This is a genomic window from Nesterenkonia lutea, from assembly GCF_014873955.1.
GTDB classification, from domain to species: domain Bacteria; phylum Actinomycetota; class Actinomycetes; order Actinomycetales; family Micrococcaceae; genus Nesterenkonia; species Nesterenkonia lutea.
Window position 1 is genome coordinate 2522501 of sequence record NZ_JADBED010000001.1, and the last position, 56313, is coordinate 2578813.

The window sequence follows — 56313 nt, forward strand, 5'->3', positions numbered from 1 at the left end:
CACCAATGCTGGGATCTTTGTAACGCTGCGGAAACATGCTTGTGGGCCGGCCGAGGGTGCGGGCTGAGACGATGGACTCCATCAGACGAGGGCTGGGTGCCTCCGCTGATCGATCTCAACTTCGAAGGACTCTCATGGCCTCGCGTTCCACCATCATGGACAACAACAGCTTTCGCGCCGAGCACGCCGCAGACCTGGATCCCGAGACGCGCAGGCTCACGGAGCGCCGCGAGGAGCTCCTCGGGGGCTCCTACCGGCTCTTCTACCGCAGGCCCGTGCACCTGGTCCGTGGCGAGGGCCAGTACCTCTGGGACGCCGTTGGGGAGAAGTACCTCGACATGTACAACAATGTGGCCTCCATCGGCCACGCCCATCCTGCGGTCGCGGAGGCGGTGCATGCCCAAATGCAGCGGCTGAACACCCATACGCGCTACCTCCATGAACGCATCCTGGACTACACCGATGACCTCTTGAGCACGCTGCCGGCGGAACTGGAGGCCGGTGACTACAAGGCCATGTTCATGTGCACCGGGTCAGAGGCGAACGATCTCGCGCTGCGTGTGGCGAAGACCCACACCGGGGGCACCGGATTCATCGCGACCACCGAGGCGTATCACGGCAACTCCGAGCTCAGCTCCTCGGTCTCCCCGGCGCTGGGCACGGGTCAGCCGATCGGCGAGAACGTCTGGCTCCTCCCAGCACCGGACAGCTACCGCACCGGCATCGCGGAGATCGGCCCCTGGTTCGCCGAGAAGATCCGCGCAGCCGTGACTGATATGGAGTCCAGGGGCGTCCGCTTCGCCGGGTTCATCGCCGATTCGATCTTCTCCTCCGACGGCGTCCTTCCCGGCAGCTACCTCGGGGAGGCGGTGGACGCGGTCCATGCGGCCGGCGGGGTCTTCATCGCCGACGAGGTCCAGCCCGGCTTTGCCCGCACCGGTGCGCAGTTCTGGGGCTTCGGCGCCCACGGCGTCGTTCCGGACATGATCACCACCGGCAAGCCCATGGGCAACGGGATCCCAGTCGCCGGGCTGCTCGCCAGGTCCGAGGTGCTGTCCTCCTTCAGCGACACGATCCCGTACTTCAACACCTTCGGCGGCAACCCGGTCTCGATGGCGGCTGCCCAGGCGGTGCTGGACGTGATCCGCCGTGAAGGCCTCCAGCAGCACGCTCAGGAGATCGGCGCCGAGGCGCTGGCCCGATTCCAGGAACTCGGCACCGCGCACTCAGCGGTGGGCGATGTCCGTGGCGCGGGGCTGTTCATCGGCTTCGAGCTGGTCAAGGACCGGCAGACCAGGGAGCCGGACCGAGACCTGGCGCTGGACATGCTCGAGGAGCTGCGCATGCGCGGTGTGCTCACCTCGGTGGCCGGACCACATGGAAACGTGCTGAAGCTGCGGCCTCCTCTGCCCTTCGGCCGCCAGGACATCGACTGGGCCGTCGGCGCGCTCGATGAATCACTCAAAGCACTCAGGTGAACCGTGAACCTGCCGACAGAGGCCGATCCTCCCGCCCAGGACCTCTACCTCCGGCTGTTGAAGATCCTGCGCGACGGGCGCTTCCGCCCCGGCGAGCGCCTCGGCAGTGAGCGGGCCCTGGCGGAGCAGCTGGGAGTGCCGCGCAGCGCCGTACGGCGCGGTCTGGACCGGCTCGAGGCCGAACACCGCGTCCGACGCGCCATGGGCCAGAGCGGCGGGGTCTTCGCCGACGACGGCAAGATCCAGCGGCATCTCAACACGGTCCAGGGTGTTCCCGACATGGTTCGCCACCAGGGGCTGACTGTGCATACTCAGGTGCTGCGCGCAGAACTTTCCCAGCCCTTCCCGGAGGAGCAGCGAGCTCTGCAGCTCGCGGAGTCGATGCCGGTAGTCCGGCTCATCCGGGTCCGCCACGCCGGCAGCGCGACCTGGTCCTTGGACACCTCGGTCCTACCCGCGCGCCGCTTCCCCGGCCTGCTGGCCCAGGACCTCACGGGTTCGCTGTACGCGCTGCTGGTCCGGGATCATGGCCTGGTCATCGACCGCGCCGATGAGACCGTGCAGGCGACGACGGCGACAGCGGTCGAATCCGAGCCTCTGCAGATCTCCCCCGGGGCCGGACTGCTGGAGATCCACCGCACCACCTATGACGACCACGAGCTGCCCGTGGAATACGCGCACGACTTCTTCCGCGCCGACCGCACCCGGCTGCACCTGCAGAAGGTCGGCACTAGCTGGAAACGTTCCCGGCCCTGAGGTTGAGCAGCCCTCCCTCGTGTCACCGAAGCTTCAGCCGATGCGCTCCTTCAGGAATGTCACCGCACGGTCCCAGGCCAGCTGGGCCTTCTCCGGGTCATAGGTGCCCAGCGGGTTCTCGTCATTGTGGAAGGCGTGGCCGGCGTCGTAGTAGTGGTAGGTGACCTCGGCGCCGGACTCGGCGCGGATCTGCTCCTCCTGCTCGCGGGCCTTCTCCACCGGGTAGTTCTGATCGTGCTCGGCGTAGTGGCCCTGCACGGCTGCCGTGACGCCGTTGTAGCTCTCGGGGACGCCCTGCCCGACTCCGTAGAACGGCACCGCCGCGGAGACCTTGTCTCCCTGTTGTGCGGCCATGGCCAGGACGAAGCCGCCGCCCATGCAGAAGCCGATGGCACCCACGGACTTCGAGCTCACGGCCTCCAGGCTCAGCAGATGGTCGGTGGCGCCGGCCAGCAGCCGCGCGCCCTCCTCGGCGGGGAGCCTGGACATCATCTCTCCGGCCTCCTCGCCGTCATGGGTGATGCTGCCCCCGTAGAGGTCAGGGGCCAGGGCGACGAACCCTTCAGCGGCCAGGCGATCGGCCACGTCCTTGATGTGATCGGTCAGACCCCACCACTCCTGGATGACGATGACCCCGGGCCCGGTGCCGCTCTGCGGCAGGGCCAGGTAGCCGTGGGCAGTGCTCGGTCCCTGTGCCGCGGGGTCGATCGTGAAGGTGGTGTTCTGGTGCGGGGTCTTTTCACTCATGGTCCGACTCTAGCGAATCGACCCCGCACCACAACCACCTGGTACCAGCTGCTGCGTGTTACTCCAGCTCGGAGGCCAGATCTCGCTCGTAGAGCTCCTCGAGGGACTCCTGCACCGAGGTCATCTCCTCCTGGACATCCACATCGGAGGTGAGGATCTCCTGCAGGGTCTGCGAGAGCTCCAGGTCCCCGCCGGGCAGGAAGACGCGAGCGTTGTCCTGCGAGCGTGCGCGCTCCAGCTGTTCCACGGCGACCTGGAACTGCGGGGTCTCCTCATAGACGGCGGACATGTCGGCATCCTGCTGGACCGGCATATAGCCCGTGGCCTCGGAGAACGTCGCGGTGTTCTCGGAGTTGGTCAGGAAGCCGATGAACATGGCCGCGGCCAGCTGCTCCTCCGGCTCCGACTCCGCCGAGATCATCAGTCCTGCACCACCGGTCGGGGTCTCACCCTCGGCCTCGGGACCGCCCGGGAGGAAGGCCACGCCCACCTCGAACTCGGCGATGTCCAGGATGCCGCCCAGTGATCCGGTGGACTGCACGATCTGGCTCGTCGCTCCGGCCCCGAAATCATCTGCCGGGTCTCCGGAGGAGACGGAGGCCCAGTCATCGGTGGCGTCCTGTGCGAACTGGATGGCCTCCACGGTCTCCTCCGAGGCGACCGGGGCGAAGTCCCACTCCTCAGACCAGGATCCGCCATAGCCCCAGATCAGGTTCTGCATCCACCAGGCGGGGTACTCCTCCTGGGGCGGGAAGGAGAATGCGGAATCGGCAGTCTCCGCCTCCATCAGCTGCTGGGAGACTTCACCGACCTCTTCCCAGGTCTCCGGGGGCGCTTCGATCCCGGCTTCCTCGTAGTGATCGGCGTTGTAATAGAACAGCGGGGTGGAGCGCGCATACGGCACGCCGTAGTGAGCGTCCTCGTAGTTGTAGTCCTCATAGAGGGCCTCCACGTAGCCGGAGGTGTCCACCTCTGCCGCTTCGAGCACCTCGTCGACCGCCAGCAGCGAGTCGTTGAGGTAGTTCGGGAACCAGGTCGCGTCGGAGAGGACGACGACGTCGGGGGTCGCCCCCGTGCCCTGCGAGGTCTGGAAGCCCTGGGAGGTCTCCTCATAGGTGGCGCCCGAGTTCTCGAGGGTGACCTCGATGCCGGTCTCCTCGGTGAACGCCTCGATCATGGCCTCTTCCTGCTCCACCGACGCGCCGGGGTGGTTGGACCAGAAGACGATCTCCTCGGCCGGTTCGACCTCGGCCCAATCGATGCCTTCGCCCGCCGTCTCCTCCTCGCCGGAGGTGTCGGGGCCGCAGGCGCTCAGCGCCAGCGCGGCGATGCTCAGGGCCGCCACGCCCTTCGTCGTCCTGCTGTTCATCAGCTTCTTCATGAGTGCTCCTTGTGGTGCGGTGAGTGATTCGAATTATCGACAGGAGGTCTGGGTGGCGTGACGGGGGAACCTCACGGGGGCGATCATTTGACCGAGCCCTGGGTAAGTCCGGCCACGATGTACTTCTGCAGCGCGGCGAAGATCACCAGCATCGGCACGATCACGATGACCGCGCCGGCCATGAGGATGCCGTAGCTGCCGGCCTGGGTCTCCACCGACTGGAGCAGGTTCAGCCCCACCGGCAGGGTCATCTTCTCCGCGCTGCCGGTGATCACCAGCGGCCACAGGAAGCTGTTCCACTCGTTGACCACGGTCACCAGGCCCACTGTGGCGATGGCCGGGATGGAGACCGGGGCGGCGATCTGGAAGAGCTTGCGGAAGTGTCCGGCGCCATCAAGCTCTGCCGCCTCGAACATCTCCTTGGGCAGGGCCTTGAAGTGCTGGCGCAGCAGGAAGGTGCCGAAGGCGGTGCCCAGACCCGGCAGGATGATCCCCCACAGGGTGTCGCGTCCGCCGAGCGAGGTGATGGTCAGGTAGTTCGGCAGCATGGACACCTCGGGCGGCACCATCAGCGCCACCAGGATGCCCAGGAAGATGAAGTTCCTGCCCGGCACGCGGATGAACACCAGCGCGTAGGCGGTGGTCACGGCCAGGAACACCTTGATGCTGGAGCCCACGAGCGTCACGTAGACGCTGTTGCCGAACATGGTCAGCAGCGGAACCCGGTCGACGACGTCGCCGTAGTTGCCCGCCGTGGGGTCCTGCGGCAGCAGCGTGGGGCTGAGCGTGACGATCTCGCTCGGCGGTTTGAAGCTGGAGGAGACCATCCAGGCCAGCGGCAGCACGATCACCAGCAGGGCCACGAAGATCGGCAGGTAGCCGGTGAAGATCGTGTCTGCGAGGTTCTGCCTGCTGAAGGCGTCCAACCAGCTGCCGCGGCGCATCTGCTTGCGTTCGGCCTTGGTGAGGTTCTTCTTCTCCGGCGCGATGCCCTGGGGCTTCGCCTCGCGCTCCGGGCTGCGTGTTCGGGTCAGGCTCATGAGTAGTGCACCTTCCGCTCGACGAAGCGCAGCTGGACCGCAGTGATGAAGAACAGGGTGAAGAAGAGCACCACGGCGATGGCGGCGGAGTATCCGGCCCGCTGGTAGGCGCCGAAGGACTGCAGATAGATCTCGAAGATGATCGTGTTCGTGCCGTGACCGCTGGGGGTCATGGTGCGCAGGATGTCAAAGGCGTTGGTCATCGAGAACAGGATGTTGGTGACCAGCAGGAAGAACACCGTGGGGGTCAGCAGCGGCAGGGTCACCGAGACGAAACGGCGGATCGGGCCGGCGCGGTCGATGGTCGCCGCCTCGATCAGGTCCTTGGGAATGGACTGCAGGCCCGCCAGGAAGACGACGGCGCAGTAGCCCAGGTTCTTCCAGACGTAGACGACGATCACCATGAGCAGGGACCAGTCCTCGTTGAGGTACCACTCGGGAGAGTCGAAGCCGAAGAAGTCGAGGATGTGCGCGAGGCCGCCGCGGGTGGGGTCGAAGATGAAGTTCCAGACCATGGCCACCCCGACGCCGGAGAGCACGTAGGGAGAGAACACCGCCGTGCGGGCGGCCGTCTTGCCGGGGATCTTCTTGTTCAGCACCAGGGCGATCAGCAGACCCAGCACCATGGAGCCGAGCACCGCGCCGGCGGTGAAGATGCCGGTCACCCGCCACACCTCGATCCCTGAGGCGGAGGTGAAGAACGAGGCGTAGTTCTCCAGCCCCACCGGAGTCGCGCTGGAGGAGCCCAGCCTCCAGTCCAGGGTGGAGTAGTACATGTTCGAGAACAGCGGGTAATAGATGAACGCGAGGATCAGCAGGATGTTCGGGCCTGCGAAGAGCAGAAACAGGGTCCAGTTCTTCGACTGCTGACGCCGACGTGCGCGAACGCGCGTCCGTTCCAGCTCAGTCTGCACAGCAGCGCTCATCCAGGTTCCTTCCAGTGTCTACACATGTCATGTTAGCCACACCACTGGCCGGAAGACGGACGCAACGTGAACTAGGCATGAACCCGGCTCGATTGAGACCAACATCACATTTGTGCAGTCTATGCGCAGGGCACCCCGATCCAGCTCGCTAGGCTGGGGACAGCGAACCGCGCCAGTGACGGCGAAGCCCCCTTCGACCTGAGGAGGAGCAGTGATGACCGACGCGATGCTGATGGTGGTCTTTGCCGTGCTGCTGCTCAACTACATCGTGGTCCTGCTGGTCTTTGCACGCCGCAGGCTGACCGCCAACTGGCTGCTGGTGATCCTGCTGACCGGCACCACCGGCGCCGCGCTCGCCGCAGTCCTGGCGGCGTTGGACCCGGGCAGCGATCGCCACCTCGACGTGGCACTGGTCCTCACCGGCACAGCCGCGGTGGCCGCGGCTGTGCGGGCCGGGATCGGCAGCTCCGCGCCTGCTGCTGCCACTGCCGCTGCCTCCGCCAAGCAGTCGCAGGGGGACTCACCGCAGGCCGGGCCGGCGTGACGGCGGTGATCGAGGTCGCGGCGCTGATCCTGCTCCTGTTGGGCGCCTTCTTCTTCAGCGTGGGCACCCTCGGACTGATCCGATTCCCGGATATGCGCAGCCGCCTGCATGCGCTGACCAAGGCGGACAACCTGGGACTGGGCCTGATCCTCGCGGGCATCGCGCTGCTGCTCGGCAGCTGGGCCTCGGCTCTCGTGCTGGGGCTGACCTGGGTGCTGGCGCTGAGCGCTGCCTCCATCTCGGCCCAGGTGCTCGGAGGCATCGACGCGCAGGAACAGGGCGAGGCGTGACGGTGTTGGGTCCCGCACCGGCGGGGGTCCCGGTGTCGGACATGATCCTGGGGGCGGGACTGCTCGCCTCGGTGCTGTGCACCGTGATTCCGCGCTCACGATTCACCCAGTCCATGGGCCTGCTCGGCCTGGGCGTGCTGTGCACCCTGGCCTGGCTGCGTCTGGGCAGCGTGGATGTGGCGCTGGCGGAGGCGAGCATCGGCGGGGGAATCCTGGCCGCGCTCCTGGTCTGGCTCTCCTTCCACGCCCCCGCCCACTCCTCCCCCGATGCCGCCGCCGAGCCGCGGTGGAGCTGGCTGCGCCCGGCAGCAGGCACAGTGTGTGCCGCCGCACTCGTCCTGGTCTTCGCCGCGGTGTGGCTCCGCGCGGAGCAGGCGCTGCCCGCCTGGGACGCGGCGCTGCGCCAGGAGATGACCATTGACGGGGTGGAACACGAGATCACCGGGGTCCTGCTCGTCTTCCGGTTCTACGACACGCTGCTGGAGACCGCGGTGCTGATGCTCACCGCCGTCGCCGCTCTGGCGCTGGGTCGGGATGAGACATCTGCTGGCCTGCCCGCCGTCAGCCAGCCTCTCTCCTCCGCGGGGCAGCCGGTGATCCCCTCGACACTGCACTGGCTCGTCCGCGTGCTGGCCCCGGTGCTGCTGCTGCTGGGACTGTGGCTTCTCTTCGCCGGGAGCACCGACTCCGGAGGTGCCTTTCAATCCGGCGCGGTGCTCTGTGCGGTGCTGATCCTGCTGCGCAGCTCCCAGGTTCCGCTCGGCGGCCTCACCCGAGTGTGGCTGCGCCCCGCGCTGGTGGCCGGGGTCATCGTGTTCATCCTGGCCGCGCTGACCCATCTTGCGGCACCCTTCTCCTTCCCCGTGCTGCTGACCGTGGAGATCCTGCTCGCGCTGGGGATCGCTGCGGGGCTCTACGCCCTGTATCTGAGTCTGGAGAACCCCACGTGATGCTCGCCCTGGGACTCTTCACGCTGGGCGAGGCACCGCTGACCCAGGTCCAGTGGTACCTCATGCTCGGCTCTGCGATCACGGTCATCGGCGCGGTCCGCATGCTGCTGACCCGAGATCTGGTGGCTCGGCTGATCGGGATGAACGTGACGAGCATCGGTTCGCTGATGATCATCCTCGCCCTTGCGGCCCGGCCCCGGGAGGCGGCGAGCTTCGCCGGGGGTTCAAGCGCGAATGACCCCGTGCTCACAGCGCTGGTGATCACCGGGCTGGTCATCACAGTGGCCTTCACCGGTCTCGGCGCGGTGCTGATCCGCAGGATCGAGGGGATTCAGGAGCCCGCCCATCGAGACCCAGCGGCAGGGTCGGACACGGGATCAGGCGCAGAACCAGACGCGGGAGAAGAGCCGTGAACGCCCCGCTGACGCTGACTCAGCTCTGCCTCGCCGGCGTGGTGATGATCCCGCTGCTGACCAGTGCGGTCAGCGTGCTGCTCGGCTCACGCGCCCGGCGGGTTCTGGGCGTGGTGACCGCGGCGGCGGTGCTCGGGCTGGGCGTTCCGCTGGTGGCGCAGGTGACCGCGGGGCAGACCGTGGAGCTGGCGCTCGGCGGATTCACCGCTCCGCTGGGCATCACGCTGCGCGCCGACGGTCTCTCCGCGCTGTTCCTCGCGATGACCGCTGTGGTCGGTGCTGTGGTCACCTGCTATGCGGCGGCCAGGCCCGACTCCACCGGGCTGCGCCTTGTGGGGAAGGACACCTGGCGCGCAGGCCAGACCGGTTTCTGGCCGCTGTGGCTGGGCTGCTGGGCGGGGTTGAACGCGATCTTCGTCTCCGCGGACCTGTTCAACACCTATGTGGGACTGGAGCTGGTCGGTCTCAGCGCAGTGGCGCTGGTCGCCCTCGGAGGCCGGGAGTCCTGGTCCAGCGCGCTGCGCTATCTCTTCATCACCGTCCTGGGATCGCTGCTGTTCCTGGTCGGGGTGGCGCTGATCTATTCCGTGACCGGCACGCTGGACCTGTTCGACGCGGGCGCAGCCATCGCCGAACTCGCACGCGCCGCAGACGCAACAGGCAGAACAGGCGGCACGGGCGGAACAGCCGGTGCGGGCGGCATCGGCGGAGCAGACCCGAGCGCCGGCGATCCTGCCGGGACCGGGCCGGCTGACCTCTCCCCGGTGGTGCTCGCGATGATCCTGATGAGCCTCGGTCTGGCGCTGAAGATGGCCCTGGTTCCGCTGCACCGCTGGCTGATCCCCGCCCATTCGGGTGCCCCCAGCGCGGTCTCGCCGCTGCTCTCGGGACTGGTGATCAAGGCCTCGCTGTTCGTGCTCCTGCGCTGCTGGCTCTGGGTCGCCGGGCCGCTGCCCGAACTCACCGTGCTGGCCTGGCTGTTGGCCGGCATGGGCGCGGCCGCGATCCTGATCGGTTCGGTGCTCGCACTGCGGCAGACCCATCTGAAGCCACTGGTGGCCTATTCCACAGTGGCCCAGGTGGGGTACTGGTTCCTGCTGCTGCCGCTGATCCTGGACCCTTCCGCGAGCGCCATGGAGGCACGGCCCGGCACCACGCTGGAGGACGGTTCGGTCCTGGCCGGAGCACTGAGCGGAACAGTGACGCTGGCCCTGGGCCACGGTCTGGCCAAGGCGAGCCTGTTCCTCTCCGCGGGACATCTCAAGGACCTCTACGGCACCGATGAGATCGCGGTGCTGCGCGGGGCCGGCCGGGAGCACCCCATGCTCATCCTGAGCATGGGACTCAGCGCGGTGGGACTGATCGGATTGCCGCTGTCGCTGGGATTCTCCGGGAAATGGCTGCTGGCGACCTCGGCGGTCGCCTCCGGCCACTACTGGATGCTGCCGGTGCTCGTCATCGGCACCCTGCTCAGTGCCGCCTATCTGGTGAAGGCCGTCGCCCCGCTGCTGGTCATGAGTGAGGACGATGACTCTGCGGTGTCGCTGCCCGAGGCGCAGACCACCGCGGGCTCCCCCGCACTGACCGGTCGGGCGCAGCTGGCCCCCTTCGTGCTGGGAAGCCTGACCGTGCTGACCGGCTTCCTGGGCGTCTGGTTCACCGGCGTGCTGGAGGTGGGCGCGCCATGGTGACCCTGTTCGAGCGGCTGCCCGGCGAGTTCCTCCCGGTGATCCCGGTGCTGATGGTCCTGCTGTCCCTGACGGCCGCCGTCGTCATCTTCCCGCTGCCCGAGAACAGGGTGAGGCTGCGCGCCGGGATCAACCTCACCGCCGCCGTGCTCAAGGTGCTGCTGGTCATCGCGCTGGTCCCCTCCGTGGTGGCCGACGGCGCCCGGCCCGAGTTCTCCGCCCCCTTCCTGCCTGGGATCGAGCTGGTGCTGCGGGTGGACCCGCTGGCGCTGTTCTTCGCCGGGCTCTCCTCGCTGCTGTGGCTGCTGACCACCATCTACGCCCTGGGATACCTGCGCGGCACGCAGAACAAGAGCCGCTTCTTCGGGTTCTTCAGCCTCTGCGTGACCGCCACTGTGGGCATCTCCTTCTCCGGAAACCTGATCACCTTCCTGGTCTTCTATGAGCTGCTGACCGTGGTGACCTATCCGCTGGTGGCCCACTGGGGCACCCCCGAGTCCCTGCGCGCCGCACGGATCTACCTGCGCTATGCCCTCAGCGGGGGCCTCGCCGTGCTGATCGGGGTGGTCTGGCTGACCATCTACGTCGGGCCGGTGAGCTTCGAGGCCGGCGGGGCGGCGGGCGTGGCCGAGCTGGTCCGCGATCAGCCGATGCCCGCCCTGGCGATCTTCGTGCTGCTGGTGGGAGGCCTGGGGGTCAAGGCCGCACTGTTCCCGCTGCACGGCTGGCTGCCGCTGGCGATGGTCGCCCCAGCACCGGTCTCGGCGCTGCTGCATGCGGTCGCCGTGGTCAAGGCCGGCGTCTTCGGGATCCTGCGCGTGGTCCACGACGTCTTCGGCGTGGAGGCCGCCGCCGAGCTCGGGGTCCTCACGCCCCTGCTGGTCCTCGCCGCCTTCACGGTGCTCTACGGCTCATACCAGGCGCTGCGGCAGGAGGAGCTGAAGAAGCGACTGGCGTACTCCACGGTCTCCCAGGTCAGCTATGTGGTGCTGGGAGTGACCATGATCAACGAGCTGGCCACCTCTGGCGGGGTGGTGCACCTGGTCCATCAGGGCATCATGAAGATCACCCTGTTCTTCTGTGCGGGACTCTTCGCCGAGGTCCTGCGCGCACACACCGTGACTGCGCTGCGCGGGGCTGGGCGCCGGATGCCGCTGACCTCGGTGGCGTTCACCGCAGGTGCCCTGGGCATGATCGGACTGCCGCCCACGGCGGGATTCATCTCCAAATGGCAGCTCGGCAGCGGAGCCGTGAGCTCGGACCAGTCCTGGGTGCTGTGGGTGCTGGTGGCCTCCTCGCTGCTCAACGCGGCCTATTTCCTGCCCGTGGTCTACTCCCTGTGGTTCGACGAACCCCCTGAACCCCCTGAAGATCCCGAAGGCCCCCGGACGACGACGGCGCGCGGCCCGAGCGAGGCGGATCCGCTGCGCGTCAAGGAGCCCAGATCCCTGGTAATCCCTGCGCTGATCACGGCCGGATTGACGGTGCTGCTGGGCCTGGTCGCCTCCCTGGCGTTCGCCCCGCTGCAGATCGCGCGGTTCATCGCCGAGGGGGTGCTGGGCTGATGCTGATCGCACTGAGCCTGCTGCTCCCGCTGGTGACCGTGCTCGGCCTCACCCTGACGGGGCTGCTCAGACCCGCCCACGCCTTCCTCGTGCGGCGGCGGCTGAGTCTCCTCGCTCCGCTGACGGTGCTGCCGGCGGTGCTCCTGGCCCTGCTCGCCGGCTCCGGCGCGGAGACAGTCGGCTCAGCCGAGGAGACTGCCGGCTCCGCCGCGACCCTCGACGTGCCCTGGCTGCTCTTCGGCGCGCACTTCGCGGTGGACCTCTATGCCAGGCCCCTGCTGCTGGTCGCGGCGCTGCTCTACGGAGCGGCCCTGACGGCGGTGAGCTGGGTCCGGCGGCAGGACAGCGAGCGCGGCGCCGGGGGCCTCTCAGCGTTCCTGCTGCTCAGCTATGTCGGCAACATCGGCACCTATATCGCCGCGGACGCGGTGAGCTTCTATACCTCCTTCGCGCTGATGAGCTTCTCCGCCGCGGGACTGGTGATCCATCACCGGACTCCGACGGCCCAGCGCGCCACGCGGATCTACCTGGTCATGTCCGTGCTCTCCGAGACCGCCATCCTGGCGGCGCTGCTGCTCATCGTCGCGGCCGGTGGCTTCATGCTGGATGACGCCGCGGACGCGGCGGGAACCGCCCACACCGGACTGATCCAGGCCCTGCTGTTCCTGGGCCTCGGGGTCAAGGCGGGCACGGTGCCGCTGCATGTCTGGCTGCCGCTGGCCCACCCCGCGGCCCCGCCCGCCGCCTCGGCGGTGCTCTCCGGAGCGATGGTCAACGCGGGGCTGATCGGCTGGATCCGGTTCCTGCCCGAGGGCGCCCGAGCCGGCGAGGTGCTGCTGACCCTGGCGCTCATCGGCGCCTTCGCCGCTGTCGTCCTGGGCGTCCTCCAGCATGATCCCAAGGTCATCCTGGCCTATTCGACGGTCTCCCAGCTGGGATTCATGACCGCCCTGATCGCCGTGGGCCTGCTGGATCCGGCGCTGCAGGGGGCGACGTCGGCGGCCGTGGTGCTCTACGCGGCCCACCACGGCCTGGCCAAGGGTGCGCTGTTCCTCGGTGTGCCGGTGGTCAGACACTTCGGACACGGCAGAGCCCGGCTCCCGGTCCTGGTGGGGATGCTCGGCGCAGGCCTCGCCGTGGCCGGCGCTCCGTGGACCTCCGGAGCCTTCGGAAAATACGTGTCCAAGGAGGCGGTGGGCGAGATCGGGCTGCTGGGCGTGGGCCTGGGGCACCTGCTGCCGCTGGTCGCCACCGGTTCGACCCTGCTGCTGCTGCGCTTCGCCGTGGTGATGTTCTCTGCCGAACGCGCTCCTCGGTCACGCCCGGACGGTGAGCTGCTCTCCTGGCTGGCGGTGTGCGCGGCCGGGATCGCGGTCCCCTGGGTCATCGGTGTCCGATGGGTGGTCGATGTCGCTGAGGAGGAGAAGATCAAGGTGCCCACCTGGGATGCGTCGACGCTCTGGGGAGCTGTCTGGCCGATCCTGCTCGGGCTGGTGCTGAGCGGGCTCGCCTTCGCCGCCGCGCGGAGGCGGCGGAGTCCGGCGCGCCGGAGTGCAGGCCAGGCGACGCAGGTGCCGCTGGTGCCACTGGTCCCGCCCGGGGATCTGCTGGGCGCCGAGGAGCGGATCATCCGGGGCATCCGCAGCTCCGGCGGGACGGTGCTGACCCGCACCCATCGGTTCACCGCTGACGCTGCCGCGCGCTGGGTCAGCTTCTGGGCCGGGCTCACCGGCAGGCTGCGCCAGGGGATCTCGGCGGGGGAGAATCGACTTAGCGGGTGGGAGTCCACCGGTCTGGCCCTGGTGGCGCTGCTCACCGGAGTCGTCCTGATCTCGATCATCCTGCTGGGGAGGGTGCCATGAGCGTCTCGGGAAGACCTCCCGCCACGGCCTGGGTGCTGACATCTCTGCTGCGAGGGGTCCTGCTGGGACTCCTCTGGTGGGGAGTGTCCGGCGGCAGTGCTGACTATCTGGTGTACGGAGCGGTCTCGGTGGTCCTGGCCACCGCGATGAGCCTCGCGCTGCTGCCGCCCCAGGGGCCGCCACTACCGGGCCGGTGGCCGCGACAGGTGCTGGGCGGCGTCGTCCTGGTCGGCTGGTTCCTCGGGCAGTCCGCGCTGGGCGGACTCGACGTGGCCCGGCGGGCGCTGGCTCGTCCCGTGAACATTGATCCCTGCGTGGTCCAGGCGCCCTTCGCCCTGCCGGAGGGACCCGCTCGGCAGCTGGCGGTGGTGATGATGAACCTGATGCCCGGATCCATGGTCCAGCGCGTGGTCACGGACTCCGGAGAGCCTGCCGATTTCACGGCGCAGGGGCCCGGAGAAGCGCCGGCCGGGGTCCAGCTGCACACCCTGTCCCCGGATTTGAACCCCGTCGAGCAGTGGGCCCGGCTGCAGCACCGGGTGGGCGCCGCCTTCGCGGTGCGAGCTTCGTCCTGAGGTCTTCGTTCTGATCTGGTTCGACTAGGTTGAAGGGATGAGACGACACCGCAACGCCGTCAATCTCCTGCTGTTCTTCGCCCCCATCGGCGTGGTGCTCTCGGCCATCCCGCAGGCCCCTGACTTCGCCCCGGCACTCGGGTGGGGACTCACGGTGGCGATGCTGCTGGGGGCACTGCTGCTGACGCTGCATGGTCGGCGCACCGAGCAGAGGACGCCGACCGAGCCTGCGCGGGAGGATCTCAGCCGATGAGCCGGTTGACGTTCTCCACTGAGAGGCCATGACCGGTCACCAGGGCCGAGGCGCCGAGGATCCCCGCCTGACCGCGGGTCTGTGTGCCGAGGATTCGCAGGTGCTGGGTGGCCAGCGGCAGGGAGCGTGAGTACACCGCCTCGCGGATGCCGGCGAGGAAGTGCTCACCGGCGGTGGAGACCACACCACCGATCACGATGACCGAGGGGTTCAACAGGTTCACGCAGCTGGCCAGCACGGACCCGACCTGCCTGCCCGCCTGACGGACGGTGAGCAGCGCCTCCGGGTCTCCGGAGCGGACCAGCTCCAGCAGGGCGGTGTGGTGGGGGACGTCGAAGCCGCTCTCCCGCAGCTGAGCGGCGATCGCCGGCCCCGAGGCCACGGCCTCCAGGCAGCCGGTGTTTCCACAGGTGCAGGGAGTGGCGCTGCCATCAGGAACGGCGATGTGGCCGAGATCCCCGGCGGCCCCCTGGGCCCCGTGCTGCAACCGACCGTCGCTGATGATGCCGGCGCCGATGCCGGTCGCCACCTTCACGAACATCATGTTCGAGACGTCCGGGTACTTGACCGCGTGCTCCCCCAGAGCCATGGCGTTGACATCGTTGTCCACCAATATGGGCACCGAGAACCATCGGCGCAGGTGGCCGGGAATGTCGAAGTGGTCCCACCCCGGCATGATGGGCGGACTCGTCAGCCGCCCGGTGGCGAACTCCACGGGTCCCGGCACTCCCACGCCGACCCCGAGCAGGTCGGCAGGACTGCGTCCGACCTCCTCCAGCAGGGTCGTGGCGATCCTGCCCACAGCATCGAGGACCACCACCGGGCCCTGGCTGATGTCGAGCCTCTCCTCCCGCTCCGCGAGCACGCGGGTCGCGAGGTCGGTCACGGCGATCCGGGCATGCGTCCCGCCGAGGTCCACCGCGAGCACAGTCCGCGCCTCGGGGTTGAAGGCAAAGGTGCTCGGCGGTCTGCCACCGGTGGAGGAGTTCTCCCCCGCGGGGCTGATCAGCGCTGAGGCCAGAAGCTCCTCGACCCGTGCAGAGATCGTCGAGCGGGCGAAACCGGTCATCTCCGCGAGGTCCGCCCGAGTGCGCGGAACCCCGTCTCGAAGGAGCTGGAACAGCGCCCCCGCACTGTTCGGCAGCGTGTTGCCCGCCGGCGCGGCTGCCGCGCCATTCTGCTCATCGATCACGGAGACAAAGACCATGTGCCAAGTAAACCACCCCCACTTCTGCATTAACCAGATCAAAAGTTTCCTAGTTTTTCCTTCACTTTTGATTGACTCACGACATAAGCCCCCCTAGATTGTGAGAATGGTCACACACAGTGATGGAGCCGAGCTCCTGAACATGCGCAGCATCACCAAGCACTTCCCTGGCGCCAAGGCGCTCGACGGCGTCGACCTGGACATCCGTGCCGGCGAGGTGCACTGCCTCCTCGGCCAGAACGGAGCTGGGAAGTCGACCCTGATCAAGGTCCTTTCCGGTGCACATCAGCCCACTGCGGGTGAGATCTTCTGGAAGGGCGAACGGGTGACCATCCCCACCACGATGGCCGCCCTGCGCCTGGGCATCGCCACGATGTACCAGGAGCTCGACGTGGTCGAGGGGCTCACCGTCGCCGAGAACATCTTCCTCGGCCATGAGCTCAGCTCGGGCGGCGTGCTGCAGCGCGCGACGGCCGTGGAGCGGACCCGCGAGCTGCTGCAGCGGCTGGGGCACCCCGAGATCCCGGCCCAGCGAGAGGTGGGGCGCCTCTCCGCGGCGGGCAAGCAGATCGTCTCCATGGCCCGAGCCCTCTCTCACGAGGCGCAGCTGATCACCATGGACGAGCCGTCGGCGGTGCTGGATCCCGAGGAGGTGGAGAACCTCTTCCGAGTGGTGCACTCGCTGCGGGACCAGGGCGTGGCCGTGGTCTACATCTCCCACCGCCTCGAGGAGATCCGCAGGATCGGTGACCGCATCACCGTGCTCAAGGACGGACGCACAGCGGCGACCAGCCTCGACGCCGCCGACACTCCCACCACGGAGCTCATCTCGCTGATGACCGGACATGAGGTGAGCAGCGACTTCGGCGGAGTCGCCAGCGGGCCCCTCGGTGATGAACCGCTGCTGGAGGTGGACGGGCTGAGCCTTGAGGGGGTCTTCGAGACCGTCTCGTTCGATATCCGCCCAGGCGAGGTGGTGGGACTGGCGGGTCTGGTGGGTGCGGGCAGATCAGAGATCCTGGAGACCATCTACGGTGCTCGCCGCGCCAGCACCGGGCAGGTCCGCGTCAAGGGACGAAAGCTGCGCCGCGGCTCCATCGACGACGCCGTGAACCACGGTATGGGGCTGGCCCCGGAGGAGCGCAAGAGTCAGGGACTCCTCCTGGACGAGCCGATCTACCGCAACATCACACTCTCCACCTTCGCACGCTTCGGCAGATCAGGTCTGCTGAACGAACGCGCGGAGAAGGCCGCATCCCAGGAACAGGCCGAGGCCCTGCACCTGTCACCCCCGGAAGTGCAGCGCAGCATCCGCACGCTCTCCGGCGGCAACCAGCAGAAGGTCATGCTTGCACGCTGGCTCGTGCATGGATGCGAGGTGCTGCTGCTGGATGAGCCCACGCGCGGCGTCGACGTGGGCGCCCGGGCCGAGATCTACGCCCTGGTGCGGAAGCTCAGCCGACAGGGAGCCGCCGTGCTGATGGTCTCGAGTGAGATCGAGGAGGTGCTCGGACTCGCCGATCGAGTCCTCGTCATCGCCGAAGGCTGGGTGGTCCACACCGGCCCCACCAAGGACATCGATGAACACCAGGTCCTCGACCTCATCATGGAAGGAGCTCACGCATGAGCGAAACAACAGCAGCAGGCTCCGCCCCCGGCACGGACACCTCCGCCGTCTCGGCCCAGGAGCCCGGCAGCCGCAGAGACCGAGGCAACGGCAACGGGAAGAAGACAGCCACGGGCACGAAGCTGAGCCTCGGACACAGCCTCGGTCTGGTGCTCGCGCTGGCGGCTCTGGTCGTCCTGGGCATCATCACCGGCGGGACACGCTTTCTGAGCGTGGACAACCTCATGGTCATCCTCCAGCAGGCCGCCGTGGTCGGGGTGATCAGCATCGGAGCGACCTTCGTGATCACCTCCGGAGGCATCGATCTCTCCGTGGGCTCGGTGATGGGGCTGGCCACGATCTGGGCCACCACCCTGGGCACGCAGGCCATCGCCATGGACTTCCACTGGCTGATCATGGTCTTCACGGCTCTTGCGGTGGGCGTCGCCGCAGGCCTGCTCAACGGCATCATCATCGCCTACGGGAAGGTCGTGCCGTTCATCGCGACCCTGGCCATGCTCGTCGCCGCGCGAGGCTTCGCCGAGCTCATCTCGGGACGGCAGACCCAGATCGTCAGCGTGCCGGGATTCACGAACGCGTTCCGCAGGGACATCCTCGGCATCCCCGTCATCGTCTGGATGTTCGTTCTCGTCGCTGTGGCCGGATGGTTCCTGTTCAATCGCACGACCTTCGGGCGCCGAACGATCGCCGTGGGCGGAAATCGCGAAGCGGCCCGGCTGGCCGGCATCAAGGTCAATCGCCACCTCGTGATGGTCTACGCACTTTCCGGTCTCTGCGTCGGGATCAGCGCCGTGATGATGCTCAGCCGCACCACCGCCGGGTCCTCCACCAACGGCTACCTCTATGAGCTTGACGTGATCGCCATCGTGGTCGTCGGCGGCACGCTGCTGGCAGGCGGGCGCGGCACCATCTTCGGCACCGTGCTCGGCGTGCTCATCTTTGCCGTGCTCACCAACGTCTTCGTCCAGAACAACCTCGACTCTTCAGTCCAGTCGGTGGTCAAAGGCGCGATCATCGTCGGCGCCGTCCTGCTGCAGCAACGGTTCTCCTCTCACAGTCGAACCTGACCCACCACACTTCTCCCGCACCACGACACTCGCACAGCTGAATCAACTCTCATCAGGAGGAATCATGTCTCGCATCACCCCCCGCTACCTCTCGGTCGCCGCGCTCATCTCAGCCACACTGCTGGTCAGCGGCTGCCTCTCCAACGATCCCGAGGAGGTGGAGGCCGAGGACGACGCCGGAGCCGCCGCCGCCGAACCCGCGGGCGACAACGCCGAGGCAGGTGAGGACGTCGTCATTGGGTTCTCCGGACCCGCCGCCGGTCACGGCTGGATCGGCGCCATCACCGAAGGCGCCCAGAACCAGGGCGACGAGTTCGATGACGTGGAACTGCGCGTCTCAGAGGGCACCGATGACGTCAATGAACAGATCAGCCACATCGAACAGTTCATCAACGATGAGGTCGACGCGATCGTCGTTCTCCCCTTCGACGGGGCGGCCCTGACGGAGATCGCCACCGAGGCGATGGAGGCCGGGATCCCCGTGGTCAACGTGGACCGTGAATTCTCCAGCCCCTTCGCCGCCAGGACCACCATCCTGGGGGACAACTATGGGATGGGCGTCTCCGCGGGCGAGTACATCTGTGAGCAGCTCGGCGATCAGGAGGACGCGGTGGTGGCCGAGATCGCCGGCATCGATTCCCTGCCGCTGACCCAGGACCGCAGCGAAGGATTTGAGGAAGCCCTCAGTGACTGCGGACTGGAAGTCGACAACCGGGTCGCAGCTGACTTCACGGTCCAGGGCGGGGAGAGCGCCGCCGCCAACCTGCTGCAGGCGGCACCGGAGATCGACGCCATCTGGAACCACGATGACGACCAGGGCGTCGGCGTCCTCGCAGCCATCGAGAACGCCGGCCGCGACGAGTTCTTCATGGTGGGCGGAGCCGGTTCCGCGAACATGATGCGCGAGATCGAATCCGGCGAGTCCGTGGTCGAGGCCACTGTCGTCTACCCCGCCACCCAGGCCGCCGACGGCGTGCGTCTGGCGCGGCTGCTCGCCCAGGATCGCGCCATGGGAGACCTCGTCCAGATCGAGGTGCCCCGTGAGATCCAGCTCTACGCACCCGTGGTCACGGCAGACAACGTGGACCAGTACCTGCCCAACGCCTTCGAGTCCTGAGCGGCAGCGATGGCAGAGCGAGCGAAGCCGCGCCTCGGCGTGGCCATGATCGGGCATTCCTTCATGGGACGGACCCACTCCCACGCCTGGCGATCAGCCTCACGGTTCTTCAACCTGCCGCTGGAGCCAGAGATGAAGGTGCTCGTCGGCCGTGACCAGCCCAGGGCCGAGGCCGCCGCCTCGACCCTGGGCTGGGCGGAGGTCTCCACGGACTGGCGCCAGGTGCTTGAGCGCAAGGATGTGCATCTGATCGACATCTGCACCCCGGGCGACACCCACGCGGAGATCGCCGAGGCCGCCCTCGATGCAGGGAAGCACGTCCTGGTGGAGAAGCCGATGGCCAACTCCGTGGCCGAGGCCCAGCGGATGGTCGACGCCGCCCAGCGGGCACGGTCACAGGGGATCCACGCCATGGTGGGGTTCACCTACCGGCGAGTGCCAGCGCTCCAGCTGGCCCGCGAGCTGATCAGCGAGGGGCGCATCGGTGAGATCCGGCAGGTGCGTGCCCAGTACCTGCAGGACTGGCTCGCCGATCCGGAGGTCCCGCTGTCCTGGCGGCTGGATCGGGAGAAGGCCGGTTCAGGTGCCCTGGGAGACATCGGGGCCCACATCGTGGACCTCACGTACTTCCTCACCGGCGAGCGCTTCGCAGGCGTCTCGGGACTTCTCGACACCCTGGTGCCGGAACGGCCCATCGCCGCACCGGCCGGAGGGGACGGTGCCGACGGCGCCGCCGGGAGCGCCGGGGCAGGAGGCGGTCTCGGTGGCGGCGTGGGAGGCGACGCGCGCGGTCCGGTCACGGTGGATGACACCGCGCTCGTCACCGGTCGGCTCAGCTCGGGGGCGCCGGTGATCCTTGAGGCCACCCGCTTCGCCTGGGGACGCAAGAACGCGATGCGCATCGAGGTCTCCGGCTCCCGCGGGGCGATCTGCTTCGACTTCGAGGAGATGAACGTCCTGCACCACTACGACGCCTCAGCTCCAGCCCGGACCGCGGGGTTCACCCGCATCCTGGCCACCGAACCGGAACACCCCTTCGTCGAGGCGTGGTGGCCCCCCGGCCATGGACTGGGCTACGAACATGGATTCACCCATCAGGTCGTCGACCTGGTGCGTGGGATCGCCGCGGATCAGGCCCCGCGGCCTTCCTTCGAGGACGGCCTCCACGTCCAGCACGTGCTGGACGCCATCGAGCGCTCGAGCGGCGCAGCCAATCAGTGGACTGCGGTCCACCAGTCTGAGCGGAGTTGAGAACATGACACGACCAGTCACGCTGTTCACCGGGCAATGGGCGGATCTGCCTTTCGAGGAAGTCGCCCGCCTCGCCGGGGAATGGGGCTACGACGGTCTGGAGATCGCCTGTTGGGGCGACCACCTCGATCCGGCGCGCGCCGCCGAGGATGACGCCTATGTCCAGAATCGCCTGGACATCTTGGAGAAGAACGGCCTGCAGGTCTTCACCATCGCGAACCACCTCAAGGGGCAGGCCGTCTGCGATGATCCCATCGACGCCAGGCACCGTGACATCCTGCCGGATCACCTCTGGGGCGACGGTGACCCGGAGGGGGTGCGTCAGCGGGCAGCTGAGGAGATGAAGCAGACCGCACACGCCGCTGCTCGGCTGGGAGTGAAGACGGTGACCGGGTTCACCGGCTCTGCGATCTGGAAGTATGTCGCGATGTTCCCGCCCGTCTCCGAGGAGCTGGTCGAGGCGGGCTACCAGGACTTCGCTGACCGATGGAACCCGATCCTGGACGTCTTCGATGAGGTGGGGGTGCGCTTCGCCCACGAGGTGCATCCCTCTGAGATCGCCTATGACTATTGGACCACCCAGCGCACCCTGGAGGCGATCGGGCACCGTGAAGCCTTCGGGCTGAACTGGGACCCCTCCCACATGGTGTGGCAGGACCTGGACCCGGTCGGCTTCCTCTGGGATTACCAGGACCGGATCTATCACGTGCATTGCAAGGACACGAAGAAGCGACTGAACAACGGGCGCAACGGTCGGCTGTCCTCGCACCTGGCCTGGGCCGATCCGCGGCGCGGCTGGGACTTCATCTCCACCGGTCGTGGGGATGTCCCCTGGGAGGACGCCTTCCGCATGCTCAATGCCATCGACTACACCGGCCCGCTCTCCGTGGAATGGGAGGACGCCGGGATGGACCGGCTCACCGGTGCCCCCCAGGCCCTGAAGTTCGTGCGGGACAATGCCTTCGACCCCTCGGCAGCTGCCTTCGACGCGGCCTTCTCCTCCTCCTGATCGGGCCGGCCACGGCAGTCTGCGCGTGCCGTTCCACAGCAAGGGACCCCCTGGAGAAGGTTCTCCAGGGGGTCCCTTGCTGTGTCCGGGGTCGGTCTTAGTCCGAGGACCCCGTCCGGTGGCGCTTGGTGATCAGCAAGGCGCTGCCAGCGATGATCAGCAGAGCACTCATCGCGATCAGAGCAGTGAGCAGCGCCCCGGGGCCCGTGGACGGAAGGTCGCCGGAGTCTGACGCTGCCCTGGCATCATCTGCGGAGGCTGCGGCGTCGGATTCGCTGGAGTCCTCTCGGGGGGCGTCTGACTGCTCAGGTCCGTCCGAATCGTCCGGCGTGCCCGAGTCGATCGGTGAGTCTGAGTCACCCGTGGATGCCGATGGCGTCCCGGAAGGAGCGTCTGACGACGTCGGCGATGCGGATTCGTTGGGCTCCTCCGAGCCATCTGACCCGTCCGGGGCGTCCGAACCGTCCGACTCGTCGAGAGCGTCCGTATCCGCGGGGGTGTCGGTCGCGCTGCCCGTCGGAGCGTCAGTGGGCTCGTCTGTCTGCTCGCCCGTGGGGGTGCCGGTCGGAGTATCCGTCGCGTCCGCAGTGGGCTCACCCGTAGGGGTGTCAGTCGGGTCCACAGTGGGCTCGTCGGTCGGAGTCTCCGTCGGAGTGTCGGTTGGATCGACGGTCGGCTCCCCCGTGGGCTCGTCGGTGGGTTCTTCCGTCGGCTCCACAGGCGGGGTGGTCGTCGGCAGCGGAGCTGACCCCGTCGCGCAGCTCGCGTCGGTGAAGACGTTGTTGTCCAGAGTCACCGAACCGTTCCGCGCGAGCGCCCGTCCCTGAACCTGAGTGCCCGAGGTGACACTGATGGAGGTCAGAGCGAGGATCGAGCCGACGAATGATGTGCCGGTTCCCAACGTCGCCGAGCTGCCGACCTGCCAGTAGACATTGCAGGCCTGGGCGCCGTTGACGAGAGAAACGCTGCTCGCCGAGCCTGTGGTCAAGCTGGAGCCCGCCTGGAACACGAACACCGAGTCTGGGTCTCCCTGACCGTCGAGTGTCAGGGTGCCGCTCAGCGACATCGAGCTCGAGGAGGAGTAGACGCCCCCCACCAGGGTCCGGCCCACGAGGTCTCCAGTGAAGTCCTCATCCGTGGTTGGGGCGAGGCCGACGAGATTGTCGTACGCGGTGGTCACGTCCGACTGCGCCTGAGCAGCCACCGCATTTCCCGCGTTCAGGCTTCCCCCGTAGGTGCCAGGAGGAAAGCCGGTGATGGCTGTGCCGGGGCTGACACCCAGGTCCCCGCTCAAGCTGGTCGGTCCGGTGTTGCTCACGGATTGGCCGCCAAGCACCGAGAAGGACTGGGCAGTTCCCAGTCCTGCTGGGGTGGTGACCGCCGAAGCGGCGGAGGAGAACGACAGAGCCACTGCCATGGCCATGACCGCGACGAGCAGGGCACTCAGCCCAAGCCGCAATCGCGCACTGAAATCTGCCCGCTGGACCGCTGACGCAGGTCGAGCCGGGCCGGTTGTAATGTTCATTTTCCCCAGAAAGGAATCCGATTGGTGCCGATCGAACGTTGTCGTCCGCATGTGTCCCAACAGATTCCGCACCTATTGAAAACCGGTGCTCTGGGTGACTTATTCGAGATATTACGGTGCTGAGAATCGATCCACGAGTCCATTCACGGCTTCTGACCAGGTATATATCACCAGGTACGTACTGAGGCGCGGTGATGCCGAAAAACCCGTTCTGAAAAGGTTTCTCAAGCTTCGACACATTTCGGGGCATCGAACACCCGGCAAGAACTGCCGGGTGCTGCGCGTGGGCTCGGTGGAGGATTTCTGAGCATCGACTCACCGTTGCGTCGCTGCGCTTAAACCAAGCCTGCCGCACGGTCGATGGAAACCTAGGGCAGTGGAAACGTGGACATCATGACAGCACCGCCACGGCGCAGATGGCGCCGAGGACCATCGACGGGCCGAAGGGAATGTCAGTGTCCCGGCTGCCCCGCCTGCTGAGGAGCACCAGCAGCGCGATCACGCCGTTGAGGAGAAAGCCGAACACCGTCCCAGCGGCCACGTGGGACCAGCCGAACCAGCCGAGGAACGCCCCGATCACTGCGGCAAACTTCACATCTCCCAGTCCCAGTCCTGAAGGCGAGATCATCGCCAGCAAGAGATACCCGAACAACAGGACGGCGGCGCCCAGCAGGCTCCGCCCCAGGGCGTCCCACTCCTCTCCCATGGCAGCCGCGAGACCGAGGGGCACCAGCAGTGCGGCTACAGTTGCCAGTACGAAGACATCGGGCAGGCGCCTGACGCTGAGGTCGATGACCGTCAGCAGGGAACCCCCGACTCCCGCCGCCGCGAAGGCCACGAGCTCCGCTGGGTTCTCGGCGAGCGCGGCGGCGCCTGCTCCTGCGATCGCCGCCAGGGGCACGTGGATGCGCGAACGCGACCAGACGGTGCGTTCCTCAAGGAACGGCTTCATCGTCGGAGTCAGCAGGAGCGCGACCAGGCCCGCCAGGCCCGTGACGACGGCAAGAACCCAGGGATCGTCAACCATCACAGCCCGCTGAAGGTCTCAACGATATTGATCGCTGCGGGACCCATGACCACGATGAAGATCACCGGGAGGATGAACAGCATCAGTGGAGCGAGCACCTTGACCGGGATCTTCTGCGCCTTCTCCTCGGCGCGCTGGCGACGTTTGAGCCGCATCTCGTCGGCCTGGGTGCGCAGAACACCCGCGATGGACACTCCATAGGCGTCCGCCTGGATGACCGCTCGAACAAATCTCCGCAGATCAACAACTGTGGTGCGTGTCGTCAGCCCCTCAAAAGCCTGCCGGCGCGAATTGCCCATCTGGATGTCTTGCAGGGTCCGGACCAGTTCCTCCGCCAGAGGTCCCTTGCCGTTCTGCGCCGCTCGCGCCATGGCGGAATCAAAGCCAAGACCTGCTTCCACTGCGATCGTCATCTGATCCAGGGTGTCGGCAAGCTCAAGCTCGATCTTTTCGCTGCGTTTGGTCCCCTCGCTGTTCAGCAATAGCTCCGGTACGAAATATCCGACCAGCGACACCGCCAGAGTCAGCAGCACCATCAGCGGCGGTGGGCTGGCCAGTACGGTCAGCACCGTGACGATGGATGCTCCCACAGCCCAGAGCACTTTGAGGGTGAGGAGCTTGTCCACAGTCCACGCGGAAGGACGTCCAGCCAGCGTGTGCTGGCGATCCAACACCCTCACGATGAGGTCGGGGGTCAACCGTCGGGCCACGGTGGCCAGGGGAATGCCCTGCTCCGCTTTTGCCGGACCATTCGTGGAAGCCACCAGAGTCACACCGCCACGGCGAAGGTTGGCCCGCGCCACCCGCCTCACGGGGTCCACTCCGGTCCATATCAGCCAGACGCCCAGGCCCACGGCAAGAGCCGCAGTGGTGGCCGAGAGAAGTACGATCTCGTTCATGGCCATCAGAACTTGATCTCGACAGTTTTTCGGAGCCAGAGCCCTCCGATGGTGAGCATGACCACGCCGAGGATCATCAGCCCGTAGCCCAGGAGGCTCTCAGTGAAGGGAGCCAGATAGGCGGGGTTTGTGACCAGAAGGAAGATCGCCAGCCCGAAGGGAAGGGCCATCAGGATCAGGGCGGAGAGTTTGCCCTCAGCGCTGAGGGTGGCCACCTGACGCTTGATGTCGTTGCGCTGGCGGATCGTGTTGGACACGCCGTCAAGAACCTCCGCCAGGTTTCCACCGACTTCGCGGTTGATCGCGATCGCCTGGGCGATCCAGGAGAAGTCATCGCTGGCCATCCGTGCTGCCGTGATGTCAAGTGCCACGCCGAGATCGCGGCCCACCCGGGTCTCGTTGACGATGCGGACGAACTCTTCAGAGCTCGGGCTCTCCGCTTCGCTCGCCACCGAGGAGAGCGCCTGCGGCAGGCTGTGCCCGGCGCGCAGATTCGAGGCCATGAGCTGCAGCGAGTCGTCGAGCTGATCGGCGAACTGCCTCTGACGCTTGGAGATCCTCAGCCCCAGCATGATGCGCGCCCCGACGGGGACCACGACCGTCAACAGGACGGCCAGCAGCACCCCGCCCAGCAACAGTCCCAGCGCGGCACCGACCAGCGACCCCACGATGACCAGGAAGACGAAGTCCTGGGCGCGCAGCTTCACGGCGGCGAGCTCCAGAGTGGAGGCGCCCACCGGAGCTCCGCGCCGCCTGATCACCTGTTCAACGAGGGACGTCGCCGATCCTGCACCGCGCTGCAGCGCACTGGCCGCCGGAACGTGACCCGGCCTCCTGCGTTCCATGGGAATTCGAACCGGTCCAGGGGAGAGCCACAGGTACCCGAGCAGCCCCACCGCCAGCGCACCGGCAAGCACAGCACTGGCGAGCAGACCGTAGTCAGCAAGGAGAGCGATCATCTCCCGCGTCCTGTCTCCGGTTGGGCGAAGACCCGGGGTGACACGGTGATGCCCAGGTCGTCGAAACGTTCGGTGAACCGTGGGCGGATCCCGGTGGAGATGGGTGTTCCGAGGAACTTGCCGTCAGCGTCCACGCCTGCCGAGTAGTCGAAGAGGAAGACGTCCTGCAGGGTCACGGTCTCGCCCTCCATGCCGTGCACCTCGGTGACTGCGGTGACGCGCCGAGTGCCGTCGCGCAGACGAGTGAGCTGGACGATGAGGTCCACCGCAGAGGCGAGCTGCTCCCGGATGGCACGCAGCGGCAGCTCCATCCCAGCCATGAGCACCAGAGTCTCCAACCGTGCGACGGCATCACGCGGAGAGTTCGCATGCACCGTGGACAGGGAGCCGTCGTGGCCGGTGTTCATCGCCTGGAGCATGTCCAGACTCTCTCCACCGCGCACCTCACCCACCACGATGCGGTCGGGACGCATGCGCAGCGAATTACGCACCAGGTCACGGATGCTGACCTCACCCTTGCCCTCCACGTTCGGAGGACGTGACTCGAGGCGAACGACATGGTCCTGCTGGAGCTGCAGCTCGACCGCATCCTCAATGGTGACGATCCGCTCACCGTCGGGAATGAAGGAGGAGAGCACGTTCAGCAGGGTCGTCTTGCCTGAGCCTGTGCCTCCGGAGACGATGATGTTCAGTTTGGCCGCCACACAGGCGTTCAGCAGTTCTGCCATCTCGGGGCTGAGCGTGCCGAACCGGACCAGGTCATCCACCTTGAAGGGGTCCTTGCTGAACTTTCTGATGGTCAGCGAGGAGCCGTTGAAGGCCAGGGGTGGGATCACGGCGTTGACGCGTGAGCCGTCGAGCAGACGCGCATCGACCATGGGGGCTGACTCGTCGATCCGCCGTCCGATCCGGGAGACTATCCGTTCGATCACCAGTCGCAGATGCTGCTCAGAGGCGAAGCGACTCGCGGTCCGCTGAAGCTGTCCGGACTTCTCGATGTAGATCATGTCTGGTCCGTTGACCATCACCTCGGTGACTGTCTCATCATCGAGCAGCCGCTGAAGCGGGCCGTAGCCGAGCACGTCATCCTGGACCTCGGCGGTCAGCCGCTTGCGCTCTTCACCGCTGAGTGGAATTGAGGACTTCTCGATCACGGCGTTGAGCTCGGCCTTCACGAGGGCATGGAGCTGTGCCTCATCGAGCTTCGGATCATTCAGGCGGGCCCCGATTCGCTCGAACAGGGTCGCCGCGGCGTTGTCCTTCAGTCGCCGGAGCGCGTCATCGGGCTCTTCGGCGCGTGCCGGGGCGCTGGGCTGCTCCCGTGCTGTGGCCACGGTCCGGCGCGTAGCGGTCCTGGGTGCGGGCTCCGGCACGGTCTCTGACTTCTTCTCCCTCGGTGCCTCCTGCACGGGAGCGGGTGCGGCCGGGACTTTCGCCGGAGGCTGAGCCCCGCTCTGCACTGCCTTCAATCGCTCGGACAGACTCATGCCCTCCCCTTCCTCTTCACCCGGAGCCTGCCCCGACCATCCAGCACGACTCCCTCAGGAAGCAGCCTGTTCACCAGAGAGGCCAAGGACTTCACGAGCGGGTCACGCGCATGAGACTGCATCAGCGGGACCCCGATGTTGATGGAGGCGGGAGCCCCCTTGGATCGAGCGATCGACGTTCCCACCGGAAGGCCCAGCGTGTGCTCCACGTCCTTCAGTGAGACCCCGTCGGCGGCGTCGGCCCAGTTGACGAGCACGTGGTAACGGTCGGTGAACATCTGGAGCACGGAGAGAGTGTCGACCACCTTGCGCATTCCACTGACCCCGGTGACGCTCAACCCGGTCAGCAGCAGCGGATCCGTGGTGAAGTCCAGGGCCCCCAACGTATGGTCCGACAGTCCCGGGGCGGTGTCGACCACGACGTAGGGAAACTCCTGGGTCAGCACCTGGAGCAGGTGACTGATCTGGGCGCTGGTGATGCCGTCGGCCTCTGCAGGGTGCTCGGGGGCGGGAAGCACGTAGAGACCCGTCTCATGCAGGGTCAGCCGAGTCTTCAGCGCAATCGTGTCACCGCTGGCGACGCTCTGCAGCGCCTCGGGCAGGAAATGTTCAGGCGTGAGGTTCAGCGCGGTGGCGACATCGCCGAACTGCACGTCCAGATCGACGATCACTGTGGAGTATGGCACCGCCTGAGCCAGGGCGACGGCGACATTGGTCGCCACCGTGGTCTTGCCCACACCGCCTTTGGAGGAGACCACGGTGATCACCCGACCGGTAGGGGCCTCGGGCTCGGGCCGGGCGTTGCGGATCGCGATCGTGTCGGCCAGCTGAGACGCTTCGCCCAGCGCCTCACGAACCTGATCCGCGTCGGCCGTGACGGGAAGGAGATCTCTCACCCCGGCCCGCATGGCAGGAAGCCCGAGCGCCTCAGGCTCATCCGTGACAAGCAGAACCACCGTGTCCGGGTGCTCGGTGTGGAACCGGGCCGCGAGCTTCAGACAGAGATCCGGATCTGACCGTGAGTCCATCACCAGCACCCCTGGCACGGGGGCCCCGTTGAGGCGCCCCAACAGGTCCGCAGGGTTTTCCGAGTAGGGCACAGGCAGCGAGAGGTGCCCGGCGCCCGCCGCTTCGGCGTAGGTCGATTCGATATCGGGGCCGGCTGCGGCCAAGGCGATGCGGCTCATTCGAGCACGTCCTCTACTTGGATCGGCCCGGTGTCATCCTCGGGCCCATCCTCGGGCTCCAGGGAGAGCCAGATTCCGTGGAACTCGCCAGCGTGGGCGACGAGTTTGGCATCGGGTGCCTCTACCGCGAGCGTCACCATCAGGGTCTCTGCCGCAGGTTCGGTCGTCGCTTCGCCATCCTCCGTCACGGTCTCGGTGACACCACCCTGGACCCGAGTCACGAGGACCTTCTGCAGCGTCAGCTGTGTCTCCTGAGGATCAGCAGGACTGACGAAGAAGCCGACGGTGTCGCCGGGGCTGAGATGCCCGCCGATGACCCGAGTCGTGGGCAGCTGGACAGTGATCTCATGAAATCCCTCGGGGGCATCCGCCTTCGTGGGGTCCGCCAGGTCCTCCGGAGACGCGAACCGAGCGGTGACGAGCTGCTCGCCCGGATAGAGCGTTGTGGTGGTGACCTGTCCCGCCACATCCTCAAGCGAGACGAGGCCGTCGGGCACCGTCGCTGAGGCGGGCAGCTCCTCGGTGGCCACGAAGTCTCCGAGTTCTTCGGCAGGTGTGCCTTCGGGTGCTGATTCGGTCACCACCAGCACGGTCTCCGGTGACATCCCGTCCATAGCGCGCTGATCGGCCGCGTTGACGTAGCTGATGACCAGCACAGCTGCGAGAGCGGCGAGGATGAACGCCGCGATGGCAGCGATGAGGCGACGGGACAAAGGAGAGCCTTACTCGGTCAGGGTCAGGGCAACCACCGCGGCCCCCATGCGGGGGCCTTCGGGGCTGTAGTCAAAAGCATCTGTCAGGTCCACAAAGCGGTCGAAACTGCCACTGATGCACCGGTCACTTCCACTGCAGGGAGAGTTGTTCCTGTACGAGCCGGCAAAATCATAGCCAGAGACCGTGAAGGCTGCGTAGCCGAAGATCTGGTACTCACCGCCGCTTCCTGTTCCCGTGGTCTTATCAAAGATCGGCAGCAGGACCGTCTTTCCCACCCACTTGGAGAAGTCCTCCGGGGCACAGCCGGAGGGAACGTTGTTTCCAGTATCTGAACCGACCCACCCATCAATGACCGATTCGGTTTCGCCGCAGCTCGCGCCCGGAGTCAGCCAGCCGAATCCGCCCGGGAGTGGACTCTCCGAGGATCCAATCGAGCCGGAGGTTCCAGGGCATGCCTGGTTCTTCTCGCTGCCCTTGTTGTAGAGAACGGCATCCGGGGTCGCCTCAGGTATGTCCACACCAGTCACATTTCCCTCGGAATCCCGAAGCACGGTGACCCCCTCCTGGCCCTCCAGCTCACACCAGGAGAAGGTCAACGGCATGACGGCCGTGCCGCCGGTGGGGTACCCCCACCGGGCGCTGGACTGGACTCGGATGGGTGAGGAATCGATGCCGATGATCGGGGCGAACCAGTGCTCCCGCGTCGTGCTGGTCTCCACGGTGACCTCCCCTGTGGCGGGGTCGAAGCTGCTGAGTCCTCCTTCTGCACCCGCCGCATTGAAATTCGCTGCGGCCATGGCCTCCGCAGTGTCCTGTGCAATGGTGCTGCCGCAATCATCCCGAGCGCAGTCCTGGGCGATGGCCAAGGCACCGGCGTCAGCGCCGGCCTGCAGCTGCTGTTTGTCCGCGTGCATGGCACCGATATCTATGGCGAGTGCCGCGAGAATCATGATGGGAACCATCATCAGAGCGACGATCACAGCAGAAGCACCGCGGTCGTTCTTCTCTGCCCGATCGCACCGGAGGTTCTTCAGCCGTTGCATCGCATGGTCCCCTTGCCCGTGAGCGTGACAGCCCCGAGTCCCCCGAGCAGCTGCATCGGATAGCTGATGGTCACCGTGGCGGTCCCGGGGCCCGAAGTTCCCGCTGCTTCACATGTTGAGGGAATGATGCTGATCTGAGCAGCAGAGATGCTCGCCGAGGGCGAGGCGGAACTGATCGCTGTCTCTTTAGCCACAGCCTGGGGATCCACACCGCCGGAGGTGTCCTGAAGAGCCATGACTCGCACTCCATCACGGGCAGCGTTCGAGAGAACTGACTGCACGTGGAAGGCATGCCCGAAGGCGAGGATTCCGAGAAGCATCAGGACAAGAACCGGGGCCACGATGGCAAACTCCACTGCGGACGCTCCGCGATCACGATCTCGTGCTTTCACGTCTCGATCCTTCCGCAGCACAGGAGTTCAAACAGGCCTTAGAACCAAAGTTGCCGGCGGACCCCCCTGAGGGCTCCACCGGCAACTAGATATGGGAAGCGATTCTTACTACGACTAGCCGCCGGCCGGGGCCTCTCCGGCGCCGGGGAGGTCTCCGGCGATGTCATTGAAGAGACCGCTGAGCGTCGTACCGAGAAGAGTCACGGCCACGATGATCACAACGGCGATCAGACCAACCAGGAGTCCGTACTCCACGGCAGTGGCGCCCTTGTCCTTGCGGCCTTCGAAGCGGTCAGTCATGAAGGACTGGAGGGTGGCGATGAGTGCATATGTGCGAGTCATGGGATTTCCTTCACATCAAGGTGGGAGCCGGTTGGTCCGTGCAAGGCGGCCCCTCGTCCATCCAGGATCAGGTGCCTGGTTGATCATGACAGGGTTTTGCACGTCGCGCAAGTTTATTCTTTTGGTTCTATTGCCGCGTAAGCAGACTTGCAATTAAGGCATTCCGGCATGTCTCAATGCCCGTTCGAACGTGTCGGAACATGGGTGCCGCAATCTTCGATGGCCGTAACCGGTGCTGACCAGGGATGACAGGAGAAAACCCCAGAATTTTGCTGGACGAGAAAAAGGTCTCAGACAGCAGGTCTGCGGTATGATAGCGGAATGGACGACGAGCGCGTGGGCCTGCGCGAGATCAAGAAGCAGATGACCAGGGAATCGATCGCAGCGGCGGCGCTGAAGCTGACGCTGGACAGGGGCCTGGCCAACGTCACCATCGATGACATCGCCCGCGAAGCCTTCGTCTCTCCCCGGACCGTCTCGAACTACTTCTCCTCGAAGGAAGAAGCCGTCGTCGCGGGCGGGTCCTACAGCGCCTCGGAGATGCTGGCCGACTTCGAGGCCAGCCCGGTCGACGAACCGCCGCTGAAGGCGCTCTGCAGAGTCCTCAGTCGATATGCCCGTGAGCGCCCCGAACGGATGCACCGGGCGGCCAGGATGATCGCCCTAGAGGAGGAGAACCCCGGGCTGCGCCCCTTCCGCATCACGCAGCAGGTCGAGCTGGTCGAGGTCCTCAGCGTCAAGATCGGCGCACGCACCGGGACAGACCCCGCCACGGACCTCTATCCCTCAATGGTGGCCTCCGCTGCGGCCACCGCCATGGTGACCTCACTGATGATCTGGGCGCGCGCGGGGATGGCCGATGAACAGATCCCGCTGCTGATCGAGGACGCCTTCAACCTGCTCAGCGCTGGATACCCGCCTCACTCGGACGACCCCCAGGACGACACTGCTCTGGACGCCTAGCCTCTTCCACATCACGTCAGGCAGACTATGGGGAGGAAGAGTCTGGGCAAGAAGAAGGGCCCGGGCTGCACCAGCGGGAGACCTCCCCGCCGGCGCTGCACCGGACCCTTGCATCACTGCCGCCGCAAGGGCAGCCGCTGGATCACTGGGCCAGCACGAAGGCTGCCTCGAGGTCGATCGAGACCTTGTCGCCGACCAGCACGCCGCCTGCTTCGAGGCTGGCGTTCCAGGTCAGGCCGAACTCCTTGCGGGAGATCACGGTGTTGGCGGAGAAGCCTGCGCGAGTGGCACCGAAGGGATCCACTGCCTGGCCACCGAACTCGACCTCGAAGGTCACGGTCTTGGTGACGCCGCGGATGGTCAGGTCGCCGGTGATCTCGAACTCTTCGCCGCTGGCGGTGATGTTGTCCGCCTTGAAGGTCAGCTCGGGGTGGTTCTCTGCGTCCAGGAAGTCCTCACCGCGGACGTGGCCGTCGCGGTCGGCGTTCTTGGAGTTGAAGGAGTTCGCCTTGACGCTGGCGTCAAGGGTCGCCACATCTCCCTCAGAGACGGTGAGGGTGGCGTCGGCCTCTTCGAAGATCGCGCGGACCTTGGAGATGCCGGCGTGGCGGACGGTCATGCCGATCTCGGAGTGCGAAGAATCAAGGTTCCAGGTGCCGGTGCTCAGATGTGCCATGAATAGGTCTCCTTGGGGTTGTGGGTCTGCGCGATCAGCGCAGAGCTGCGGTATGTGACATAGGGGCCAACAGCAGTGTGCCTCGTTTTATTTCAAAACTGAAGCAAGTCCCTCGGATGTCATCCAGAGGTGCGTCTGACCAGGGAGGTCTGAAGCACGACCGGTTCCACGCTGTCGCCCCTCATCAGCTCCATCAGCAGGTCCACGGCCCTGCCGGCGAGCTCGCCCACCGGATTGATCACGGTGGTCAGCGGGGGCCTGGTCAGCTGGGCCGCATGGGTGTCGTCGAAGCCCACCATGGCGATCTGCTCCGGCACCGCGATCCCCCGTGACTGGACCTCGTGCATCGCGGCCACTGCCATCAGGTCTGAGGCCACGAACACCCCGTCCAGATCCGGTGCAGACTCCAGGAGCCGCTCCATGGCGACTGCCCCGGAGGCGGAGGAGAAATCGCCGAACTCCACCAGACCAGCACCCAGACCAGCCTTCTGCAGCGCCGCCTGCCAGCCGATCAGCCGGTCGGCGCCGGCGGCCATGTTCTGCGGTCCCGCGATCGTGGCCAGCCGGCGTCGTCCCTGCGCGATCAGGTGATCTGCGGCCAGCGCGGCACCGGAGACATTGTCCACGTCCACATAGGGGATCCCCACGTCACCGGCGTAGGGACGGCCCACATACACGGCGGGCAGCTTTGTCTCATGCAGCACGGCTGAGAGGTCGTCGTCGCGGTGATGGGAGACGATGATCGCGCCGTCGGTGTATCCGCCGCGCAGGTAGCGCTCGATCTTCTGCCGCCCCTCCCCGGGCTGGCCCATGGCCAGCAGCACCTGCACCGGGGAGTCCGCCAGCCGCTGGGTGATTGAGGCCAGCATCGCCGCGAAGAACGGATCCGCGAACACCCGATCCTCGGCCTCCGGCACGACGACGGCGATCGAATCGGCCTCCTGGTTCACCAGCGAGCGCGCCGCCCGGTTGGGGCGGTACCCGAGCTCGGTGACGGCGGCCTCCACGGCGATCCTGGAACCGGCCCTCACCCGCGGATCGAGGTTGACCGCGCGCGAGGCGGTGGCGCGGGAAACACCTGCTCTGGCTGCCACATCTTCCAGAGTCGGCAGTCGCCGAGCAGGCATGATCCCTCCTTCGTCTCAGTCCACCACACCCGTGGCGGCGACCTGGGCGTACCAGTTGGCCGAGGCCTTGGGGGTGCGCTGAAGCGTATCGTAATCGACCCGCACGATCCCGAATCGGCGGTCATAGCCGAAGGCCCACTCGAAGTTGTCCAGCAGGGACCAGACGAAGTAGCCGCGCACATCCGCTCCGGCGTCCATGGCCTCGCGCACCGCGCGCAGATGCTCGCGGATATAGCTCAGCCGGTCATCGTCCTGCACGAAGCCCTCGCCGTCCGGTGCATCGGGGTAGGCCGCGCCGTTCTCGGTGACATACAGCGCCACTGAAGCCGGGCCGGCGTAGTCGCGGTGCAGACGCAGCAGCAGGTCGCGCAGCCCCTCGGGAAAGACCTCCCAGCCCATCGAGGTGGCGGGCAGCCCGCGCGGGACCGGGACCACGTGCTCCGAGCCCACGTTGGGGTTCGGCGCTCCCTGGGCCCGGGCCTGGGCGGCGGCCGCCGGGGCCTGCGCGGGGTCAGGGCCGGTGAGCAGCTCTCCGGTGTAGAAGTTCACGCCCAGCACGTCGATCGGGGTGGAGATGATCTCCAGGTCGCCTTCCTGGACCAGACCCTCCCGCCAGAGTCCGCGCTGATCCTCGAGCACATCCGCCGGGTAGGCGCCTTCGAAGATTGCCGAGGCGAAGAAGCGGTTGAAGCTGCCATCCAGCCGGCGCGCGGCGTCCACGTCCCCCGGAGCGGTCGGATCAGCCGGCCGGTAGTCGGTGAAGTTCAGGGTCAGTCCCAGTTCGAGCTCCGGATCACGACGGCGCAGCTCCGCCACCGCGAGCCCGTGGCCCAGGAGCAGGTGGTGCGCCGCGGCCAGGGCGTCCTCCGGGGAGGTCCGACCCGGGGCATGGTGCCCGTTCGCGTAGCCCAGGAATGCCGCGCACCAGGGCTCGTTCAAGGTGGTCCAGTGCCGCACCCGGTCTCCCAGCGCCTCATGCAGCACCACCGCGTACTCGACGAAGTGCTGGGTGGTCGCCCGATTCGCCCAGCCGCCCGCATCCTCCAGCGCCTGGGGCAGGTCCCAGTGGTACTGCGTGAGCCAGGGCAGGATCCCGGCGGCCAGGAGCTCATCGACCAGGTCTGAATAGAACTTCAGACCCTCGGGATTCACGGTCACCCCGTCGGGCATGACCCGCGACCAGCTCACCGAGAACCGGTACACCTTGAGGTTGAGCCGCTTCATCAGGGCCACATCATCGCGAAAGCGGTGGAAGTGGTCACAGGCGACGTCCCCGTTCTCTCCGGCATGGACCTTGCCCGGGGTGTGGGAGAAGGTGTCCCACACCGAAGGCCCGCGCCCGCCTTCGGCGACGGCGCCCTCCACCTGATAGGCGGCGGTGGCCGAGCCGAAGAGGAAGTCCGCAGGGAAGGTGACGGTGCTGGGTGAGCTTGCCACTGCTGCGGCGAGGGAGGGATTCATTGTTTGACGGCTCCTTGCATGATTCCGGATACGAGCTGACGGCCCGCGAAGATGAACAGGATGAGCAGCGGCACGGTCGCCATCGTGGCGCCGGCCAGCACGAGCGAATAGTCCACGAAATGTGCTGCCTGGAGCTGCTGCAGAGCCACCGGAAGGGTGGGGTTCTGCGGCCCGAGCACGATGAACGGCCAGAAGAAGTTCGTCCAGTTCAGGACGAAGGTGAAGAGGAACAGCATGGCCGCAGCCGGTTTCGCGGCGGGCAGCGCCACATGCCAGAAGGTGCGGATCATGGAGCATCCGTCCACCGTGGCGGCCTCGATGAGCTCATCGGGGATCGCCTGGCGCAGATACTGGGTCATCCAGAAGACGCCGAAGGCGGTGACCAGTCCCGGCACGATGACCGCCTGCAGCTCACCGGTCCAGCCCAGTCGGGCCATCACCTGGTAGAGCGGCACGACGCCGAGCTGGGTGGGCACAGCCATCGTGGCGATCACGAAGACCAGCAGCGGCACCGCGCCCCTGAAGCGGAGCTTGGCGAAGGCGTAGCCGGCCAGGGTCGAGAAGAACACCACGGAGACCCCGGTGACGGTGGAGACGATGACCGAGTTCATCGTGGCCCGCCAGAACGGCACCGTGTCGATCACGGCGGCGGCGTTGGCGAAGAAGTTCCCGCCCGGCAGAATCGGGAAGGAGTCCCGGGACAGGATGGTCGAGTCGTGGCTGCCGATCAGGAACGACCACCACAGCGGGAACATGCCGCCGAGGATCACTGCGGCCAGGCAGCCATAGACGATCCAGCCGGGTCCCCGCCCGGGACCCCGGGAGCGACGGCGGCCCGCCCTGCGCCGGGATCCGGCCCCGGAGCCGGAGCCTCTGCGCCCGTCCGGGTCGTCGTCCTTGGTCGCTGTCGCCGGTCCCGTGCGCGGGATGATCGGCAGCGGCTTCTCTTCGAGCGCGCTCATCGCTTGACCTCCGAGCTTGAGATGCGGCGGGTGATGATGAAGTTGACCAGGCCTATGGCCACGATCAGCAGGAACAGCAGCACCGCGACGGCGGAGGCCTGTCCGAAGTCCGAGCGGGTCCAGCCCAGCTCGTAGAGGTACATGGTCATGGTCTGCCACTGCCCGTCGGTGCCGCCGCGCCCGTACTGGTCGAACATCCGCGGCTCGTCGAAGATCTGCAGCCCGCCGATGGTGGAGGTGATGATCACGAAGATGATGGTGGGTCGCAGGTTGGGGATGGTGACCGAGATGAACTGGCGGACCTTGCCCGCGCCGTCGATCTCCGCGGCCTCATAGAGGTCGCGTGGCACCGCCTGCATGGCGGCCAGGAAGATCAGCGCGTTGTAGCCGATCCAGCGGAAGTTCACCATGGTGGCGATCGCCAGATGGCTGGGAAGGGTGTCCGAGTGCCAGCCGATCGCATCGATGCCGATGGTCTCCAGGACGGAGTTGACCAGTCCGAAGCGGTCCCCGAAGAGGTTCGAGAAGATCAGCGCCACGGCCACGGGAGTGACCACATAGGGGACCAGCACCCCCATGCGCCAGAAGGTCTTGGCGCGCAGGTTGTAGTCCAGCAGGTACGCGATCAGGATCGCAGCGACCACCTGGGGCGCGGAGGAGAGCACGAAGATCGAGAGCGTGTTGCGCAGCGAGACCCAGAAGGCCCGCTCCCCCAGCACGTGGAGGAAGTTCTCGGCTCCGATGAACTCGCCCTGACCCATGATCAGGTCCCAGTCGTGGGTGGCGACCCAGGCCGTGTAGACCAGCGGGAAGAGTCCCACCACGGCGAAGAGGATGAAGAACGGACTGATGTAGAGGTAGGGCGAATACCGGCGGTCCCAGGTCGAGACCCGGCGCCGGAAGCTCGACTTCGGCTTCCGGCGACCGGTCCTCGGTCCTTGGGCAGGTCCGCCGCTGCGTGCAGTGGTGACGGGGGCTTCAGCAGCAGGGGCGGACATGATCAGCGCAGGGCTTCCATGTCGTTGACGAACTTCTCCCAGGAGGCGTCAGGATCATCGATCCCGTCGACATCCACCCGGTTGATCGCGTCCTGGATCGCCACATTGATGGTCAGATACTCGGTGCCCTTCAGCGGCTGGGTCTCCACGGCGTCCGCCCGTTCGGCGAGGATCTCGCCGGTGGGAGCGTCGTTGAAGAACTCGTTGGTGGACGAGAGCAGCTCGTCCGCCTCCAGCGCCTCGGTGGTGGACGGGAACGCCCCGACGACCTCGAAGGCCTTGAGCTGCTGCTCCGGAGCGGTCAGCCAGGCTGCCAGCTCCTTGGCCTGTTCGATGTTCTCTCCCTGGGACGGGACGGTCAGGTAGGACCCGCCCCAGTTGCCGCCTCCACCCGGGAAGGTGTTGGCGATGTCCCAGCCTTCGACCTCGGCGGCATTTCCCTCGATGATGCCGAGCATCCAGCCCGGGCACATCATGGTGGCGAAGGTCTCCTCCCGCTGGAAGGCGTCGGACCAGTCACCGCTCCACTGCGCCAGGCCCGCGGAGAGCTCGTCCTCCACCGATGCCTGGAGAAGCTGGTCATAGAGGTCCCTGACCTCGGGGTTCTCATCGGCGATGACCTCGCCCTCTTCGTTCTGGTAAGGCACCTCCACCTGGTTGATCATGCCCTGCCAGATGTTGTCCGAGCCGGAGTACCAGGCCGATTCAGACTCGGCGACGAACTCGCGGCCAGCGTCGAAGTAGTCCTCCCAGGTGTCCCCGAGGAACTCGGCCACCTCTTCACGCTCGGACGGAAGCCCCGCCTCCTCGAAGAGGTCGGCGCGATAGCAGACAGCCTGCGGCCCGCTGTCGGTGCCGTAGCCGATCAGACTGCCGTCTTCGAGCACGGCATCCTCGTACTTCCAGTCCAGCCAGCGGTCCTCGAGCTCGGGATCGGTCAGATCTTCGAAGCGGTCCGGGTACTGCTGGAACTCGGCGAGCCAGTCGACCTCGATCGGCTCGATGTCCGAGGCGCCCTGGCCGGCACCGAGGCTGTTGCGCAGTGAATCCCGCGCGTTCTCGGCAGTGTCGATCTTGTTGTGCTCGATCGTGATGTTCTCGTTGAGCTCCTCGTACTCTTCGAAGAGGTCCTCGTAGCCGAACTCGTTGAAGGTGGTGACGCTCAGCGTCACGTCCTCTCCCTCGGCGGCCGCGTCTTCGGAATCCTCCCCGTCGGCTGATCCGCCGCAGGCGGTCAGGGCGAGCGTCAGCACCGAAGTGAGCGCCACCCCCTGCAGAACGCGGGAACGGCCTCGTGCGGGGCCGGCGGCTCGCGTCGGTGCGAGCGGCGCCGCTGACGCGGAGGTGCTGTGGTCCTCGTCGTGCTCGTGGTGGTGATCAGTAGTCCTCATCACGGATATCTCCTTCGATGTGAGGTGCGAGCGGGTCCCCATAGCCTCTTATGAGAGCGCTCTCACGGTGAGATGAAACTAACACCATCTGCAGACTGTGGCAAGGGTCACAGTCCAGTCCGCCTGATCCACCGTGTCCTCACCCGATCCTCAGCGTCCGTCAGAGGCTGATGAGCGGCACAGCCCGGGGGTGAGACAGTAGACTCGGGATTTAGCGCCCACCTCTGACCGCAGCGGTCCTGAGGCTGGGCAGACATTCATCAGCAGAAGGAGGTGCCGGTGGGACTGCTCGACAACCTCGAACGCGGCATCGAAAAGGCCGTCCGCGGTGCCTTCTCAGGACGAGGAGGGAGTCTCGGACCCGTGGAGATCGCCACCGCCGTACGCCGTCATATGGACCGAGAGTCCAAGACCGTCGCCGAAGGCCACAGCCTGGCCCCGAACCTGTACAAGATCCGTCTCGCCGAGGAGGACTTCGCCGAGGCCAAGAAGTACGGGGTCACCCTCGCCGAGGAGCTCTGTGAGGAGATCCTCCGCCACGCCGAATCTCAGGGCTACACGCTGCTCGGACCGGTCAAGGCCACCTTCGTGAAGAACACCGAGCTCAAGCGCGGACAGCTCAGCATCGAGTCCCGCACGGACAAGGACGCGCAGTCCTCCCCGGTGGCGCCTCAGCCCTCCTCCCCGGCTGCGGGCCCCTCCGCAGGAGCACCGCTGCCCGCCACCATGGCACAGCCCAAGGTCGCACCGCGCCCGGCCCCCGCGCCCGCCCCGGCTCCAGCGCCTGAGCGCGCGGCGAGCCTGGAATATGAGGAACGCACCTACCCGCTGCGCCCGGACTCCACCGTCATCGGCCGCTCCACCTCGGCGGACGTCACCGTGCCCGACACCGGCGTCTCTCGCAAACATGTGGAGCTCTTCCGCGCCGGAGGCTCCTGGTATGCCCGGGACCTCGGGTCCACCAACGGCTCCTATGTGGACGGGGAGCAGCTCACCGGAGATCACTCCAAGGTCCAGCTCGCCGACGGCGCCCTCATCTCGCTCGGCAATGCGCGCCTGCGCTTCCGCCTGAGCTGAAGGACACCGACCTATGAGTGAACTCGCTGTCACCGTGCTGCAGTTCGGTCTGCTGCTGCTGCTCTGGATCCTGATCCTCTCCATCATCGGAGCCCAGGGACGGGACATGACGATCTCCAAGCGGTCTCGGGCCCGCGCCGCGGCCTCCGGGCCCAGCACCGCGCCCGGCCCGCGCAGCGGTCCCCCAGCACCTGCCGGACCGAGCCACAGCGGCCCCACTCCGCGGCCGCGTCCACGCCGCCTGCTGGTGAGCGAGGGCCCCCTGGCCGGCACCGAGCTTCCGCTGGGCTCGGCCCCGATCCTGATGGGCCGCGCCCAGGAGTGCACCCTGGTCCTTGATGACGACTACGCCTCCGGCAAGCACGCCAGGCTGTTCCCGCAGGGATCGCGCTGGTTCCTTGAAGACCTCGGCTCCACCAACGGCACCTGGCTCGGTGAGGAGCAGCTCACCCGCGCCTCCACCGTGGAGCCGGGGGACCGCATCCGCATCGGCAAGACCGTCCTGGAGCTGAGGACCTAGCCCGTGCCCCTGGTATTCCGCTTCGCAGCGCGCTCCGACACCGGTGCCGTCCGCTCCAAGAATGATGACTCCGGCTACGCGGGGCGCTATTTCGCCGTCGTCGCAGACGGCATGGGAGGCCATGCCGGCGGCGATGTCGCATCAGCCTCCACGGTGCTGGATCTGGCCCATCTGGACACGCGCGGCTTCGCAGACCCGGACACCGTGCTCCCGGATGAGATCCAGACCGCCAACTCCTTCCTGAACAAGCTGGTCAAGGCCAACCCGAAGCTCGCCGGGATGGGCACCACCATCACCTCGCTGCTGATCACCCAGGACCGGCTGCAGTTCGCCCATATCGGCGACTCCCGCGCCTACCGGCTCAAGCGCAGCCGCTTCCGGCAGGTCAGCAAGGACCACACCTTCGTCCAGCGGCTCGTGGACGAGGGTCGGCTGGACCCGGAGCAGGCGGAATACCATCCGCACAAGAACGTCCTGATGCGCGTGCTCGGCGATGTGGACGCCTCCCCGGAGCTGGACATCACCTCCTTCCCGCTCGAGGCGGGCGAGCGCTGGCTGCTCTGCTCCGACGGACTCAACGCCGTGGTCTCCGAACGGCTGATCGAACAGAAGATGCGCTCCACCCAGTCGCTGGAGTCCATCGTCGACGACCTGGTCGACCTCACCCTGGGCGGCGGCGCCCCGGACAATGTCACGGTCATCTGCCTGGAGGTGGTCGAGGCCGATGAGTCCGCGCTGGAGCCCAGCGAGGAGCTGCCCCTGAGTGAGGCCGCCGTCGCAGCCGCCTCCACCGAGTACGGCGGACCCGACGAGACCATGGAGCTCGACGTGGTCCCCGTGGTCAACACCGCCGCCTTCTCCGCACACGACGACGACGACACCCTCTCCCCGCTCTCCGCCGCAATGGTGCGCAAGAAGCTGGGAGCACGCCCCCACCTGCTGGTCGGAGCCGCCAACAAGGCGGCCGACACCGGCACCGTCCCGGTGGTCGGCCGGAATGTCGATGAGCACCCCATGGCGGCGCTGCTCACGGGTCAGCCGCTGCGCCCGGTGCGCCACACATATTCCGAGCTGCTCGATGACCACCACCCGGACGCCGAGGCGAGCCCGGCGCCCGAGGAGGAGACGGTCTCCGCAGAGTCTGTGCGGCCCGCCGAGGCCGGTTCCGCCGATGCCGTGGCTCCCGCCTCCTCCCGAGATTCCTCCACAGGGTTCGCCGCAGATCTCTCCACCGCAGCCGCCCCGACGAACGACACCTCCGACCAGCCCAGCGGTGAGGGCCCGGAGAACGGAGCCCACCGCGCAGGGGCGGGGTTGGACGAGGACCCTGAGAGCATCCAGGAGGAGCAGCTGATCCTCGACGAGGATGAGCTCGAGGCCCTCGGCAACGTCCGACGCCGCAGCTCCTGGTTCCTTCCCACCTTCGTGGCGCTGCTGGCGGTGCTGGTCGCAGTGGTCACCTTCCTGGGCTACGTCTGGACCCAGACGCAGTACTACGTGGGCGAGGATCAGGGCGAGGTCGCCATCTACAGCGGCGTCTCCCAGTCACTGGGGCCCATCAGACTCTCCGAGGTGGATGAACATGCCGACATCGCCGTGGAGGATCTGACGCAGTACCACCGCCAGCGCGTGGAGCGCGGCATCGCCGCCGATGACCGGGACCACGCTGAACACATCGTGAGCCAGCTCGGCGCGATGGCAGAGTCCAATGCCGAGCCGCGCAGCTCGGAGAGCGACTCGGCGCCGGAGGATCCGGCAGAGGATGATTCGGCACAGGGCGATTCGGCACAGGACGAGGGAGGTGAGCAGTGAACACGCAGACCCACCAGGTGTACAAGCCCCGGCGGAACCTTGAGCTCGTGCTGCTGCTGATGGCCCTGACCGTGGCGATCGGCGCCCAGATGCTGGTCGCCTTCGCGCTGGACGAGCCGATCACCACCGACTACTTCATCGAGGGCGCCGTCTTCGGCGGACTCGTGCTCATCTTCCACGTGATCCTGCGGCTGCGCGCAAAGTACGCGGATCCCTTCATCCTGCCCATCGTGGTGACGCTGAACGGGCTCGGGATCGCCATGATCCACCGTCTGGACTTCACTCCGAACTACGCCGGAGTCGCTGACCGGCAGCTGATGTGGACCGGCGTCTCGATCCTCGCCGCCATGGTGCTGCTCTGGCTGCTCAAGGACCATCGCCGCCTCCGCCAGCTGACCTACATCTCGCTGGCCGTCAGCGTGCTGCTGCTGTTCATGCCCATCCTCCCCGGGCTAGGCTCCGAGGAGAACGGCGCCAGAATCTGGGTGGACCTCGGCTTCGCGTCCTTCCAGCCCAGCGAGATCGCCAAGATCACGCTGGCCGTCTTCTTCGCCGGCTTCCTCGCCAACAACCGCGACCTGATCCTGCTCGCCGGCCGCAAGATCGGACCGATCACCTTCCCCCGGCTGCGCGACCTCGCGCCGATGTTCATCGCGTGGATCGTGGCGATCGGCGTGCTGGTGGTGCAGAACGACCTCGGCAACGCGCTGATGTTCTTCGGCCTCTTCGTCGCCGTGATCTATGTGGCCACGTCTCGGTTCTCCTGGATCGCCATCGGCGCGGTGTTCATGCTCTTCGGCGCCGCACTGGCGTACCAGTTCGTCGGACACTTCCGTGACCGCGTGGAGATCTGGCTCAACGCCTTCGATCCTGAGATCTACAACCGCGCCTTCGGAGGCTCTCATCAGGTGGTGCAGGGCCTCTTCGGCCTCGCCCACGGCGGACTCGCCGGGACCGGACTGGGCTCGGGGAACCCGAACATGGTCTCGCTGGCCAACTCCGACATGATCGTCGCCGCCTTCGGCGAGGAGCTGGGATTCATCGGCCTCTCCGCCATGCTGCTGCTCTACCTGCTGCTCTTCAGCCGCTACATGCGCGCCGGGCTGGGCACCCGCGACACCTTCGGGAAGCTGCTCGCAGTGGGTCTGGCAGTGGTGCTGGTGCTGCAGGTGTTCGTCGTCGTCGGGGGCATCACCCGGGTCATCCCACTGACCGGACTGGCCACTCCCTTCCTGGCCGCGGGCGGCTCCGCGCTGCTCGCCAACTGGCTGATCGTGGCCCTGGTGCTGCTGATCTCCCATGCGGCCCGTCAGCCGGTCATCGTCGGTCCCATGGTCAATGCGACCGGTGAGACCTCCTCGGGCACGGAGTCGCGGCTGCAGTCCGAGGGGCCGGGAGCACGGCAGACAGCCGTGCGCCGGCACAGCGCCCCGCCGGCCCCGCCCGCCCAGGACGAGGAACACACCAGAACAGACCACGCACCTGTGGAGCGGGGAGGAGCCCAGTGAACAACGCCATTCGCCATACCTGGGTCGTCTCCGTGGGGCTCTTCATCACGCTCTTCGCCGCCCTGTCCATCATTCAGGTGGGCATGACGGAGGAGCTGAACGCTCACCCCAACAACGTCCGCCAGCTCTACGAAGACCGTGGCGCCCCCCGCGGGGCGATCACCGTGGATGGAACCGCCATCGCCGAATCCGTCCCCTCGGAGAACTCCAGCTTCGAGTACCAGCGGGTCTATCACGAGCCCGAGCTGTATTCCGGGATCACCGGCACGTACTCCATCGCTGAGACGCCCAGCGGTCTGGAAGGCACCCTGAACGAGTACCTCTCCGGACAGTCAGACAGCCAGTTCTTCGACCGGATCGCCTCAGCATTCACCGGTGACACGATGGACGGCGGCCAGGTGGAGCTGACTCTCGACGGGGAGCTGCAGCAGCTCGCCTATGACCAGATCCCGGACGGCGCTCGAGGAAGCATCATCGTCACCGAGGTCGCCACGGGCGACATCAAGGCCATGGCCACGAAGCCCAGCTACAACAACAACGACCTCGCCGTGCAGGACTCGGCGGAGTATGTCGAGAACAAGGCGGAGCTGGAGGCCGATGATGACTTCCTGTACAACTCCCGGGCGATCTCCAGCACGATGTCTCCCGGCTCCACCTTCAAGCTCGTGAACCTGGTGGCCATGCTGGAGTCCGGGGACTATGAGCCGGACACGATGCTGGAGAACCCGAACTCCATCACCCTTCCTGATTCGAACACCGAGCTGGAGAACTTTGACCGAGGCATCTGCGCGCAGCGTCCGGAGGCGGAGCTGACCTGGATCGTCGCCCAGTCCTGCAACACGCCCTTCGCGGAGGCCGCGATGGAGCTCGGAGAAGACCCCATCCGGGAGAGTGCCGAGGCCTTCGGCTTCAACTCCGAGGACCTCGGGATCCCGCTCGGCGTGGCCACCTCGACCTTCCCCTCAGACCTCTCCGACGCCGCACTGGCCCAGTCGGCCATCGGTCAGTTCGACGTCACCTCCACTCCGCTGCAGATGAACATGGTCGCCGCGGCCATCGCCAACGGCGGCACGCTGATGAAGCCGACCCTGGTGGACGCGATCCGCGGCTCGGACCTGCAGCTGCTCTCGACCTCCGAGCCCGAGGTGCTCTCCGACGTGACCTCGGAGAACGTCGCTGACGAGATCACCGAGATGATGGTGGAGGTCGTGGAGTCCGGCACGGGCACCCGTGCCCAGACGGGCAGCTTCCAGGTCGCGGCCAAGACCGGCACGGCCGACGTCGGAGAGACCGGAGAGGTGAACTCCTGGATCACCGGGTTCGCCCCTGCCGATGACCCGCAGTATGCGGTGACGGTGGCCTATGAGCGGATCGACTATGAGACCGGCTCCGCGCTCACCGCGCCGGCGCTGCTGACCATGCTCGAGGCGGCGATCGAATGAGGCCAACGGTCGGCATCCTGATGGGTGAGCGCTACCAGCTCACCGAACGCATCGCCATCGGGGGGATGGGCGAGGTCTGGAAGGCCTCTGACCAGGTCCTGGGGCGCACTGTGGCGATCAAGATCCTCAAGGAGGAGTACACCGGAGACGAGGCCTTCCTGCGCCGCTTCCGCGCGGAGGCGCGGCACACCGCGCTGCTGAACCACCCGGGCATCGCGGACATCTACGACTATGGGGAGCAGTCGGGCTCGGGGTACCTGGTCATGGAGCTGGTTCCCGGACGTCCGCTCTCGGTGCTGCTGGAGAAGGACAAGGTCCTCTCTTGGGAGAAGACGCTGTCCATCATCGCCCAGACCGGCCGCGCCCTCCAGGTGGCTCACGATCAGGGTCTCGTCCACCGTGACGTCAAGCCGGGGAACCTGCTCATCACGCCCACCCGCCGGGTGAAGATCACCGACTTCGGCATCGCCCGGCTCGCGGACCAGGTGCCGCTGACCGCCACCGGGCAGGTGATGGGCACCGTACAGTACCTCTCTCCGGAGCAGGCCACCGGTCAGCACGCCACAGGGTCCTCCGACCTCTATGCCCTGGGCATCATCGGCTACGAGGCGCTGGCGGGCCACCGCCCGTTCACCGGTGAATCCCAGATCGCGATCGCGCTCAAGCAGGTCAACGAGCCCCCGCCGCCGCTGCCCGAGACCGTTCCTGAACCCGTGCGCGCACTGATCATGTCGATGCTGGAGAAGGACCCCGGCAACCGTCCCATGACCGCGACCAAGCTCGCCGAGGCCGCGGACGCGCTGCTGCGCCACGACCCGGAGTCTGCGCTGAAGGCAGTTCCGGCCATGGCCGCGCATATGGGCGGCGCAGATGCCGACACGGATGCCACGCGGGCGGTGCCGCGGGCCGACACTCAGCCCACCGCCGTGGTCCCAGCTGCAGGTGCCGGAACCGGCACTCGTTCCGGCGCCGCCTCGGCGCGCACCCCCGAGCAGCCCGCGGCGGCCGAGCATACGGCTCAATATGGAGCGACCCCCCGCGCTGGCCAGCAGAACACAGACCCGCAGGACGGGCGCAGCGACCAGCACAGGCTCCATGGCGGCCGCCGCTGGTACTGGCCCCTCATGGCCCTGCTCGCCCTGGTGCTGCTCGCCCTGGTGGCCTCCTATTTCTTCCCGCAGGGCGGCTCCGAGGACGCGGAGGACGGGGCACAGCCCACTCCCACCGTGACCGAGACCATCACACCCGGCACTGAGATGGTCGAGATCTCCGAGGCCAGTCTCCTGGGACTCTCCCTGGACGAGGCCACCGTCTCGCTGCAGCAGGCCGGGATGCAGGTCCAGCCCGAACCGGTGGTCTCCAACCAGCCTGCCGGCGTGGTCACGGGCGTCGCCCCCACCGGAAGCGTCCCCGTGGGCTCCACCATCACCGTGCTCTATTCCGGCGGGTCCCAGGAGATGGAACAGGACGCGGAGCCCGAGGCCCCAGAAGAGGACCAGCCCAACGGGGCCGGTGGACAGGACCAGCAGAGCCCCAACCAGCAGTCCTCTCCGGAGCCCAGCGAGACGGTCTCGCCCGACTCGCAGACCGACGCCGAGGACGAGCCCGAAGCCACCGAGGCCGACCCGACCAGCTCAGCAACGGGTTCAGCGTCGGGCGCGGACGCGGGAAGCGATCCGGACGCTCAGGATGAGCCGGTCAGCCCGGAGACAGGCGCCGGGGACACCGGTGACCGCCCACGGGCTGGCGTCTCAGCCGAGGATGGTCCAGGATCGGAGACAGGAACTGAGCTATGACCGAGACTGCTGAACGCGTCCTCAACGGCCGCTACCGAATCAGCTCGCTGATCGGACGCGGCGGGATGGCCGACGTCTACCTGGGGCATGACCTGTCACTGGACCGCAAGGTCGCGGTCAAGATGCTCCGTCCGGATCTGGCCCGCGATCCCCAGTTCCAGGGTCGGTTCCGCCGCGAGGGCCAGTCCTCCGCGTCGCTGAACCACCCCAACATCGTCGCGGTCTATGACTCCGGGCGCGAGGAGGTCGAGGACCAGTCCCATCACGAGGTCAAGACCCCCTACATCGTCATGGAGTACGTGGACGGCGTCACGCTGCGCCACATCCTCCACGGCACCCCCAGGATCATCGACACTGCAGATGTCGATGACGAGGCCACCCGGGTCGCCGCCGGCTCGGACTCTCCACCGCCGCCGCCCGGAGCAGGGCAGGAGGAGGATGTGCTCTCCCTGGGCGACACCGGCAGAATGCACGCGGGAGAGGACCATCTGCCGGCCCAGCAGGTCGGATCCCAGCTGCAGTACAAGATCGACCACGCGCTGAACAAGCCGCTCTCGGAGCATGAGACCGCCGGTTATATGGACGGGATCCTCGGCGCCCTGGGCTACAGCCATGAGAAGGGCATCGTCCACCGCGACATCAAGCCCTCCAACGTGATGGTCTCGCAGACCGGTCAGATCAAGGTCATGGACTTCGGGATCGCCCGCGCGCTGGCTGATTCGGCCTCCACGATGACCCAGACCTCGGCCGTGGTGGGCACCGCCCAGTACCTCTCCCCCGAACAGGCTCGCGGCGAGGTGGTCGACCACCGCTCCGATCTCTACTCCGCCGGCTGCGTGCTCTTCGAGCTGCTCGCCAACCGGCCGCCCTTCCAGGGAGAATCACCGGTCTCCGTGGCCTACCAGCATGTGCGTGAGGCAGCGCCTGCAGTCAGCGACTTCAATCCGCGGGTGAGTCCGGCCATGGAGTCCGTGGTGGAGAAGGCTCTGACCAAGGATCCCGCACGCCGTTTCCAGACCGCTGAAGAATTCAACCAGGCCATCCAGAAGGCGCTCATCGGCATCGGCGTGGACGACGACGACCATCCCACGGCCGCACTCGGAGCCGTTGGCGGTCGACAGGACTTCAACCAGGTCCTCGCCGCAGGAGCGGCCCCGCTGGACACACGCCTCTCGGCCCGCACTCCAGAGGATCCGGACCTCTACCAGAGGGACCCTGAGCCGGCTCGACGACCCCGTCGTCGTCGCGGGGGTCTGATCCTGGTCTGGACGCTGCTCGTCCTCGCGCTGGTCGGCGGCGGCGCCTACGTGGTGATGAACATGCTCGACTCTTCTGAGGTCTCGATCCCCGATGTCGAGGGACTCGACCGGGAGGAGGCCGTCGGCGAGATCGAGGACGCCGGTCTGAGCTACAGCGAGGAGACCGAGCCGCATCCGGACATCGAGGAGGACCGTGCGATCCGCACCGATCCCGAGTCCGGCAGCACGGTGCCCGCAGACAGCACAGTGATCCTCTACCTCTCCTCGGGTCCGGAGAGCGTGCGAGTGCCCGACGGACTGCAGGGCTCCTCCGAGGACGAGGTGCGTGACGCCCTGGAAGAGGTCGGACTGGAGGTCGGCGAGGTCAGTGAGGAGAACGACCCCGAGGTCGAAGCGGACATGCTGATCAGCACCGATCCTGAAGCTGGCTCTTCCGTGAGCCCAGGCTCCGAGGTGGACCTCGTCCTCTCCACCGGACTGGTGGAGATGCCAGGTGTCTTCAACCGCAGCCGTGCCGAGGCGCAGGCGGTCCTGGAGGATCTCGGACTCAGCGTCACGACCGTGGAGGACGAGCGCAGCGACTATTCCGCCGGCACTGTCGTGGGTCAGCGCGTGAACGGCCAGTCCGTTCGCGCCGGAGATGGCATACCGCAGGGATCTCAGGTGACCCTTGTGGTCGCCGTCGCCCCCGAAGCGGAGCCCGACCCCGAGCCCGCCCCCGATGAGGACGACGAGGACTCCGCAGACGACGACGCCGGATCAGACGGGGGGACCTCGGGTGAAGACGCCGACTCGGACGACGGCGGCGGAGATGCTGCCGAGGATGGCAGTGAGGGCAACGGCAACACCAACGGCGGCAACAGCAGCAATGGCGGCAATGGCGGTCAGAACGAAGACAGCAGCGACCAGGACAACAACAGCGATCAAAGTTCAAGCAACAACAACAGCGGCAATGGCGGCGGCAACAGCGGCAATGGTGGTGGCGCGTCCGATGATGAATGATCCACACAGTTCGGCGGCCGGAAGACCTCGAAGCCGCAGCTCGGTGCTCAGCACAGCTGGCTCTGCCCTGGGCTCAGTCGGCACTGCTCTGGGCTCAGCCGGCTCCGGACTGGGCTCGGTAGGTTCGGTGCTGCTGGGACGTGCCGCCCGCGCGGTGACGAAGCTGCGCGGCGGCGGCGGCTCCGCCTTCCCCGGACTCGTCGTCGAGAAGGTCGACCCGAAGTTCCTGGCCCGCACGCTGCATCGTTTGCCGCGCGGCGTGATCGTCGTGTCCGGGACCAACGGCAAGACGACCACCACCAAGATGGTCGTCGAGCTGCTGCAGGGCCAGGGCCTGAAGGTCTTCACCAACAGCAGCGGCTCGAACTTCACCCGCGGCGTCGTCGCCTCGATCCTGGGGGAGGTCAGGCTCGACGGGAGACTGGACGCCGACATCGCCGTCCTCGAGCTCGACGAGGCCCACGCAGTGCACTTCGTCAAGGCCGTGCAGCCGCACCACAGCCTGCTGCTCAACGTCATGCGGGATCAGCTGGACCGCTTCGGGGAGATCGATACCACGGCGGGTCTGCTGCGCACGATCGCCGAACACACCCAGCAGGGGGTGGTGCTCAATCGGGAGGATCCCCGCGTCCGCAGCATCGCGCACAGCCTCCGCGACCAACAGGTGGACTACTTCGGCCTCAGCGAAGCCCTGCGCAGCCATTTCCCCAGCGACGACGACTTCCGTTCGGGTCCCTCTGCCGCCGCCGATCACCCCAGCGCCGACGTGGTCCTCGAGGCGCTGACCGAGGGCGGCGGACGGTTCACCCTCGACGGCGAGAGCGTCACCACCGCGCTGACCGTCAACGGCGCCTACAACACCTTCAACGCCGCCGCCGCGCTGGCCGTGGTGCGTCAGACCCTGGGCGAGACGGTGGACTCGGCAGCCCTGATCGATTCCCTGGCGAAGGTCTCACCCGCCTTCGGCCGCGGCGAGAGCCTCACCGTCCAGGGCAGGTCCCTGGACCTGGTCCTGGTGAAGAACCCCTCCGGATTCAGGCTGGGGCTCAGCTCCTTCGCCCCCGCCGGCGTCGCCACGATGATCGCGATCAACGACAACTATGCCGACGGTCGCGACATGAGCTGGCTCTGGGATGTCGAGTTCGCCTCCCTGGCCGAGGAGCGTGTCCGGATGATCTCCGGCGTGCGCGCCTATGACATGGCGCTTCGGCTGAAGTACGACGGCGTGGACTTCGATGCCGTGGAACCGGATCTGCGGACGGCGCTGGAGACGTTCCTCGCGGACAACCCCGACCAGCCTGCCCGGATCTTCTGCACCTACACGGCCATGCTCGCGCTGCGGAAGCTTTTGGGCGCCTATACAGAAGTGGAGGCCTTCTGATGGCATCTGGAGAAGCCAAGCCCATCCACGTCTTGCAGCTCTACCCCCGAGACATGAATATCTACGGGGACTTCGGCAATGCGCTGGTGCTCTCGCGTCGCCTGCAGTGGCGCGGCTATGAGCCGATCCTGCACAGCTATGACCCCGAGGACGAGTTCCCCGAGCAGGTGGACCTCGTCATCGGCGGAGGCGGACAGGACAGCGGGCAGGACAAGATCCAGCAGGATCTGCTGCGCCTCGGCGATCGGCTGCATGCTCTCGCCGAGGCGGACACCCCGATGCTGATGATCTGCGGGCTGTATCAGCTCTTCGGTCATTCCTTCCTGACCAGGGAGGGCAGGGAGATCCAGGGAGTCGGCATCCTGGACCTGAGGACCGAGGGCACCGACACACGACTGATCGGCAATGTCGTCGCTGAGTCCAAGGAGTTCGGCGAGATCCTCGGCTACGAGAACCATTCCGGACAGACCTACCTCGGCCCGGGCGTGGAGCCGCTGGCACGGGTCACCAAGGGAGAGGGCAACAACGCCCGAGACGCGCACGAGGGTGCCCGCCACAGGAACATCGTGGGAAGCTACCTGCATGGTTCCCTGCTCCCGAAGAATCCCGCGATCGCCGACTTCCTGATCGCAGCCGCGGTGGCGAACCGCTACGGAGAGCAGATCCAGCCGTCGATCGAGCCTGCGGGCTCAGCCCAGCCGATCGACGAGCTCACCCGGCTCGCGCGGTCCACTGCGACCAAGCGGCCCCGCTAGGAGTCCAGCCGCTGCAGGTCAACGAGTCCCGGGCCGGGCGACGCCCCGGGTCGGATGCAGGCGCGGGTCAGACGCAGCCGCGGATCATTTCCAGCGCATCGTCATGAAGAAGCCGATCATGATGATCCCGAAGCCGATGATCACGTTCCAGCCACCGACTGCGGCAAGCGGGGCGGCTCCCTGGGTGATGTACCAGACGATCAGCCAGAGCAGTCCGAGGACCATCAGTCCGATCATCGTGGCACGGTACCACAGCGGCAGCGACTCGTCCTCGAGCTCGAGATCCTTCAGCTCCTTGGGCTCGGCATCGTTGAGCGGAGACTTCTTGGCTGCGGTCTTCTCGGACTTCCTGCGGTTCCTGCGCTGCTTGGACTCTGCCACGTCGGTTCGGCCCCCTTGAGGATTCGGCACGGATCTCGGTTCGGTATCCTTGTTCCACGACCGTGCACGCCTGGCGCGCGGCCTCTGTCTGCGCGCCATTCTACCGTTCAACTGTGATGCCCGCCCCACCCGCCGTTCGGAGGACCCATGTCGCGAGGCCGCCGCCGCGGGGCTGGGACCCGCATCCTCGGTGTCACCGGAGAGCTGCTCATCACCCTCGGCGTGATGGGTCTGCTGTTCGTGGTCTGGGAGATCTGGTGGACCGGGCTCGACGCGAACCGTGAGGCCCAGGCCATCGAGGATGATTTCCACAGCCGCATCGAACAGGGTGAGGCCGATGCTGGGTCCGACTCTGCGGCAGATTCCGAGCAGACCGAGTGCCAGCAGCTGCCCGATGGCTCCGCGGCGACCTGTCCCGAGCAGATGGAGACGGTCGGCACCGGCGCGATGGCGGTCCTCTACGCTCCGGCACTGGGCTCCGACTGGTCCGCGCCGGTCCGCGCCGGGGTCGACGACGAGACGCTGAACGCCGGCGGCGTGGGCCACTACCCGGAGACCCAGCTTCCCGGGGAGGCCGGGAACTTCGCGGTGGCGGGTCACAGGCTGACCTACGGCGACGTGCTGCGCGACCAGGACCGGCTCTCCACAGGGGATGAGATCTATGTGGAGTCCCCCGACGGCTACTACACCTACGAGGTCTACGAGAGCTACGTCGTGCTGCCGCATCAGTCCGAGGTGGTCCTGCCGGTGCCCGGCGAGCCCTCAGCGCAGGCTGATCGTTCGCTGCTGACGCTGACCACCTGTCATCCGCTGTTCTCGAACCGGGAGCGGCTGATCACTCATGCCGAGCTGGTGGACTGGTCTCCCCTCTCGGCAGAGGCTCCCGCCGCCGTCGCCCAGGGAGGTGGCTGAGATGTACGCCTGGCTCTTCCGCCGGCTGCCCGGTCCGCTCGGCGTGCAGATTCTGCTCGCCCTGCTCATCCTGGCCGGTATCGTGTTTGTCCTGATGCAGTTCGTGTTCCCGTGGCTGAGCCAGTACAGCCCACTCAATGACTCCACGCTTGAAACGATGACGTCCTCGGAAGGCCTCCGAGGCGAAGGGACCACAGTATGAGCGAGACTCCGGCCGCAGCCCGCATCCTCGTCGTCGACAACTACGACAGCTTCGTCTACACCCTGGTCGGCTATCTCCGTGAGCTGGGCGCCGAGGCCACTGTCATCCGCAACGACGACCTCTCGGTGGACGACGCGAAGAAGCTCGCCGCCGAACACGACGGCGTGCTCATCTCTCCCGGCCCGGGCACTCCCGGGGAGGCCGGTGTCTCCGTGGAGCTCATTCGCTGGTGCGCTGAGGCCCAGGAGCCGATGCTCGGGGTCTGCCTGGGCCACCAGGGCCTCGGCGAGGCGTTCGGCGCCACGGTGACTCACGCGACGCAGCTCATGCACGGCAAGACCTCACCTGTGACCCACACCGGCCATGCGTCCTTCGCCGGACTGCCGGAGACGTTTGTGGCCACCCGCTATCACTCGCTCACGGTGGCCCCGGAGACCGTTCCCGAGATCCTCGAGGTGACTGCCTCCACCGAGGACGGCGTCATCATGGGGCTGGCTCACCGAACCGCACCGCTGTGGGGCATGCAGTACCACCCGGAGTCCGTGCTCACCGAGGGCGGCTACCGGATGCTCGGCAACTGGTTGGAATCGATGGGTCAGCATGGCGCCGCGGAGAAGGCGGCACAGCTCAACCCGATCCGCTGAGCAGCGTGCGCGGGCGCCGCTCAGATGTCCCCGCGGGCAGAGACCCTCTCGACACACATTGCGGGCCCGGCGTGATCGCCGGGCCCGCAATGTGTTCTGCTGTGTTCTTCTACGCCGCTCGGCTCAGGTGGCCGGCTTCGGTGAAGGAACGTTCTTGCCCTTGGCCTCGTCAGCGTTCTGCGCGTTGACGTTGGTCTCTCCCGTTGGCCCGGCCTTGGTCTCCGGAGCTCCGGAGGGCTTGGGCGCGGCAGAGGTGGTCTGCGGGGCTGTGGATGCCGGCTTGGTCGGCGCCGCCGGTGTGCCCTGCCCAGCCGGCTTCTCGGCTGAGGTCACCGGCTTGGGAGCCGCCGTGGAGGAGGTGGCCGGGCGGGTGACCGGCTCCGGCTTCTTCCACGGGTCCTCGATCGGCTGGCTGGCGCGCCATGCGGCGACACCCGCTGTCACGGTCGCAGCCACGAGGCCGAAGACCAGCAGGCCCTTCTTGCGGCTGTTCGAGCGCTGTCTGGCCTTGAGCGCCTTGGCGGTGCCCTTGGCATAGGCCTCGGAGCTCTTGCGCAGCTTCTTGACGATCTTCTTGTCGCCGGTGGCCTTGATCAGGGCCTTCTCCACGCGCGGATCGAGTTCGGCACGGTGGATGAGCTTCGCGGTCTTGTCCGCGTAGCCGCCCAGTCGTGCCGAGGTGGCCGGAACGTACTCAGAGGTGAACTGCGTCTTGGCAGTGTCATATCTGCCGACGATCCTGGCGATCTCGGCCCGCGCCTGCGGGGGGAGCCTGTCGTACTGCGAGGCGACGCCGCCTCCCGCGACGGAGGAGTACTCCTTGACCTTCTGGCCGGCCACTGAGGCCCCGTCGTTCACTGCCGTCAGCGCGCGCCCTGAGGCATCCTGCACCTTCGGAGCGGACTTCCGGTAGGTGCCTTCGGCCCAGTCTGCAGCCGCGCCCAGCTTGGGAGCGGTCCAATCGCGTGCGGTCTCCACCCCGGCGAGCACGATGTGCTCCCAGGAGTGGTTCCGCTTCTTCTTCTTGCCGAACATGCATGTCCTCCGAATTCGGATAGGTTGCTCTCTTCAGCTTACGTGGTCTGCCGCTCACCTGCTATGGCACGGCCCATACCCTCATCATCCCCCCAGCTGGCACCTGGCGCCACCAAGAGTGAGAGAATAGGGCCCATGAGTGCAATCGCAACACATCAGGCAACTGTCCGTACTTCCATGGGCGAGATCATCGTCGAGCTCTTCGGGAACCATGCGCCCAAGACCGTGGACAACTTCGTGGGTCTCGCCACCGGCGAGCAGGAGTGGACCCACCCCGAGTCGGGCGAGAAGATGGTCGACACTCCGCTCTACAGCGGCACCGTCTTCCACCGCATCATCTCCGACTTCATGATCCAGGGCGGAGACCCGCTGGGTCTCGGCGTGGGTGGCCCCGGCTACAAGTTCGGTGATGAGATCCACCCAGAGCTGGACTTCACCGCACCATACAAGCTGGCCATGGCCAATGCCGGTCCGGGGACCAATGGTTCACAGTTCTTCATCACGTCGGTGGCGACCACCTGGCTTCAGGGCAAGCACACCATCTTCGGCGAGGTCAGCGACCCCGAGTCCCAGAAGATCGTGGACGCGCTGAACACCGTGCCCACCGATAACCGGGACCGCCCCAAGGAAGACGTGGTCATCGAGAAGATCGATATCAAGAAGCTCTGAGGAGCTGGGCATCACCGCAACATCCTGTCCGCAGCATCCGGACAGGCCGGCCTCCGTGCAGTGTCAGCGCTGCGATCGGCCGGCCTGCCCGGAGTGTCTGCGGGAAGCTCCAGTGGGGTACCAGTGCGTGGACTGCCTCGAGCAGGCGCGCACCGACTGGCAGCGCAGACGCCCCACCACTCGCTCCCAGTTCGGGGCAGTGATCCGACCCGGCCAGCGCCCCGTCGTCACCTTCACGGTCATCGGGCTCTGCGTGATCCTCTATATCCTGCAGCTGGTCAGCGACACCGTCACCGCCGCGCTCTGGTATGCGCCCCTGCAGACCTCCTCCTGGACCTTCGAGCCGTGGAGGATGCTGACCTCGGCCCTGGTGCATTCACCGTCGAACGCGATGCACCTGCTGTTCAACATGTTTGCGATCTGGTTCGTCGGCCGGAGCATCGAACCAGCACTCGGCAGGCTCCGCTACATCGCCCTGCTGAGCCTCTCCGCTCTCGGCGGATCCGTGGCGGTGCTCTACCTCACCCCCGCCCTGACGCCGACGCTCGGGGCCTCCGGAGCCGTCTTCGGACTCTTCGGCGCGCTGTTCATCCTCATGCGCTCAACCGGATCCCAGACCGGCGGAATCCTCACGCTGATCGCGATCAATGTGGTGATCAGCTTCGTGATCCCCGGCATCTCCTGGCAGGGCCACTTCGGCGGACTCCTCACCGGTGCCCTGTGCGCCCTGCTCATCTCCAAGACTCCGCGGGCACGTTCAGGTGACCCGCAGAAGGACGCCCGCCGCCAGGGTAAGTGGCAGGGACTCGGACTGGCCGGCGTCGCCGTGCTGCTGGTCGCCCTGACTGCCCTCGGCATGCAGCTGGTGGATCCCTACACCTGATCAGCGGCAGCCCCCTGGCGCGGCAGGAATCCCCGGGCCCCACACCGTGCCGTGATGTGAACCGGACTAATCCACAGTTTTATCCACACTTCACAGCATACTGTGGATATCGCTCTGAGCTGGAGAAACACACGCG

The 56313-nt window shown here is 66.8% G+C and carries 54 protein-coding genes; 31 read left to right on the plus strand and 23 right to left on the minus strand.

The window, feature by feature from the left end; all coding sequences use genetic code 11:
- The first annotated feature begins 134 nt into the window (after positions 1-134).
- Both H4W27_RS11500 and H4W27_RS11505 read left to right on the plus strand, forming a co-directional pair.
- Positions 135-1478, plus strand: a complete 1344-nt coding sequence (locus H4W27_RS11500) for an aspartate aminotransferase family protein (protein WP_192596055.1) — start codon at positions 135-137, stop codon at positions 1476-1478.
- Between the two features lie 3 nt (positions 1479-1481).
- Positions 1482-2234: a GntR family transcriptional regulator gene (locus tag H4W27_RS11505; protein ID WP_192596056.1), complete on the plus strand. Its 753-nt coding sequence runs from the start codon at positions 1482-1484 to the stop codon at positions 2232-2234.
- Positions 2235-2267: 33 nt separating this feature from the next.
- On the opposite strand, the gene H4W27_RS11510 is transcribed toward H4W27_RS11505, so the two are convergent.
- The 4 genes from H4W27_RS11510 to H4W27_RS11525 form a co-directional block, all read right to left on the minus strand.
- On the minus strand, positions 2268-2981 hold the full coding sequence (locus tag H4W27_RS11510) for a dienelactone hydrolase family protein (RefSeq protein ID WP_192596057.1): 714 nt from the start codon (positions 2979-2981) through the stop codon (positions 2268-2270).
- Positions 2982-3039: 58 nt separating this feature from the next.
- Positions 3040-4362, minus strand: a complete 1323-nt coding sequence (locus H4W27_RS11515) for an ABC transporter substrate-binding protein (RefSeq protein WP_192596058.1) — start codon at positions 4360-4362, stop codon at positions 3040-3042.
- Positions 4363-4445: 83 nt separating this feature from the next.
- On the minus strand, positions 4446-5306 hold the full coding sequence (locus H4W27_RS11520) for a carbohydrate ABC transporter permease (protein ID WP_192596579.1): 861 nt from the start codon (positions 5304-5306) through the stop codon (positions 4446-4448).
- 92 nt (positions 5307-5398) lie between these two features.
- On the minus strand, positions 5399-6328 hold the full coding sequence (locus H4W27_RS11525) for a carbohydrate ABC transporter permease (RefSeq protein ID WP_192596059.1): 930 nt from the start codon (positions 6326-6328) through the stop codon (positions 5399-5401).
- A 214-nt stretch (positions 6329-6542) separates the two neighbouring features.
- Here H4W27_RS11525 and H4W27_RS11530 point away from each other — a divergent pair, with 214 nt between their 5' ends.
- From H4W27_RS11530 to H4W27_RS11570, 9 genes are read left to right on the plus strand one after another with little or no spacing between them, the layout of a single operon-like run.
- The gene (locus H4W27_RS11530) at positions 6543-6872 is read left to right on the plus strand and encodes a hypothetical protein (RefSeq protein WP_192596060.1); all 330 of its coding nucleotides are present in this window, start codon (positions 6543-6545) and stop codon (positions 6870-6872) included.
- Positions 6869-7162 carry a monovalent cation/H(+) antiporter subunit G gene (locus tag H4W27_RS11535; protein ID WP_318782334.1) on the plus strand — a complete coding sequence of 98 codons (294 nt, stop codon included), beginning with the start codon at positions 6869-6871 and terminating at the stop codon, positions 7160-7162. The genes H4W27_RS11530 and H4W27_RS11535 overlap by 4 nt, the downstream gene beginning before the upstream one ends.
- A 2-nt stretch (positions 7163-7164) precedes the next feature.
- Positions 7165-8112, plus strand: a complete 948-nt coding sequence (locus tag H4W27_RS11540) for a Na(+)/H(+) antiporter subunit B (RefSeq protein WP_192596061.1) — start codon at positions 7165-7167, stop codon at positions 8110-8112.
- Entirely contained in the window at positions 8112-8525 is a 414-nt protein-coding gene (locus H4W27_RS11545; RefSeq protein ID WP_192596581.1) for an NADH-quinone oxidoreductase subunit K, read from the plus strand. Before H4W27_RS11540 ends, H4W27_RS11545 begins: the two co-directional genes overlap by 1 nt.
- The gene (locus tag H4W27_RS11550; RefSeq protein WP_318782335.1) at positions 8522-10216 is read left to right on the plus strand and encodes a complex I subunit 5 family protein; all 1695 of its coding nucleotides are present in this window, start codon (positions 8522-8524) and stop codon (positions 10214-10216) included. The genes H4W27_RS11545 and H4W27_RS11550 overlap by 4 nt, the downstream gene beginning before the upstream one ends.
- A complete protein-coding gene (locus H4W27_RS11555) occupies positions 10210-11778 on the plus strand; it encodes a complex I subunit 5 family protein (protein WP_192596062.1) in 1569 nt (522 codons plus the stop codon). The genes H4W27_RS11550 and H4W27_RS11555 overlap by 7 nt, the downstream gene beginning before the upstream one ends.
- Complete coding sequence (locus H4W27_RS11560) at positions 11778-13640, plus strand: proton-conducting transporter transmembrane domain-containing protein (RefSeq protein ID WP_225939101.1); 1863 nt, start codon at positions 11778-11780, stop codon at positions 13638-13640. Before H4W27_RS11555 ends, H4W27_RS11560 begins: the two co-directional genes overlap by 1 nt.
- Complete coding sequence (locus tag H4W27_RS11565; protein ID WP_192596063.1) at positions 13637-14215, plus strand: Na+/H+ antiporter subunit E; 579 nt, start codon at positions 13637-13639, stop codon at positions 14213-14215. Before H4W27_RS11560 ends, H4W27_RS11565 begins: the two co-directional genes overlap by 4 nt.
- A gap of 37 nt (positions 14216-14252) precedes the next feature.
- Positions 14253-14468: a hypothetical protein gene (locus H4W27_RS11570; protein WP_192596064.1), complete on the plus strand. Its 216-nt coding sequence runs from the start codon at positions 14253-14255 to the stop codon at positions 14466-14468.
- On the opposite strand, the gene H4W27_RS11575 is transcribed toward H4W27_RS11570, so the two are convergent.
- Positions 14458-15675, minus strand: a complete 1218-nt coding sequence (locus H4W27_RS11575) for an ROK family transcriptional regulator (RefSeq protein ID WP_192596065.1) — start codon at positions 15673-15675, stop codon at positions 14458-14460. The two genes, H4W27_RS11570 and H4W27_RS11575, sit on opposite strands and share 11 nt — an antisense overlap.
- Positions 15676-15781: 106 nt before the next feature.
- Between H4W27_RS11575 and H4W27_RS11580 the strand changes: the two genes are divergently transcribed.
- The 5 genes from H4W27_RS11580 to H4W27_RS11600 all read left to right on the plus strand — a co-directional run bounded on the left by H4W27_RS11580 (position 15782) and on the right by H4W27_RS11600 (position 21746).
- Positions 15782-17302: a sugar ABC transporter ATP-binding protein gene (locus H4W27_RS11580; RefSeq protein WP_192596066.1), complete on the plus strand. Its 1521-nt coding sequence runs from the start codon at positions 15782-15784 to the stop codon at positions 17300-17302.
- Positions 17299-18369, plus strand: coding sequence for an ABC transporter permease (locus tag H4W27_RS11585; RefSeq protein WP_192596067.1), 1071 nt, complete (start codon positions 17299-17301; stop codon positions 18367-18369). The genes H4W27_RS11580 and H4W27_RS11585 overlap by 4 nt, the downstream gene beginning before the upstream one ends.
- Before the next feature lie 64 nt (positions 18370-18433).
- Positions 18434-19486, plus strand: coding sequence for a substrate-binding domain-containing protein (locus tag H4W27_RS11590; RefSeq protein ID WP_192596068.1), 1053 nt, complete (start codon positions 18434-18436; stop codon positions 19484-19486).
- Positions 19487-19495: 9 nt separating this feature from the next.
- Complete coding sequence (locus tag H4W27_RS11595; protein ID WP_192596069.1) at positions 19496-20737, plus strand: Gfo/Idh/MocA family protein; 1242 nt, start codon at positions 19496-19498, stop codon at positions 20735-20737.
- 4 nt (positions 20738-20741) lie between these two features.
- Positions 20742-21746, plus strand: coding sequence for a sugar phosphate isomerase/epimerase family protein (locus H4W27_RS11600; protein ID WP_192596070.1), 1005 nt, complete (start codon positions 20742-20744; stop codon positions 21744-21746).
- A 97-nt stretch (positions 21747-21843) separates the two neighbouring features.
- On the opposite strand, the gene H4W27_RS11605 is transcribed toward H4W27_RS11600, so the two are convergent.
- From H4W27_RS11605 to H4W27_RS11650, 10 genes are all read right to left on the minus strand, one after another.
- On the minus strand, positions 21844-23205 hold the full coding sequence (locus H4W27_RS11605; protein WP_225939102.1) for an ice-binding family protein: 1362 nt from the start codon (positions 23203-23205) through the stop codon (positions 21844-21846).
- Between the two features lie 457 nt (positions 23206-23662).
- On the minus strand, positions 23663-24298 hold the full coding sequence (locus H4W27_RS11610) for a prepilin peptidase (protein WP_192596071.1): 636 nt from the start codon (positions 24296-24298) through the stop codon (positions 23663-23665).
- The gene (locus tag H4W27_RS11615; protein ID WP_225939103.1) at positions 24298-25203 is read right to left on the minus strand and encodes a type II secretion system F family protein; all 906 of its coding nucleotides are present in this window, start codon (positions 25201-25203) and stop codon (positions 24298-24300) included. The genes H4W27_RS11610 and H4W27_RS11615 overlap by 1 nt, the downstream gene beginning before the upstream one ends.
- Entirely contained in the window at positions 25203-26156 is a 954-nt protein-coding gene (locus tag H4W27_RS11620) for a type II secretion system F family protein (protein ID WP_192596072.1), read from the minus strand. Before H4W27_RS11620 ends, H4W27_RS11615 begins: the two co-directional genes overlap by 1 nt.
- Entirely contained in the window at positions 26153-27643 is a 1491-nt protein-coding gene (locus H4W27_RS11625; RefSeq protein WP_192596073.1) for a CpaF family protein, read from the minus strand. The genes H4W27_RS11620 and H4W27_RS11625 overlap by 4 nt, the downstream gene beginning before the upstream one ends.
- Positions 27640-28830 (minus strand): AAA family ATPase, encoded by a 1191-nt coding sequence (locus tag H4W27_RS11630; RefSeq protein ID WP_192596074.1) that lies wholly within the window; start codon positions 28828-28830, stop codon positions 27640-27642. The genes H4W27_RS11625 and H4W27_RS11630 overlap by 4 nt, the downstream gene beginning before the upstream one ends.
- A complete protein-coding gene (gene cpaB / locus H4W27_RS11635; protein ID WP_192596075.1) occupies positions 28827-29543 on the minus strand; it encodes a Flp pilus assembly protein CpaB in 717 nt (238 codons plus the stop codon). Before cpaB ends, H4W27_RS11630 begins: the two co-directional genes overlap by 4 nt.
- 9 nt (positions 29544-29552) lie before the next feature.
- Positions 29553-30587, minus strand: a complete 1035-nt coding sequence (locus tag H4W27_RS11640; RefSeq protein WP_225939104.1) for a TadE/TadG family type IV pilus assembly protein — start codon at positions 30585-30587, stop codon at positions 29553-29555.
- Positions 30575-30979 (minus strand): TadE/TadG family type IV pilus assembly protein, encoded by a 405-nt coding sequence (locus tag H4W27_RS11645; RefSeq protein ID WP_192596077.1) that lies wholly within the window; start codon positions 30977-30979, stop codon positions 30575-30577. Before H4W27_RS11645 ends, H4W27_RS11640 begins: the two co-directional genes overlap by 13 nt.
- A 114-nt stretch (positions 30980-31093) precedes the next feature.
- Complete coding sequence (locus tag H4W27_RS11650) at positions 31094-31321, minus strand: Flp family type IVb pilin (protein ID WP_192596078.1); 228 nt, start codon at positions 31319-31321, stop codon at positions 31094-31096.
- Between the two features lie 321 nt (positions 31322-31642).
- On the opposite strand from H4W27_RS11650, the gene H4W27_RS11655 reads away from it, so the two are divergent.
- Complete coding sequence (locus H4W27_RS11655) at positions 31643-32284, plus strand: TetR/AcrR family transcriptional regulator (RefSeq protein ID WP_192596079.1); 642 nt, start codon at positions 31643-31645, stop codon at positions 32282-32284.
- A gap of 142 nt (positions 32285-32426) precedes the next feature.
- On the opposite strand, the gene H4W27_RS11660 is transcribed toward H4W27_RS11655, so the two are convergent.
- The 6 genes from H4W27_RS11660 to H4W27_RS11685 all read right to left on the minus strand — a co-directional run bounded on the left by H4W27_RS11660 (position 32427) and on the right by H4W27_RS11685 (position 38902).
- Entirely contained in the window at positions 32427-32960 is a 534-nt protein-coding gene (locus tag H4W27_RS11660) for a YceI family protein (RefSeq protein ID WP_192596080.1), read from the minus strand.
- Between the two features lie 119 nt (positions 32961-33079).
- On the minus strand, positions 33080-34087 hold the full coding sequence (locus H4W27_RS11665; RefSeq protein WP_192596081.1) for a LacI family DNA-binding transcriptional regulator: 1008 nt from the start codon (positions 34085-34087) through the stop codon (positions 33080-33082).
- Between the two features lie 15 nt (positions 34088-34102).
- The gene (locus H4W27_RS11670; protein WP_192596082.1) at positions 34103-35548 is read right to left on the minus strand and encodes a GH1 family beta-glucosidase; all 1446 of its coding nucleotides are present in this window, start codon (positions 35546-35548) and stop codon (positions 34103-34105) included.
- Complete coding sequence (locus tag H4W27_RS11675) at positions 35545-36510, minus strand: carbohydrate ABC transporter permease (protein ID WP_192596083.1); 966 nt, start codon at positions 36508-36510, stop codon at positions 35545-35547. Before H4W27_RS11675 ends, H4W27_RS11670 begins: the two co-directional genes overlap by 4 nt.
- On the minus strand, positions 36507-37508 hold the full coding sequence (locus H4W27_RS11680) for a carbohydrate ABC transporter permease (protein ID WP_192596084.1): 1002 nt from the start codon (positions 37506-37508) through the stop codon (positions 36507-36509). The genes H4W27_RS11675 and H4W27_RS11680 overlap by 4 nt, the downstream gene beginning before the upstream one ends.
- Positions 37509-37510: 2 nt before the next feature.
- Positions 37511-38902, minus strand: coding sequence for an ABC transporter substrate-binding protein (locus tag H4W27_RS11685; protein ID WP_404821854.1), 1392 nt, complete (start codon positions 38900-38902; stop codon positions 37511-37513).
- Between the two features lie 276 nt (positions 38903-39178).
- Between H4W27_RS11685 and H4W27_RS11690 the strand changes: the two genes are divergently transcribed.
- The 9 genes from H4W27_RS11690 to H4W27_RS11730 are packed head-to-tail and all read left to right on the plus strand — an operon-like array spanning position 39179 to position 51451.
- On the plus strand, positions 39179-39976 hold the full coding sequence (locus H4W27_RS11690; protein ID WP_192596085.1) for an FhaA domain-containing protein: 798 nt from the start codon (positions 39179-39181) through the stop codon (positions 39974-39976).
- Between the two features lie 13 nt (positions 39977-39989).
- Positions 39990-40496: an FHA domain-containing protein FhaB/FipA gene (locus H4W27_RS11695; protein WP_192596086.1), complete on the plus strand. Its 507-nt coding sequence runs from the start codon at positions 39990-39992 to the stop codon at positions 40494-40496.
- 3 nt (positions 40497-40499) lie between these two features.
- Positions 40500-42308, plus strand: coding sequence for a PP2C family protein-serine/threonine phosphatase (locus tag H4W27_RS11700; RefSeq protein ID WP_192596087.1), 1809 nt, complete (start codon positions 40500-40502; stop codon positions 42306-42308).
- A gap of 59 nt (positions 42309-42367) precedes the next feature.
- Complete coding sequence (locus H4W27_RS11705) at positions 42368-43816, plus strand: FtsW/RodA/SpoVE family cell cycle protein (RefSeq protein ID WP_192596587.1); 1449 nt, start codon at positions 42368-42370, stop codon at positions 43814-43816.
- Positions 43813-45258, plus strand: a complete 1446-nt coding sequence (locus H4W27_RS11710; RefSeq protein ID WP_192596088.1) for a peptidoglycan D,D-transpeptidase FtsI family protein — start codon at positions 43813-43815, stop codon at positions 45256-45258. Before H4W27_RS11705 ends, H4W27_RS11710 begins: the two co-directional genes overlap by 4 nt.
- Positions 45255-47054: a protein kinase domain-containing protein gene (locus tag H4W27_RS11715; RefSeq protein ID WP_192596089.1), complete on the plus strand. Its 1800-nt coding sequence runs from the start codon at positions 45255-45257 to the stop codon at positions 47052-47054. Before H4W27_RS11710 ends, H4W27_RS11715 begins: the two co-directional genes overlap by 4 nt.
- A complete protein-coding gene (locus H4W27_RS11720; RefSeq protein WP_192596090.1) occupies positions 47051-49315 on the plus strand; it encodes a protein kinase domain-containing protein in 2265 nt (754 codons plus the stop codon). The genes H4W27_RS11715 and H4W27_RS11720 overlap by 4 nt, the downstream gene beginning before the upstream one ends.
- Positions 49305-50696 carry a Mur ligase family protein gene (locus tag H4W27_RS11725; protein ID WP_225939105.1) on the plus strand — a complete coding sequence of 464 codons (1392 nt, stop codon included), beginning with the start codon at positions 49305-49307 and terminating at the stop codon, positions 50694-50696. Before H4W27_RS11720 ends, H4W27_RS11725 begins: the two co-directional genes overlap by 11 nt.
- Positions 50696-51451, plus strand: a complete 756-nt coding sequence (locus tag H4W27_RS11730; RefSeq protein ID WP_192596091.1) for a type 1 glutamine amidotransferase — start codon at positions 50696-50698, stop codon at positions 51449-51451. The genes H4W27_RS11725 and H4W27_RS11730 overlap by 1 nt, the downstream gene beginning before the upstream one ends.
- 84 nt (positions 51452-51535) lie before the next feature.
- Here the strand turns inward: H4W27_RS11730 and H4W27_RS11735 are convergent, their stop codons facing one another.
- A complete protein-coding gene (locus H4W27_RS11735; protein WP_318782340.1) occupies positions 51536-51832 on the minus strand; it encodes a cell division protein CrgA in 297 nt (98 codons plus the stop codon).
- A 147-nt stretch (positions 51833-51979) separates the two neighbouring features.
- On the opposite strand from H4W27_RS11735, the gene H4W27_RS11740 reads away from it, so the two are divergent.
- Genes H4W27_RS11740 through H4W27_RS11750 form a run of 3 tightly spaced genes read left to right on the plus strand, consistent with a single transcriptional unit; the run spans position 51980 to position 53590 of the window.
- Entirely contained in the window at positions 51980-52744 is a 765-nt protein-coding gene (locus H4W27_RS11740) for a class E sortase (protein ID WP_192596093.1), read from the plus strand.
- A gap of 1 nt (position 52745) precedes the next feature.
- Positions 52746-52946: a hypothetical protein gene (locus H4W27_RS11745; protein WP_192596094.1), complete on the plus strand. Its 201-nt coding sequence runs from the start codon at positions 52746-52748 to the stop codon at positions 52944-52946.
- The gene (locus tag H4W27_RS11750) at positions 52943-53590 is read left to right on the plus strand and encodes an aminodeoxychorismate/anthranilate synthase component II (protein WP_192596095.1); all 648 of its coding nucleotides are present in this window, start codon (positions 52943-52945) and stop codon (positions 53588-53590) included. Before H4W27_RS11745 ends, H4W27_RS11750 begins: the two co-directional genes overlap by 4 nt.
- 123 nt (positions 53591-53713) lie before the next feature.
- Here H4W27_RS11750 and H4W27_RS11755 read toward each other — a convergent pair whose 3' ends face one another.
- Positions 53714-54625 (minus strand): hypothetical protein, encoded by a 912-nt coding sequence (locus tag H4W27_RS11755; protein ID WP_192596096.1) that lies wholly within the window; start codon positions 54623-54625, stop codon positions 53714-53716.
- A gap of 135 nt (positions 54626-54760) precedes the next feature.
- Between H4W27_RS11755 and H4W27_RS11760 the strand changes: the two genes are divergently transcribed.
- Entirely contained in the window at positions 54761-55294 is a 534-nt protein-coding gene (locus H4W27_RS11760) for a peptidylprolyl isomerase (RefSeq protein WP_192596097.1), read from the plus strand.
- Between the two features lie 112 nt (positions 55295-55406).
- Complete coding sequence (locus H4W27_RS11765; protein WP_318782341.1) at positions 55407-56177, plus strand: rhomboid family intramembrane serine protease; 771 nt, start codon at positions 55407-55409, stop codon at positions 56175-56177.
- Positions 56178-56313 lie beyond the last annotated feature (136 nt).

Bases quoted from the DNA above. Each gene is read 5' to 3' on its own strand.
- H4W27_RS11500 (WP_192596055.1), top strand. From the start codon at position 135: ATGGCCTCGCGTTCCACCATCATGGACAACAACAGCTTTCGCGCCGAG.
- H4W27_RS11510 (WP_192596057.1), bottom strand. From the start codon at position 2,981: ATGAGTGAAAAGACCCCGCACCAGAACACCACCTTCACGATCGACCCC.
- H4W27_RS11515 (WP_192596058.1), bottom strand. From the start codon at position 4,362: ATGAAGAAGCTGATGAACAGCAGGACGACGAAGGGCGTGGCGGCCCTG.
- H4W27_RS11520 (WP_192596579.1), bottom strand. From the start codon at position 5,306: ATGCGCCGCGGCAGCTGGTTGGACGCCTTCAGCAGGCAGAACCTCGCA.
- H4W27_RS11525 (WP_192596059.1), bottom strand. From the start codon at position 6,328: ATGAGCGCTGCTGTGCAGACTGAGCTGGAACGGACGCGCGTTCGCGCA.
- H4W27_RS11530 (WP_192596060.1), top strand. From the start codon at position 6,543: ATGACCGACGCGATGCTGATGGTGGTCTTTGCCGTGCTGCTGCTCAAC.
- H4W27_RS11545 (WP_192596581.1), top strand. From the start codon at position 8,112: ATGCTCGCCCTGGGACTCTTCACGCTGGGCGAGGCACCGCTGACCCAG.
- H4W27_RS11555 (WP_192596062.1), top strand. From the start codon at position 10,210: ATGGTGACCCTGTTCGAGCGGCTGCCCGGCGAGTTCCTCCCGGTGATC.
- H4W27_RS11560 (WP_225939101.1), top strand. From the start codon at position 11,778: ATGCTGATCGCACTGAGCCTGCTGCTCCCGCTGGTGACCGTGCTCGGC.
- H4W27_RS11565 (WP_192596063.1), top strand. From the start codon at position 13,637: ATGAGCGTCTCGGGAAGACCTCCCGCCACGGCCTGGGTGCTGACATCT.
- H4W27_RS11570 (WP_192596064.1), top strand. From the start codon at position 14,253: ATGAGACGACACCGCAACGCCGTCAATCTCCTGCTGTTCTTCGCCCCC.
- H4W27_RS11575 (WP_192596065.1), bottom strand. From the start codon at position 15,675: ATGGTCTTTGTCTCCGTGATCGATGAGCAGAATGGCGCGGCAGCCGCG.
- H4W27_RS11580 (WP_192596066.1), top strand. From the start codon at position 15,782: ATGGTCACACACAGTGATGGAGCCGAGCTCCTGAACATGCGCAGCATC.
- H4W27_RS11585 (WP_192596067.1), top strand. From the start codon at position 17,299: ATGAGCGAAACAACAGCAGCAGGCTCCGCCCCCGGCACGGACACCTCC.
- H4W27_RS11590 (WP_192596068.1), top strand. From the start codon at position 18,434: ATGTCTCGCATCACCCCCCGCTACCTCTCGGTCGCCGCGCTCATCTCA.
- H4W27_RS11595 (WP_192596069.1), top strand. From the start codon at position 19,496: ATGGCAGAGCGAGCGAAGCCGCGCCTCGGCGTGGCCATGATCGGGCAT.
- H4W27_RS11600 (WP_192596070.1), top strand. From the start codon at position 20,742: ATGACACGACCAGTCACGCTGTTCACCGGGCAATGGGCGGATCTGCCT.
- H4W27_RS11610 (WP_192596071.1), bottom strand. From the start codon at position 24,298: ATGGTTGACGATCCCTGGGTTCTTGCCGTCGTCACGGGCCTGGCGGGC.
- H4W27_RS11615 (WP_225939103.1), bottom strand. From the start codon at position 25,203: ATGGCCATGAACGAGATCGTACTTCTCTCGGCCACCACTGCGGCTCTT.
- H4W27_RS11620 (WP_192596072.1), bottom strand. From the start codon at position 26,156: ATGATCGCTCTCCTTGCTGACTACGGTCTGCTCGCCAGTGCTGTGCTT.
- H4W27_RS11625 (WP_192596073.1), bottom strand. From the start codon at position 27,643: ATGAGTCTGTCCGAGCGATTGAAGGCAGTGCAGAGCGGGGCTCAGCCT.
- H4W27_RS11630 (WP_192596074.1), bottom strand. From the start codon at position 28,830: ATGAGCCGCATCGCCTTGGCCGCAGCCGGCCCCGATATCGAATCGACC.
- H4W27_RS11640 (WP_225939104.1), bottom strand. From the start codon at position 30,587: ATGCAACGGCTGAAGAACCTCCGGTGCGATCGGGCAGAGAAGAACGAC.
- H4W27_RS11650 (WP_192596078.1), bottom strand. From the start codon at position 31,321: ATGACTCGCACATATGCACTCATCGCCACCCTCCAGTCCTTCATGACT.
- H4W27_RS11655 (WP_192596079.1), top strand. From the start codon at position 31,643: ATGGACGACGAGCGCGTGGGCCTGCGCGAGATCAAGAAGCAGATGACC.
- H4W27_RS11660 (WP_192596080.1), bottom strand. From the start codon at position 32,960: ATGGCACATCTGAGCACCGGCACCTGGAACCTTGATTCTTCGCACTCC.
- H4W27_RS11665 (WP_192596081.1), bottom strand. From the start codon at position 34,087: ATGCCTGCTCGGCGACTGCCGACTCTGGAAGATGTGGCAGCCAGAGCA.
- H4W27_RS11670 (WP_192596082.1), bottom strand. From the start codon at position 35,548: ATGAATCCCTCCCTCGCCGCAGCAGTGGCAAGCTCACCCAGCACCGTC.
- H4W27_RS11675 (WP_192596083.1), bottom strand. From the start codon at position 36,510: ATGAGCGCGCTCGAAGAGAAGCCGCTGCCGATCATCCCGCGCACGGGA.
- H4W27_RS11680 (WP_192596084.1), bottom strand. From the start codon at position 37,508: ATGTCCGCCCCTGCTGCTGAAGCCCCCGTCACCACTGCACGCAGCGGC.
- H4W27_RS11695 (WP_192596086.1), top strand. From the start codon at position 39,990: ATGAGTGAACTCGCTGTCACCGTGCTGCAGTTCGGTCTGCTGCTGCTG.
- H4W27_RS11705 (WP_192596587.1), top strand. From the start codon at position 42,368: ATGGCCCTGACCGTGGCGATCGGCGCCCAGATGCTGGTCGCCTTCGCG.
- H4W27_RS11715 (WP_192596089.1), top strand. From the start codon at position 45,255: ATGAGGCCAACGGTCGGCATCCTGATGGGTGAGCGCTACCAGCTCACC.
- H4W27_RS11720 (WP_192596090.1), top strand. From the start codon at position 47,051: ATGACCGAGACTGCTGAACGCGTCCTCAACGGCCGCTACCGAATCAGC.
- H4W27_RS11725 (WP_225939105.1), top strand. From the start codon at position 49,305: ATGATGAATGATCCACACAGTTCGGCGGCCGGAAGACCTCGAAGCCGC.
- H4W27_RS11730 (WP_192596091.1), top strand. From the start codon at position 50,696: ATGGCATCTGGAGAAGCCAAGCCCATCCACGTCTTGCAGCTCTACCCC.
- H4W27_RS11740 (WP_192596093.1), top strand. From the start codon at position 51,980: ATGTCGCGAGGCCGCCGCCGCGGGGCTGGGACCCGCATCCTCGGTGTC.
- H4W27_RS11745 (WP_192596094.1), top strand. From the start codon at position 52,746: ATGTACGCCTGGCTCTTCCGCCGGCTGCCCGGTCCGCTCGGCGTGCAG.
- H4W27_RS11750 (WP_192596095.1), top strand. From the start codon at position 52,943: ATGAGCGAGACTCCGGCCGCAGCCCGCATCCTCGTCGTCGACAACTAC.
- H4W27_RS11755 (WP_192596096.1), bottom strand. From the start codon at position 54,625: ATGTTCGGCAAGAAGAAGAAGCGGAACCACTCCTGGGAGCACATCGTG.
- H4W27_RS11760 (WP_192596097.1), top strand. From the start codon at position 54,761: ATGAGTGCAATCGCAACACATCAGGCAACTGTCCGTACTTCCATGGGC.